Raw genomic sequence first — 57,463 nt, 5'->3', positions numbered from 1 at the left:
ACTAGAAGCCGTAGAGCTAGGCGTTCCTGCGCCGGTGATTGCAGCGTCGCTATTCCAGCGCTACACCACCCAAGGTAAAGGCGATTACGTCGCTAAATTGCTATCAATGATGCGCAATGCCTTTGGCGGCCACCATGTAGCTAAGAAGTAAACGGCTTTAAGGCACTAAAAATAAACCCCGTCTTTTTTAAAAGGCGGGGTTTATTTTTTACAGATCCTTCAGCATAAAAATCTCGCAAGAGTGATGGCCGGTGTCGCCCATAGCCTCAGCAATTTGCCTAAAGCCCATTTTTTTATACAGGTTGAGCGCTGCCGGTAAGCTGGCCGTGGTTTCCAGATAGCACTGCTGATACCCCGCCTGCTTTGCAAAATCACAGGCAATATTAAGCAAACGTTGGCCAAAACCTAAACCTCGGCTACTGCTTAATAAATACATCTTTTGTAACTCGCATACTGATCCCACAGCGCCCGCTAGCGGAGCAATACCTGCACCACCAAGTAGCTCACCAGCATCCTTTTGAATTACCCAATAAGCAGCGCCTGCCTGCTGATAGCATGGATAAAGTTGATCCAAATGCGGGTCTGCCACGCCATAACCCTGAGCCGCGCTCAAGCCGTGCTCTGCCGATACTTGGCGAATCACCGCCGCTACACCTTGATTATCCGCCTCTAACATTCGGCGGATTTGATAGCCTTGCTGGGTACGGGCTTTGACTAAAGCTTGCCGATACAAAACTAAACCCGCCTCCAAAGCCTGCTGCTCGGCATGGCTTAGCTGCTGTAGAACCTGATTAATTTCGCCATCATATTGCCCATGCACCGCCTGTAATAGCTCTTTACCCATCAGGGTTAGCACGGCCTGCTTACTTCTTTTATCACTGAGATGCGCCTGCCACTCAATCAAACCCTGCTCTAGCATTTTTTGTAAAACTCGGCTGGCATTGGATTTATCAATGCGCAAGCGCTCGACCAATTGCAAACTTGTGAGGCTAGCGCTTTCCAGCTCAATCAAAATATGCGCCTCAACAGGGCTAAGCTCCACCTTGCCGCATTTCTTAGCAAACACACCCAGTTCACGCACGATATCCCGCGATACAGCTCTTAGCGTCCTTGAATTCATAGCAAGCTCAATATAGTTGTTTTTTACAACTATATTGAGGACTCAATCACTTGGCAAGCATTACTTAATGTTGCATTTTTTTACATCTCGCTTACCCCAATATATTTTAAAAGCATAACTGCGTAGATTCAAAGCCAAACCATCCACTCAAAGACTCGCCATGCCCAATCCAATTCGCACCGCCATTACGGCTTTATTTATTGCTGGATCGGCTTTAAGCCACGCTAATAGTTTGGTATTAGAAGCCGCAACAATGGATAGAGCGGCGGATCCATGCAGCAATTTTTATCAGTTTGCCAATGGTAAATGGCTGGCCGAACATCCCATTCCGGCAGACCGAGCAAGCTATGGAGCGTATGACGAGGTGGCTGAAAAAAATCTTGATGCGCTTAAAAAGATTATTGAGAAGGCTGCACAATCCACCAGCCCCAATCCTGTGGCGGATAAAGTAGGTGCATTTTATTTAAGCGGAATGGACGAGACGGCAATAGAGGCGGCTGGTGCTCAGCCTCTGGCTGAGCGGCTAAGCCAAATTGCGGCAATCAAAACAAGGCAAGATTTAATTCGCACCATCGCCCAATTGCATAGCGAGGGCATTAATCCCTTATTTGATTTTAATATCAATCAAGATGCAAAGAATTCTCTGCGCTATATTGTCGATTTATCGCAGGGCGGTTTGGGCCTGCCAGACCGAGATTATTATTTAAAAACGGATAGTAAAAATAAAACCATCCGCCAGCAATATAAAGCCCACTTGGTTCAGGTATTTGTCCTACTGGGGGATAAGCCTCAGCAGGCTGAAAAAAATGCTATTCGTATTCTTCGTTTAGAAACTGGCCTTGCCCATGCTTCAATGACGAAGGTAGAGCAGCGCGATCCTGAGGCGACTTATCATCTGCTCAGCGCAAAAGACTTGCAAAAACTCAGCCCCAACCTGGCATGGCCCGATTACTTTGAAGAATTAAGCATTGCTGTGCCGCATGATATAAATATTGCCCAGCCTAAATTCTTTAAACATATTAACCATATTATTAACACCGTATCTCTAGATGACTGGAAAGTTTATTTGCGCTGGCATCTAGTCCATAACCGAGCTAAATATCTTTCCTCAGCTTTTGTAAATGCAGATTTTAATTTTTATAGTAAAACCTTATCTGGGGCAAAAGAATTAAGGCCGCGCTGGAAGCGGGTATTAAAAAGTGTAGATCAAAATTTGGGTGAGGCATTAGGTGAGCTTTATGTCGCTGAATACTTCAGCCCAGCAGCCAAAGCCGAAGCTTTAGATATGGTCAGCAATATTAAATATGCTATGGCTGAGCAAATTAAAACGCTGGACTGGATGAGTTATGCCACCAAGCAGCAAGCTTTAAAAAAACTGGATAAAATCGCCGTTAAAATTGCTTATCCAGATACTTGGCGAGATTACAGCACTTTGCAAATCAGTAAAGAATCTTATGTGAGCAATATTAAACACGGCCATGAATTTGAATTCAAACGCCAGCTTGCCAAACTAGGCAAAGAAATTGATAGAAATGAATGGGGAATGACGCCTTCTACCGTCAATGCTTATTACAACCCAAGCATGAATGAGATTGTGTTCCCTGCGGGCATTTTGCAAGCGCCGCTGTTTCATATAGGCGCAGATACCGCTAGCAATTATGGTAATACCGGTGCCACCATCGGCCATGAATTAACCCATGCATTTGATGATGAAGGCAGCCAATTTGATGGCGATGGTAATTTAAAAAGCTGGTGGACTAACGATGATAAAAAGAACTTTGCAATTAAAGTGAGTAAGATTGCTAAGCAATTCGATGAATTTAATCCCATCGATGAATTACATATCAATGGCAAACTCACCGCTGGCGAAAATATCGCCGATTTAGGCGGTTTAAAAATTGCCTTTATCGCATTACAGAAATCGCTGGCGAGCAAACCACAGCCGGAAAAAATAGATGGATTAACGCAGGAGCAACGCTTCTTTATTGCTAATGCACAAAGCTTTAGAAACAATGTTCGCAATGAAGCCTTGCGTATGCAAATACTGACCGATCCGCATTCACCAGATAAATACCGTGTACTTGCCCCCACCGCCAATATGCCAGAATTTGCAACCGCATTTTCTTGCGATAAAGCGGCATTAAGAAGCGAAGATAAACGGGTGAATATTTGGTGATGATGCGCTAAAAAAACGTCTGTAGGCACAGAGAAAAAGGCAGAACACAAAGAAGCCATTCAATCGGTTTTCTCTGTGTTCTCTGCGCCTTAAGATTTTTTAAGTTCTTACATCTTTATTCTTTCTCTGCCCTAGCCGCTGCCGCGCGCAGTTTATCTTTTTTGCTCATCCTCACCCCCTTAACTCCACCGGGATTCGGCACAGCAAGCGCGCTAGTTTGCTGGGGCTCAAAGCTTGCGATCACTTCTCTGGTAAGACGGATATGCGTGCGGCTTTCAATCAGGCGGAAATGCGCTTCGGTGGCCGCAGTAACAAAGCTAATCGCGCAGCCACTTGCACCATTGCGACCAGTGCGGCCAATGCGGTGAGTGTAATCAATGGGGGATCTTGGCAGATCGTAATTCACCACAAACGGCAGACCATCAATATCGATACCCCGGCCAGCCAGATCGGTCGCCACCACCACTTGCAAGCTGCCCGACTTAAACTCGGCCAACACTTGATTACGCCGCCCTTGGCTAAATTCGCCATGAAAAGGCGCGGCATTAATGCCCTTGGCGTAAAGCTGATTAGCAAGCTGCTCAGCTCCCTGCTTGCTAGCCACAAACACCAGCACCCGTTGCCCACCATTGTCTTGAATCAGCTGAGCCAGTAGCGCTGTGCGAGCATGGGCATCGACGCTGATCGCGCGCTGCAAGATATCCGGCTGGTTGATCTCGGTGTTTTCAATCGTCACGTGGCTAGGCTGATGCAAAATCCCCTCGGCCAGCGCGGTTACTTCGTCAGGAAAAGTCGCCGAGAAAAACAGACTCTGACGCTTGGCAGGTAACAGCGCCAAGATGCGGTTAATTTCGGCAGCAAAGCCCATATCCAGTAAGCGATCTGCCTCATCCAGCACCAGAGTATTAAAGAACTCGAGCCGAACCGAGTTCTTATCGATTAAATCCAGTAAGCGCCCAGGCGTTGCCACCAGCACATCGGCCCCTCCACGCAGCTGCATCATTTGCGGATTAATCGCCACACCGCCAAATACCGTTGCCAGCTTGATAGGCCGAGTCATTTTACCTAAAGCCGCCAGCAAGCCTTTGATCTCGTCCCCCACCTGCACCGCCAGCTCACGCGTTGGCACCAAAATCAGCACCTTGCTACTGCCCGTCGTCATAAGATGCAGCAGCGGCAAAACGTAAGCAGCCGTTTTACCCGAGCCCGTGGCCGCCTGCGCCAAAACATCCTCGCCCCATAGCACAGCAGGAATCACCGCCGCCTGCACAGGCGTTGGAGTGATATAGGATTTTTTGCTAGCAGCAAGTAAAACGGCGGGTGATAGCCCCAGAGTGGCAAAGGACATGATGGGCCTTAGATAATATAAGGGCCGAAGTATAAGCGAGATGGCGGGAGCTGTCCCTGTGGATAGGACAGGATGCAATGTAGGGTGGGCACGCCTTTGTGCCCACGCGCATGAGTACATAGAAGAAAACGAGCCTCGGGCCTCATACTTAAGCATTTATGTTGGAAGGTGAATCCCCAGCCTTAATCCGCCAAGCCGTAATAGTAAATTGGGGTGTAAAACCCAACTTTTCTGCAACTTTAATACTTGCAGAATGATGATGAGCCACTCGATATCTGGGAATCAAGCCACGGCTAAGAATTAGCTCGCAAAGACGGGATACCACCATCGTCGCTAGTTGCCCTTGTCTTGCAAGTGGGCTCACCAAAACCGTAATGTCCGCGATTAAGGGGGACAATTTTAATGGCACATAACGGGCAATGGCCTGTATCGCGCCATCCGCCACAAGAGCAATGGCCTCGTCGTCCTCTTCCAAATCTAAAATATCGCGGTCTTCTGCCGTTTGCTGGCGTAAAAAATCAGGTAGCAACCCTTTAAATAGCGGCGAGTTAGAATTTAGGTGTTGAATACTATTATTTATGCGCTTCAACGAATTAATCTGCTCAAGGTGATAGTCAATATCACGATATTGCTCTACAAACCCCGCAGCTAGGATTGCGGCATCAATCAGTGTGCGATTTTCATTTAAATCGATTGAAGCAAGCAATGGCCGTATTTTCTCTGGCAGCGCAAGCACCTGTTTGCCATTTGCTAAGTGAGTAAAATGAAAAATCGACTGCTCATCTGATTTAGATAAATAATGCCCGAGATGGCTAATTACATGTTGAGAGCAAAGCATTTCTGCATTTGTTAGCCCTAAGGCCGACTGCCAAAATGCAAAACTATGATTTTTTAAATCAGCGTTTGGGGATTGGCGATCTATTGGCATTAGAAAAATTCAGTAAATTAATCAACAATATTCTTCATCTTAAGCCATGTATTCCATGATTCATCTTCCAATTCATAGGCACCGCGCGACTCCTTCCATACAATGCCACGCTCTCGTAAGGCATCCAAAGCAGTTTGAATAGATCCCGTTGATAGCCCTTGAGCGACCGCACCATATTCAGCCATTGAGCTGGCACTGAATGGGCTAAATTGGCCATGTTGAACCGACATCACCCGAATAATCGCCTGCTGTAATGCCGAAAGAGATGTGTATTCATTTTCAATTTCAGCCCAAATTCGACTTTGCAATAAAGTGCCGCCCGCTTGAATTTTTTGATTCAAGTCAGGAGCAGACTGCATCTCCAAAGCAACATCACTGATAATGCTGCGTAAAAATTCAGGTCGATAGCCCACTAATTGAAAGGTATCCCAAACGGCATTTGGATCTAGCTGATTGTCCGAGGCCAAACTTTTATTAATATGCGCGGTATAGCCATCGGTGAACTCACGATTCAACATCGGAAAATCCATCACACTTGAACCAAAAAATGGCATTTTGCTGCTCATCACCAAATGAGCCAATTTATCGCGATTTGATCCGGTAAAAACCAGCATGAGCTTGGGCGCATCATTACTGTTGTTCATTCCATCTCGAGCTGCTTTTAAGGCAAACATGCTGGCTTCACCTTCTTTACTAATTAAGGCGTGCTGAGCTTCATCAACAATTAAAAGAATTGGTTTTTTAGTGAGCTGCTGTAATAGCTGCAATCCTTGAAATAGTGTCATCCCTTCAGGCAAGCCAATGGCCTGAAAATCAAAAGAAAACCCAGCAACACTAAATTTACTGAGGCCGGTTGATTTAGCAGCCTTGGCCACGGCTCCTGACTCCTGATAGATTGTCTCTTTCACAACATCGGCGATCAGCTCTGCAGGGTCCCGAGATCGGTCAGACCATAAATCAATGTAAACAGCCAGCCAACCTCGCTGTTTTGCCTCTGGCAGTAAATCTTCTCGTAAAAAAGTAGTTTTTCCAACCCGACGCTTTGCTGTTAGAAATAAGCCGGATCTTTTGTCTACCAAGCTATCCCCTTGGAGCGCATCACAATACATCTCTGCCACTTTTGGGCGTCTATAGCTGTAGATCTTCATCGCTATTACCTTTAATTATCAATATTTCATAAATTATGATTTTTTGATAATTGTAGATAATTGAGCGCTCCACCACAAGCCAAAGCTGATGAAATCAAAAGAAAAGTAAATCAAGCTAACCCCTTTAGACTCACCGCAAAACAATACGCCGCCATCCCAATATGGGTATGGCGGCGTATTGTTATGGGTCGCGGGCGTTGCCCACCCGCATTCCATCAAACTGTAATTTCTTCCACGCGGTGGCAAGCCACTAAGCGGCCTTCGATTGGGCGTAGTTTGGGTACTTCTGTACGGCAATGGTCGGTAGCAAAGGGGCAACGGGTGTTGAAAGCGCAGCCTGTTGGCGGGTTGAGCGGTGAAGGCAGCTCACCCAGTAATTTCACTTTAGAGCCGCGGTCTTCAGCGCGGATCGCTGGCGTTGCCGACATCAGCGCTCGGGTGTAGGGATGTAGTGGCCGATCAAACAGCACATCCTTAGGGCCATGCTCTACGCCTACACCAAAGTACATTACTAGCACATCGTCAGCCACGTGTTCAACCACCGATAGGTTGTGGCTAATAAACACGTAAGCAATACCCAGCTCGTCTTGTAGATCCATAAACAGATTTAAAATCTGCGCCTGAATCGATACATCCAGCGCCGAAGTTGGCTCATCGGCCACCACCACGCTAGGGGTAAGCATCATGGCGCGGGCCACGGCAATACGCTGACGCTGGCCGCCAGAAAACATATGCGGATAGCGGTGATAATGCTCTGGGCGCAGGCCCACGCGGGTCATCATGGCGCGAACTTTTTCTTCACGCTCAGCGGCGCTCAGCGAGGTATTCAGCAGCAGTGGCTCGGCCAGCATGGTGCCAATTTGCTTACGCGGGTTTAAAGAAGCATATGGGTTTTGAAACACCATCTGCACTTTAGGGCGCAGGATTTTTAAATCAGCGGCCGAAGCCGCCACGGTATCCACGCCAGCAATTTGCAACTGCCCAGAGGTCAGCTCTTCAATCAAAGTAAGCTGACGCGCTAGGGTAGATTTACCACAGCCCGATTCACCCACCACCGCCAGTGTTTTTTTAGGCTGCAGACTAAAGCTCACGCTATTGAGTGCTTTCACCGTGGCAGCAGGCTTCATAAAGCCGCGCGATACATGGTAGTGACGCGATAATTCACTGGCGACTAGGATAGGTTGGATTGCGTCGCTCATGCTTGTGGTCTCCCCGCTTCGTCCAGTGGTGTAATGCAGCGCACGGTGCCTGCGCCCGCTATCGTGATATCTGGACGTTTGGTTTTACAGGATTCTTGTACATAGGGGCAGCGTGGCGAAAGCAAACATCCCACTGGCCTATCGTATTGCCCCGGCACTACGCCTGGCAACGTCGCCAAACGATGTGCGCCCTTGCTGTGCTCTGGAATGGAGCTGAGCAAAGCTTGTGTGTATGGGTGGCGGGGGTAATCAAAGATCGCCGGCACGGGGCTGGTTTCTGCCACTTGGCCTGCATACATCACCACCACGCGCTGCGCTACTTCGGCAATCACTGCCAAATCGTGAGTGATAAGGATCAGTGCCATGTCGTGCTGCTTTTGCAGATTAACCAGCAGCTCCATAATCTGTGCTTGCACGGTTACATCTAGCGCCGTGGTTGGCTCATCGGCGATCAGTAAGCGCGGCTTACAGGCAATCGCCATAGCGATCATCACCCGCTGGCTCATCCCGCCGGATAATTGATGCGGATAAGCATCAAGCCGAGATTTAGCGTCTGGGATCTCTACCATTTCTAACAGCTCCAGCGCACGCTTGCGCGCCGTAGCACCCTTCAAGCCTTCATGCTGACGCAAGGTTTCCATCAACTGATAGCCAACGGTATAGGCAGGGTTGAGGCTAGATAAAGCGTCCTGAAAAATCATGGCGATATCTTTGCCGATGATTTTGCGCTTATCGTTGGCCTTCATATTCAGCAGGTCTTTGCCTTCAAAAGACAATTCATCCGCCGTTACTCGGCCCGGTGCATCGATCAAGCCCATCAAGGCCAGCATGGTGACGCTTTTACCCGAGCCTGACTCGCCCACAATCCCGACGATCTCGCCACGATTAATCGAGAAATCAACGCTTTCTACCGCCCGAAAAGGCTTATCAACCGAGCCAAACGCAACGGAGAGGTTTTTTATATCTAATAAACTCATTATTTTCTCCAAGCCTTTAAAAAGGTCTGTCTTGAGTAGGGTGGGCAAGGCGTTTTATCTTGCCCACGCGGTATGGCGCACCTTGCGCCGCGTGGGTAGAAAATCCTGCCCACCCTACAATGCAGCCTTAAGCCAGCTTTTTCAGTTTTGGGTCTAGCGCGTCGCGCAGGCCATCGCCCATTAGATTAAGCGCCAGCACGGTGATTAAGATCGTTACCCCTGGCATAGTCACTACCCACCAAGCGCGCTCGATATAATCACGGGCAGAGGCCAGCATCGTGCCCCACTCAGGCAAAGGCGGTTGTGCGCCAAGGCCCAAGAAGCCCAAGGCAGCGGCATCCAGAATAGCGGCAGAAAAGCCCAGCGTTGCTTGCACAATCAGCGGTGCCATACAGTTGGGCAGCACGGTGTTAAACATCAGGCGCAACTTGCTCGCACCCGATAGGCGAGATGCGATCACATAATCTTTTGATAACTCGCCCATGGCAGAAGCCCGCGCCAGCCTTACATAAGATGGCAAGCTCACCACGGAAATCGCCAAAATCGTATTCAGCAGCCCCGGCCCTAGCACGGCCACAATTGCCACGGCTAAGAGTAATGAAGGCAGTGCCATCATTACATCCATCGCGCGCATGATGGAGGTGCCAATAAAGTTAGGGTAAAAAGCGGCAATCATCCCCAACACAATCCCCGGCAATAGCGACATCGTTACCGAGATCAAGCCAATTAATAAGCTCAGCCTTGCACCGTGCAGCAGGCGGCTAAGAATATCTCGGCCTACTTCATCGGTTCCTAAAAAAAACTGCCAAGAGCCACCGGTTTGCCATGCAGGAGGCGTTAAAAAGAACTCACGATACTGCTCGCTAGGCGCGTGTGGCGCGAGCCAAGGAGCAAGTAAAGCGGCCACAACCAACAGCATAAAAAAGATAAATGAAACCAAAGCACCACGATTGGCGCTAAAGCTTTGCCAAAATTCTTTGAGTGGTGATGGATAGCTATAAAGGGGCTCAGCTGCGGCCAAAGACTTAATGTTCGACATACTTACCTCGCATGGCGAATACGTGGATTGATAATGCCGTACAGCACATCAACCACTAGGTTAACAATAATAATCAGCGTAGCGATCAATAAAATACCGCCCTGCACCACCGGATAATCACGACGCGAAATCGAATCTATCAGCCATTTACCAATACCCGGCCAAGAGAAAATACTCTCAGTCAGTACGGCACCAGCCAGCATGGTGCCAACTTGTAAACCAATCACCGTGACCACGGGCATCAGCGCATTTCTTAATGCGTGCACCAGTACGATCCGCGTTTTGGAAAGACCCTTGGCCCGGGCTGTACGGATATATTCTTCGCGTAGCACTTCTAGCATGGACGAGCGCGTCATGCGTGCAATCACCGCCATTGGGATGGTACCCAATACGATGGTTGGCAAGATCAGATGCATCACAGCAGATTTAAACGCACCTTCTTCACCTGAAATCAGCGTGTCAATCAGCATCAAGCCAGTCACGCGCGGGATATCAAATTCCAAATCTAAACGGCCCGAAACCGGTGTCCAGCCTAGCTGCACCGAGAACAGCATAATCAGCAGCAAGCCCCACCAGAAAATCGGCATTGAATAGCCTGTTAAGGCCGTACCCATTACGGCATGGTCGATCGCGGTGCCGCGACGCGTTGCTGCCACAATCCCTGCGGCAAGCCCCGTTACCGTAGCAAACAACATGGCACACATTGAAAGCTCAAATGTGGCAGGAAACAGCGCCCAAAAATCCCTAATCACAGGCTCATGCGTCACCAAAGAAAAACCTAGATCACCATGCAATACTTTCAGCAGATATTGCCAGTACTGCACATATAAAGGCTGATCTAAACCAAGCCGAATCAGGGCTTGGCGATAAAATTCTGGGTCTAAACGACGCTCACCCACCATCACCAAAACCGGATCGCCCGGAATCATGTGAATCAGCGCAAACGCTAAAACGGTGATGCCCAAAAAAGTGGGGATCGTGACGCTTAAGCGGCGAAAAATAAAACTAAACATGGATATTTCTCCATACGGCGCACGGCAGTTTTAGCTGCGAAAAACATAAAAAACTTTAGCTACGTAAACACACCTTCAGCACAAAAACAGCAACTGCAAAGGCCAATGACATCAACATACACAAAAGCACTACGCAAAAACGGCCGCCCGAATCGCAGCGGCCGTTCTATGGAAGATCAAATAGTTATTTCAGACTCACGCCAGAGAAAGAAGTCAGACCAAATGGGCTGATTTTGAACCCTTGCACTTCTTTACGCAGTGGCACGTAAACGGTGGAGTGTGCAACGGTTGTCCAAGGCAGCTCACGCTTAAAGACTTCCTGCGCTTTTTCGTACAGCTTGGTGCGTTCAGCTTGATTAGTAATAGTGCGCGCTTTTACGACCATCTCGTCAAACTCTTTATTGCACCACTTAGCGTAGTTATTGCCTTCTACCGAAGCGCAAGCCAAGTTCACACCTAGCCAGTTATCAGGATCGCCATTGTCACCAGTCCAACCTACCAAGATTGCATCGTGCTCACCCGCCTTGCCGCGCTTCAGGTACTCGCCCCACTCGTAAGTGGTGATCTTGCCTTTCACGCCCACTTTAGCCCAATCCGCTTGGATCATTTCAGCCATCAGTTTGGCATTTGGGTTGTAAGGGCGCTGTACTGGCATGGCCCATAACGTGATCTCAGTGCCTTCTGCAATGCCCGCTTTTTTCAGCAGCGCCTTCGCTTTAACCGGATCATAAGCCGCATCTTTTAGCTTTTTATTGTAAGACCACTGAGTAGGTGGCATTGGGTTAGTGGCAGACTGGCCCGCACCTTGGTAAACCGCTTCGATAATGGCTTTCTTATTAATAGCCATATCCAGCGCTTGGCGAACTTCTAATTTATCCAGTGGTTTGTGCTGAACGTTGTAAGCCAAATAGCCAAGATTGAAACCGGCTTGTGAAGGCACGGATAAACTTTTGTTTTCTTGCATGGCTTTCAGATCAGCTGGCTTTGGATAAACCATGACATGGCATTCACCCTTTTGCAGCTTTTGGTAACGCACAGAAGCATCTGGGGTAATCGCAAAAATCAACTTATCCAGTTTTACTTCGCCTTTTTTCCAGTATTCTGGATTGGCATCAAAGCGAATATTGCTGTCTTTTTGATAGCTTTTGAAAATAAATGGGCCAGTACCGATAGGCATGGTATTTAGCTGCGCCGTTTTGCCGCTCTTCAGCAGGCTATCTGCGTATTCAGCCGAGTAAACAGAGGCAAAAGACATCGCGATATTTTGCAAGAAGGCCGCATCCACTGCTTTCAGTTTTAAACGGATGGTATAAGCGTCTACTTTTTCGATACCCACAATATTGGTATCAAGGCTCATATCAGATACATATGGGAAATCTGAAGGTGCGGCCTTGTTAAACGGTAGATTTTTATCCGTCATGCGCTGAAAAGTAAACGCCACATCATCGGCGTTAAAGTCACGAGTCGGCTTAAAGAAAGGCGTGGTGTGGAATTTCACGCCTTTTCTCAGATTAAAAGTGTAAGTCAGCCCATCAGCCGATACTTCCCACTTTTCTGCTAAACCTGGCTCAATTTGGGTAGAACCTTGTTTAAATTGCACCAAGCGATTGAAAACAGGCTCAGCAGAGGCATCAAAATCCGTGCCAGAGGTATAACGCACCGGATCAAAACCGGCTGGGCTACCTTCAGAACAAAAAATCAAAGTTTTGCCGGCGGCCATTGCAGCCCCCGCATTCAAAGCACACGCCGTAGCGAGAATATATCCGAGCTGTTTCAATCGCATTTGTGATTCTCCCACCTTACTACGTTAATAGAGAAAACTCTTTCCGAGTCTAAAAGTGCTGCCTTGCAGTAAACCTCACGTTAAGGAGTACTCCTACTAGAGATATCCCCAACGTCTTTAGCTATGATTTTTTGTGGAATTGGTATTAGGCCTTTTCACTACATGACCTGCACTCCAAAAAAACCGATATAAATCAAATAGAAAGAAGCAAGCAGGATTCAAAAAATCACAATTAAATTTCTAAGCAAGCATAAGCTCAGAGTAATTAATTATTTAGCATAAAAAAATATAATTTCATCGATCAGCGCATTTATGTAGCGATTCGTCAGAAGCTCTGTAAGAAAGCTCTCGGCAATAAAAACCACAATGATGAGAAATAGCTACGCGCCGTTACATTGCTGTAAGCAAACTTACAAACAATCAAATTAAATACTAAAATTAATTATTCTATTTTTACAACAACTTCAAAACATAAAAAACGACCCCGCAGGGTCGTTTTTAACCACAAGCAGTGAAACCAGCTCTTTGCCGTATTAAATCTTACTGATGTAAGAGCTGCGCTTACGCCGTTGCATGGCCAAACCTAATAGACCCAAACCAATCAAGGCGTAGGTTTCTGGCTCTGGTACGGGGGTAATCGTTGCCACGGCCTTACCATCGGCACGAAGCAAGCTGTTAAATGACGTTGCGCTGCCCGGGGTAAATTCTGCCATTACTGCAACACCCGATGGATCCGCACTTAACAAAGAGCTGTAGTTTTTATCTAGCAAAGAAAAAGCAAAGCTAGTGCCTGAACCAATTACCGAATTGCTTTCTGCAAATTCAACATTGAACTGTAGTTTTTTGCCAAAGATAACGCCCTGAGTAAATTGATTAGACTGCAAATTATCCAGCTTTAAAGTAGAGCTAAGCTGCCCAAGCACGTTAAACGTGTTGCTGTTATCGACCAGCCCAAAGCTGCTGCCACGGAACTGGCTAACGAGCGCACGAACCAAAGGTGAATCACTTAGGCCATTTAAACCCAAGGCTACAAAACCGCCCTGCCCTTCCAAAGCGCGAGTATCCACATCCACTTGATACATCGCCGCCGAAGCCATGTTGCTGCAAACCAAGGCAAGGCCAGCCAATGCTAGTTTAAGGGTATGTTTCATTATTTAAAGTCCTTATTAGCCAGAATTTGTGCAGTGAAACGAATCGCAACACGTGCCGGATTGTTAAATTTAAGCGGTAAAACCAGCGCCGTACCGGCAGTAATATTGGCAAGCAGTACGCCATCTTCAGCGCCATTTGCCAGCGTTACCCCTGCAGGTAAATCTTTGATTTGCACACGGACTGGGCCACTTACAACGCTTTGCGCGGCCAAGCTAAGGCTGCCATTAAATGTTTTGCTGCCCGCGTTATAAACCAAGCCTGATTTTTGCTGACTAAAGCGCGCAGTGATATCAAACCATGCTTGTGGCAGGGTTAGCTTTGCTACTTCTGGCTCGTGATCCGATGCTTGATCTGCAAACTCAGAATTCACATGCACCACATCGTATTGAGCACGGCTGGCTAAGGCTGGCGACACCAAAATATGATCCAGCACTTGGCTATTGCCTTCATAAACGTAGGTATAGCGCTCGTTTTCTGGCAGCGTTTCAACTAGATCCACTAAGCCCACCGCCTTTAAGCGCTGTACTGAGGTAGAGAACTGGTAATCATTGATATCCCCCAGCACCACCACATTGGCATTGCGATCCAAGGCGTTAATCCGGCTAACAAAATCAGCCACGATTTGTGCTTGTTTATTGCGCTGCACTTCTGAGCTGCGATTAGCCGGTTGGAAGCGGCCACTCAAAGGCTGATCTCCCCCTTTAGAATTAAAGTGGTTAGCAATCACAAACAGCTTGTTGCCATTAAAAGAAAACTCGCCGGTAAGCGGTTTACGGCTGGCATTAAAAGCTGGGTCTGTTGGAGCAATACGGCCAGGGCTAGCAGTCAGGCAGGCTTGTTCTGGGCAAGCCACCACGTCGATGCCCTGAGTGGCAGAGCCACCCGCACGATCAATAAAGCTCACTCTTGCTGGATTAAACAAGAAAACTTGGCGGATATTGCCGCCTGGCTCGCCACCGTCTTGGCCATCTACGGGGTTGATTTGGCGATATTGATAAGCTGGACCGCCTGCCGTTTTAATCGCCGTGATGAGCTTGGCCAAGGTTTGAGCTGGGTCAACCGAGCCATCGCTCGTCGCGCCGTTATTGTCTTGGATTTCCATCAAGCCAAGAATGTCGGGCGATTGCAGGTTTTGTACGATTTGCACCGCTAGGCGAGCAAACTTAGCCCCGCCTTCATTGGCATCGAGGTTTTCTACGTTAAACGAGGCAATCGCTAGTTCATCGCTAGTCTGTTTAACCGTGGTTTCTGGCTGCAGATTGCTACTCACAGGAGCGGCTAATTCGCTAAGCTGTAAGTTATAGTTAGCAAAGCTATAATCCACCACGCCCACCGCTTGCGGGAACCAATCCCCCACATTAACAGCAGGTGCCTTGATTGCACCTGCGGCTAATTTAATGCGCTCTGGGTTAAAATCGGCTTCAGTCACCACTACCCCACCACGTGGTGAGCGCGGGCCTGCGGCTCTGCCGTGATCTGCAACGACAAACACTTCGCCAAATTTATTGCTCGGGCCAACCACTACCGCGCCATTAATTTGCACGCGCATGCCTTCTAGGCTTTCATAAAAATCGAGGCCATTGGCTAAATCAAGCGTAGTGGCTTGCTCAATATCAGCCACATTACCTTGCCATAGCCGCTGATTTGGCACATTGCTAGCCAAGATAACGGGCGCAGGCAGTGCATTGCCGCTAGACAATTTGCTAGCGCCGCCACTGGCTAATTTGATTTGCGTGGTGGTTAAATTATTGGTACCACCCGTGCCGCCTGGGCGGAACTCGCTGACTGTGCCAGAAACCAATACCGAATCGCCCACCACCACCGTTGGCGCACTGCCAACAAACACAAAAATCCCTTCAGACGTTAAAGGATCGTTATCTGGCAGCGGGTCTTGCAGATAAAAGCCATTGCTTGCCAATAGGGTTACAACCCCTGGCACATTGCTCACCATGGTATTTTCTAAAGGCGAGCGATGCGCATGGCCTTGAATATCATGGATGCGTTGGCTGCTTGGTGTTGGAGTGGGTGTTGGAGATACACCACCGCAAGTATGCAGCAGGGTTGCACCATTACGCGGTGCAGGAGTGGTCACTATAAAGTCAGCGCTATTGTCGTTGCTATCTGTGCAGCCTGCGTTTTTGCGTAGGGCAGCCGTACTATTACTTAATAGCGCAATTGGGTTAGTTTCTGCATTGTTTGCAGAACCAAAACCTACGTAATCCAAAACATTAGCGTTGCCGCTGCACTGCGCACCGCAAGCCAAAAGCAAATTATTTTTAACAAGAGCCACTTTGCCACTGCTTGCGCTTAACAGCAGGGTGCCTATCGCTTCTGGAGAGGGTAGATTTACACTGCCACCTGTGCCGGTAGACTGCTGAACTAAGTAATACTGCCCAGCAAGCAAGACCCCATTGATCGCTGTTTTTTGCCAGCTGCTGCCCGTTGCCGAAGCGTATTGCACGCTCCAGCCAGTAAGATCTGCAGGCTGGTCACCCGCATTAAATAACTCAATAAAATCACTTTTAAATATCGCCCCGCTATTACCGCCGCCGCCGTAAACCTGGCTAATCACCACTTTTGCTGCCGCATGTGCGGGAGCATTTATTCCCCAAGCCATTAAACACAGTGCCATCAACGTTTTTAGCTTGCAGCCTTCTACCGCCTTCTTATTCATTGCAACCCCTGCTTTTATGGTTAGTCAGGATTCCCGACGTGAGCACAAACCATATAGACAAAGCATGAAAACAACAAGTCAGTTGCGTGACAGATTTAATGCAGTAGAAATTACTAATATTATTTAACTGATGTTACGTACAAAGACTATTCAATCCACGAAAAACACTAAATACATGAAGAAAATGGATCAAAAATGGGAGATCTTCCTCTGCTTTTCATTATAACGCGTAGATTTTTTACCTAATAAGTATTTGATTTTAAATGTAATTATTTAAATAAATAAAAAATAAAGGGCAATGCGGCCAACTGTTCGTGCTTTTAGTGGACTGCGTACTTTTTGATCTTGCTGCGTAATACCCCTTATTAAGCAAGCCGCACAGCGCCCCTACACCAAGGACAAACCAAAAGCCTGCTCAAACCGTGCCGCAATCTCCTCACGGCTAAAAACATGGTTTTGCCCGCCCTTATAGCCAATTTTAAGTGTGCCTAATAATGAGGCCAAGCGCCCAGTCCTTGGCCAGTCCCACCCTTGGCTGATGCCAAATAACAGCCCAGCACGATAAGCATCACCACAGCCGGTTGGGTCTAGCACCTCATTGGCCACAACCACGGGAATATCATGGCAAATTCCGCCTTCATAAATTTTAGAGCCATCTTCACCTAGCGTAACAATCAGCACTTTTGCGGTGTTTTTAAGCTCATCCATGCTCTGGCCAGTGGTGTTCAGCACCATTTCTAGCTCGTAGTCATTCACCGTCACATAGCTAGCCAAAGTAATCATCCGCAATAGCTCCGCCGCATTAAACATTGGCAGGCCTTGGCCGGGGTCAAAGATAAAGGGGATATTAGCGCTAGCAAGCTGCTCACAATGCTCTTGCATGCCTTGCTTGCCATCAGGGGAAATAATCGCCAGTTCAATCGCTACTTGGATATCCGCCACACGGTTTAGATGCGAAAAACTCATGGCACCGGGGTGAAAAGCATTGATCTGGTTGTCGTCTAAATCAGTGGTTAAAAAGCATTGCCCAGTAAACGTGTCTGCAACTTCTAAAATGCTATCACGACGAATACCCAATCTATCTAGGCGATTGGCATAGGGAGCAAAATCGCAGCCTGCGGTTGCCATAATTTGCGGGTCCCCACCCAGCATTTTAAGGTTATAAGCGATATTACCCGCACAACCACCAAATTCCCGACGCATTTCCGGCACCATAAACGACACCGAAAGCATATGAATTTTTTCTGGCAAGATATGATTTTTAAACCGATCTGGAAAAACCATAATCGTGTCATAAGCCATAGAACCACAGATCAAAACAGACATTGTGTTCATACCTCGCAAGGGTTAATTGAGTAAGTATAGGTTGCAAACTAAGTTTAAATAAGTAAATCAGCAATGAGGCAAAATCATATTACCCAGCAACATACCCACAATATAAAAGCCTTACTCCATCGTTTTATCATTGCTTAATAAAAAAAGATATACACAAATATCGGTCAATCATCATATGCCAATATGACAGCCATCTATACCTAGTTTATTAGAAATGTAAGTCACATTTTTACAACAACACTTCACACTTTTACACAATATTTAAAATCACATAGATAACACAATACTTATGTTGCCAAGCCGCACCGCCAAAAAAAATGGAGCATATCTAGATGAAGAAAAAAATTATTACTAGCGCAATGGTTGTAACCAGTATTTTAAGCGCCTCACCCGTTTTTGCAGCTGAAAAAGTAAAACTAGAATTTTGGACCATGAATATGGCACCTAAATTTAATGATTACTTTAAAGGCCTTGCTACTCAATTTAATCAGCAAAATCCAAACCTAGATGCCATTTGGGTCGATATGAATTGGGATCAAATTCAGCCTAAGCTGATTGCTGCTATTGCAGCGGGTAACCCACCGGCCCTAGTCAATTTTAATGTACCGTGGGTGCATGATTTTGCCCGCCAAGGCAATATTTTTCCGCTGAATGAATACTTGGGGGCGGATAAAAATCTTTATCAAGACAATGCACTTAACGATGTTACTTATAAAGGAAAAATCTATGCCTTTCCTTGGTATAACTCTGTGGCTGTGATTGCCTACAATAAAGAAATATTTGATAAAGCGGGTATAAAAACCCCAGCTAAAAATTTTGATGAATTAATTAGCCAAGCCAAAACTATTACTGCAAAAACAAAATTACCCGCATTTACACCTAAATTATCGGCAGAAAGTGGTGGCAGTTTTATCAATTGGTTTTATTACGCGGGCTTGCCAGTGATTGAAAATGGCAAAGCAGTATTTAATTCCCCTCAGCACATTGCATTCTTGCAAAAATTTGTAGATTTATATAAAGCAGGCGCAATACCTAAAGATGTATTTAAAATTGAATTCGAGCAAGAAATTGCCGCGTATAACACGCAGCGCATTGCCATGATGACCACCGCACCGCAGGCGTTAAAACGCACTGAGCAAGATAGCAAAGCCGTTTATGGTAAAACCGAAATCGCCCCATTTCCGGTTTCTGGAGGCAAAATGGCCTTTGGTGGTTGGATGATGGATTACGTGATTCCTAAGGGCGCAAAATCACCAAGCGATGCGGCCAAACTGGGCAAGTTTATTACCAGCGATGCCGCTCAATTGGCTTTCTCCAAAGAAACCGGCACTACGTTCCCATCGACTAAAAAAGCGGCAGCAGACCAGTACTTTATGTCTGGAGCGAAGAGCAGTGATCCGGTAGAAAAAGCCCGCGCCGTGGCCGCCCAATCTATTGGCAACGCTAAAACACTGACTTTAGAACCAGGTATTCTGCCAGATGAAACCACCATGCAGCGCACCCTGCAAACTGAAATCCAATCGGCGATCACAGGGCGTAAATCTGCCAAAGCCGCACTAGATGCCGTGGTTAAAAACTGGAATGAGCGCTTAGCTAAACAAAAGTAGGCGCTTAAATCAGCCGGCCAGTGCATGAGGCTTACGCCCGGCTAATGCTTCTAAAATCGCCAATTCGTCATCGCTATGATTACGAAGTGGCGATTTTTCTATGCCGCCTTTCGCATCCAGCGTATGCGCTTTATGGTGGCTGGCTTTTACCCGAAAGCGCCGAGCTTCTTGGTGCATTGGGCTTAAATCGACTTCTCCATAGCAGAGGCAAAAGTAGGTGCTTTGCTCGCTGGCCTCGGCATACAGCCCCGTGCCGCGTATCCCTGCCGTTACCGTTGGCGTAATAATCTGCTTATTACCTTTAGCAAATACCGCAAGTAAAGCGCCGCTCAGTAAACGCAAGCTCCCCAGTACTAAGCCTTTTTTCTCTAATTGCAAAGAGCCATTGGCACGTAGCAAATAGACATCATTATCCAGCCTGACCACCAGCTTTGAATCTGCCCCCGTGCGTAAATGGTCTCCTAAGCTAATCGGGTCGCCCAGTTTTAAAGGCTGATCATTCCGCCACGCCTGCCCAAGGAGCTGCTTAACTTCACCCGATGCGCCAGCCGCCCATGTTGGCGCGGCCACCGTGGCAAGTAAGCTGCCCACCAACAATAAAAACTGCCTGCGCTGTAGACATTGATGCTTCATTGGCTCGCTCCCTAGATAGAGGTTTAACTGATTAGCCTCTTGCTCAATCTCATTATAAATATCGTAGGGCGGGTGAAACCCGCGTATTTATTCAGCATTGCTCGCGGGTTTCACCCGCCCTACAAATCCATCGACAAAGAGTTCATTAAGCAAGAGACATAATCAGGTAGGTTTAAGCATAGCTAAATATACTGACATTGATCACTGCATTTCCACTAAGAATACATCAGTCTGGCACTGGGATGATCTGCTCTGGCTGACCGATACGCTTATATAAACATGCACCAATGCCAAATCATCAACGGCAGCTGGCTCTTTTTCCCTAGCAGAAGCAAACTCAGTAGGAAAAAAAATTTCAGCATAAAAACATGGGGCTAATCAGATGAAAAAAAGCCCCCTTTGCTCACTTAAGTAGCAAAGGGGGCTATGACTCAATCCTATCAAGGGTAACGCTTTATCGCGTCAGCCAAGCGGATGATATGGCTTAGTTCAAAACACTAATACGCTCTGCTTTTGGCACAGCAAGCATTGGGTTTTTCTTCAGGTAGTTTTCCAAGGCATCCACATCTTGCGGGCCACCAAGCACGCTCTTACCGTTTACAAACTCCAGATAACCATCGCCACCCGTTGCCATAAAATTATTCACCGTCACGCGGTAGTTGGCTTTTGGATCGATAGCCACGCCATTGAGCTTAATGCTGGCAATATCTACCTTGCTGCCATCTGGCTTGCTCTTATCCCATACATAGCTAAAGCCTGCCGACACTTGCATGATTTTGGCCGCCCCAGCATTCCACTGCTGCTCGAGCACCTTATCGATTTGCTCGCCAGTCAGCGTCATCGTCACGAGGGTATTACCAAAGGGTTGTACGGTAAACAGCTGGCCGTAAGTCACCTTAGCAGCGGCATCTGGAGCCAGCTCGGCACGCACACCACCCGGGTTCATAAAGGAAATTTGCGAAGCGCCATTGCTCTTATCTGCTGTGGCATCAAGCTGAGCATCGGCAATCACTCGGCCTAGCGGCATTTCGCCCGCTGCCGTGGCTATTTTAGTCAGCGGGCCTGCAATGGTTCCTGCCACTCGATCTTTCAGTGGCGTAACCAATTTCAGGAATTTTTCGATCAACGAGGTTTGGGCCGCATCTTTTGGCACATCACGCGTCACCGCCAGATTATTGGCGCTCATCTTAATCACATTGCGGGTTTTAGGATCAATGGTCAGATCAATGTCCGTCACCATGCCACCATATTGATAGGCGCTGGTCACCAGCTTATCGTTGATTTTGCAGTTGTAGGGCTGATGAGTATGGCCAGAAACCACCACATCAATGGCTTTATCTAGCTTGTTTACGATATCGACGATGGGGCCAGAAATGCCATTGCATTCATTGTATTTTTTATCAACAGTCACCCCACCTTCGTGCAGCAAGACCACAATAGTTTCAACCCCCAGCTTTTGCAGCTCAGGCACCAGCTTATTGGCGGTTTCTACTTCGTCTTTAAAATCTAAACCCACCACACCAGACGGCGTAACAATACCCGGCGTGCCTTTTAAAGTCATGCCGATAAAGCCGATTTTTACGCCTTGAAATTCTTTGATTTGATAAGCAGGAAATAGCGTTTTACCGGTTTTGCTGTCTTGCACATTAGCAGCCAAAAACTTAAATTTTGCACCGTCAAACTTACCATCGGCACAACCTACTTTATCTGCGTGGCAGCCGCCATTTTGCATACGCAGTAATTCTTCACGGCCATCATCAAACTCGTGATTACCTACCGCATTAAAATCCAAACCCAAAGCATTCATGGATTCAATCGTTGGCTCGTCATGATAAAGCGCAGAAATCATCGGGCTAGCACCAATCAAATCGCCAGCTGAAACCACGACATTATTTGGATTTTTAGCTTTAAGGTTTTTAACCCAGGTCGCCAGATATTCAGCACCACCTACCGGCACCTTGGTGGTTTTACTTGGGTCACTGGCATCGGGAACGGTTAGGGTGATCGCTCCTGCTTCGATATTGCCGTGAAAATCGTTAATGGCAATCAGCTTAACCTCAACAGGAGCAGCTACGGCTTCGGGAGTCGCCAAATCAGAGTCATTACACGCAGTAAGTGCCAGCGCGATGCTGGCCATAAGCAAGCCATTACATAAATTCATGGGGATACCCTTAGGCAGGCAGCAAAAAATTAGTAAGAATAATGAAATTTAATGGCAAGTTTATAACAAATAGATGACTACGCCATTACATTTCATGCTTTCCCCATGTGTTTTACTGTGCTGACACCAACAGCGCCATTTGTGCCTCAGATAAATAGCACCATTCACCCTCAGGTAAACTCATCTCAGCCAGTTTTAAGCCGCCAATTTCTGAGCGACGTAAACCAGCGCAATGATTGCCTGCTGCGGCCAGCATGCGTTTTACTTGGTGATATTTGCCCTGCTCCAGCACGATTTCTAGTTCATTCTCACCTAGCTTTTTGCAATGCACGGCAGCCAAAGGCGCTGGCTCATCGTTAAGCTGCACACCGGCGATTAACAGCGCGACCAATTCATCGCTCACCGGCTCGGCAGTGATGGCGACATACACCTTGGGCACATGGCGCTTAGGGGAGGATTGTGCGTGGATAAACGAGCCATCGTCCGACATCAGCAACAGGCCGGTGGTATCGTGATCTAAACGGCCGACGGGCTGCACTTCGCGCCAATTAAACTGCTCAGGTAATAGCTTTAATACCCCTGGATGATGGCTAGGTTTACGTGAGCATTCATAATTGGCCGGTTTATTCAGCGCAATATAGACGTGCTCACGATAGGGCCAGCTTTCACCAAAAATGGTGAGCTCTAGCCCTGTAGTTTCAAAAGCGAGCTTAAAGTTGCTGACAATCTCACCATTTACGGCCACTTCACCGTCGGTAATCATCTCGCGACAACCCTTGCGCGTACCAAAGCCCTGCGATTGCAGGATGCGATCTAATGTTAATTTGCTCATGAGCGAATTTTACCGGATACACAGCGCCTAGGCGATAAGTAGTGAAGCATCCGTTTTCTTGTATCTTAGTCCAGCTAAAAAAGCGTCATCCCCGAGCGCCTTTGTCGGGGATCCAGCAGCTCGGCTGGGTTCCCGCCTACGCGGGAATGACGGCTGACTACTTTTTGGAAAACTGATTGCAAAGTACTTATTATCAAATTCTAGGCAATAAAAAACCGCACTTAAGCCCAAGGCCAAGCGCGGTTTTTTTATGGGTAAAGCTTACTTCACAAAGCCTGCTGCCATCGCAGTGCCTGCTGCTGCTTTACCTAGAACAGCATGTCCTGTAATCGATGGGTGTACGCCATCTGCAAATAGATAAGTCACATCGGCATCAAGCGCTACCAGATTTTTTCCTGTGCAAGTCAGGGCAGAAACTTTAGTTGGATCTGTGGTGGGTGGCAAGGCAGTGATTGATGGCGTGGTGTCGTTATTACACGCCATATTGCTGGTGTTAACCAAACCAAAGCTTACTGGGCTAACAATCGCTTTAGCCACAAGGCCTGCGGTATCTACAATCACGACTTGTTTCGCGGCGATTTCGGTGGCTAATGCTGCAGCAACCGCTTTGTTATATTCAACAGAAAGCGTTGTTGCTAAGCCTTTTAAAGGCGTTGGTGCAAACTGAGGGGTAACGCCTAGATCTGGCATATTGGCATAGACCACTTTGCTAGCACCCATAGCAACCAAGGTTTTCACTTGTGTGACCATTGAGGTCACATTTTTGCCAATCTCGGTTGGCGCTGTTGTAGGGCTGATTTTGCCTGCAGCCACCCCTGCTAAGAAAGCAAAGAAATCATTTGGGCCGCCTTGAATCAATACCAATTGGCTGGCATTAAAGCTAGTACGTGCCGCTTTATACTTGGCAATTTGGCCCTTGATCGATAGCGCCGTTGCCGATTGGTAAGTTACGCCAGGAGCCACCGTTACAAGCCCATTGCTAATCGCTTGGCCCTTGGCATTTACAGTTAGCTCTGTATCAATTCTTGAGCCACCTTCTGCGTAGGCACTACCACCTAGCTCATAAATCTTGCCCATTAAACTTGGTGTACCCACTGGCGCACCAGTGACTGGATTTAACCCGCTGAAGTTGACTAAGCGATTTGGGGTTAAATTTAAACCATATTCTGCGGCAAAAAACTCAGTCCACACCGCGCCAGTAGGGGCAGTAGCAGGCTTAGTGGTAAAGCGTAAACCAACCGGAATATCATTGCTTAAATCAGCATCTGCTGTAGTCGGGTTATACGTGCCGATATCGCTCAGGCTATCGCCAAAAGAAACCACTTCTTTAATATTGCGAGTATCCGCTGGAGTATTGGCATCTCCACCACCGCCACACGCAGCGAGCAAGGAGGTCAGTAGCAAAACAGCAAAGGGGCGGCTTGCCCGTGGCAGCGAAGAATTCATGTAAATCTCCCGTCTTGTTTTGATTAGCACAAGCCAAAGCCCGATGCTCTATGTAGTAAACCATCTTGATGCTACGAATCAAACGTGTGTTTGACAAGCCAAAACAGCTTAGGACTATCCCTAGGTAAGAGCTAACGTTGCCTATTGACCGACTAACGGTAAGGTTATGTAAAAAATTAGTAATGCAGGCAAATAGTCATGTAATTGCAGTATATCCACCTACATCTGCCCCTACACATCCAAGATTCAGCGCAAATTAGTTAGTTTTCATAAGGAATGACCTAGCAGGATAACTTGCGTATCCTGACAAATAGCCACAGAAACTACGGTGGCTTAGCTGCTGATCAGCGGATGACTTAGCGTGTACTGATGTATTTAAGCGACACACTGCTAGCAGCGCTTTCTTAAAGTAGCCTCAGATTAAAAAAAAACTACTTTTTATGCGGATTTAAATCGACATACGCTCGCTAGCGAGCTTAGCCTCAGGCCAACAAGTAGATCACCTCATTCCACAGCATCACCTGTGCCCAAATCCATGACTGAATTAATCGCATTATTTGTTGTATCGCTCATTGCCAACATCCTTTCCGCACTTGCGGGTGGCGGTGCGGGCCTATTGCAGCTACCTATTTTGCTATTTCTAGGCTTGGCTTTCCCAGTGGCGCTGGCTACGCATAAAGTGGCCAGCGTAGCGCTAGGCTTAGGCGCTACGGTCAAGCATCTCAAAGCGGGCACGCTCAACTGGCGCTTTTCGCTGATTATTCTGGCAAGTGGCTTACCTGGCGTATTTATTGGCACCATGTTGGTATTACAGATTCCTGAACGCTGGACATTACTTATCCTCGCTCTGCTTACTAGTGGCTTGGGTATTTACTCGCTACTCTCCCCCTCACTTGGGCAAGAAGCGCAAAGCCGTCACCGCAGCGGCTTAGCGCTTTGGCAAGGTGCGGCGGGCTTATTTTTAATCGGCATACTCAATGGCTCATTTACCTCGGGTACGGGGCTATTTGTTACGCTGTGGCTGGTGCATTGGTTTGGGATAGATTACAAACGCGCCGTGGCTTACACCATGGTGTTGGTGGGTTTATTTTGGAATGGCGCAGGCGCTATTTCACTGGCAATGCAAGCGGGGCTCTACTGGCCTTGGGTTCCTATTTTGCTAATCGCCTCCGCCCTAGGTGGGTATTTAGGGGCGCACTGGGGCTTAAAACAAGGCAATCAGATGATTAAACGCTGCTTTGAAAGCGTCACCATCCTGACGGGAATTTCTCTACTCATTAAAACAATAAAGGTATGGTGATGTGGCCTGTCAATTTTATTCCGCAATATATTCATACGGCGGCAAACATGGACGCGCTGTGCTTGGCGTTTATTGGCGATCAACTTTTAGTCTGCGCCGATGGCCAACTGCCCCTCGCCGAAACGCTACCTGCCAGCGCTGAAATCAGTGTGCAAATTGGCGAGTACTCAGGCAGAGCCTGTGTCTTATTGGCTTGGCCCCAAGAAACCCCATACTCCGATCAGCTACAGGCCATTGGCCTACGCAGTGCATGGGGCTTGCTCGACAACAGCAGCTATTGGATTGCAGCCCGCGCCCAGCAACTACTGACCTTTGATCGGCAGCACCGTTTTTGCGGCCGCTGCGGCACCGCCACCACCCGCATGCCAACAGAAACCGCACGCGAATGCCCAGCCTGCCTACACCGTAGCTATCCGCGAATTTCACCCGCCATGATGGTGCTGATTAAAAAGGGCAGAGAGCTACTACTAGCCCGTTCACCACACTTTAGGCCAGGCGTTTATAGCGCTTTAGCGGGCTTTGTAGAGGCTGGTGAATCCCTAGAAGAGTGTATTCACCGCGAAATTTATGAAGAGGTAGGGGTAAAAGTGGGTGAGCTACGCTGGTTTGGCAGCCAAAGCCATCCCTTTCCCCACTCTTTAATGCTGGCTTTTATTGCCGATTACAGCTCGGGCGAGATCACCCCCCAGCCAGATGAAATCGAAGATGCCCAATGGTTTAGTCCAGAAAACCTACCCGAGCTACCTAGCAACTCCAGCATTGCCTACCACCTAATACAAGCAGGGCTAGCAGAGATTTTGGCAGATGATCGGGCTAAGGCCCCCTAAACCATCGTTTCCCTTTCCCTAAATGGAAGCAAGATGTATACAACATCCCCCAGCAACAGCACCTTTCGTTTTGGTGTGATTTTGGCCGTTTTTGCCGCTACAGGCTTCTCTTGCAAAGCCATATTTGCCAAGCTGGCTTATCGGCACGGTGTGGACGCCATTACCATGGTCTGTTTACGCATGTTATTTGTGCTACTGATTTTGGCTAGTTTCAGCCTGTGGCGCAGCAAGGGGACATTGGCTAGGCGGGATTATCTGGCACTGATTGGCTTGGGCCTGCTGGGCTATTATTTATCAAGCGTGCTGGATTTTATTGGCTTAATGACGGTAAGTGCCAGCTTAGAGCGGCTGATACTTAGCCTGTATCCCACCCTTACCGTGTTGTTTTCAGTGATGCTTGGCGGTGCGGTGCTCACACGGCACATTAAGCAAGCCTTGCCAATTACTTACTTAGGCATCGCCTTAGTGGTGTACCCCGGCTTAAAAGACGCCAATGCCGATTGGGTCGGGATTGGCTTTATCCTTGCCAGCACCACCTGCTACGCCCTGTATATGAGCCTGAGCCCCAAGGTGATTGCCCGTGTAGGCGCGATGCGCTTTACCGAGCTGGGGCTCACCGTTTCTAGCATCGCCATTATTTGCCACTTTTTAATCACTCACCCCGTGCAAGCGCTGATTCAGCCCCTGCCGGTGTATGGCCTTGCCGCGGCCATGGCCGTGTTTGCTACGGTGCTACCGATCTATGCCACTGCAGCCGCGATGAGCCGGATTGGTGCCAGCCGCACTGCCATCATCGGCAGCCTTGGCCCCATGCTGTCTATTTTATTAAGCATCGGTATTTTGGACGAACGCCTCAGCTCGATTCAATGGCTGGGCGCGGCTATTGTGATGCTGGGGGTGTGGATTGTAGGAAAAAAGTCATAAAAGCTGAATCAATCTAAGTAGGCTTAGTCTCAGCCTCTATTGGCCAAGTTAATCAATGAAGCAAACACTGGCAGCACGGCTATATATGGAAAGCGTATGAAACTCTGGAACTCACTAACAGCGCTATTTAAACCTACGGTACTGAGCTGCGACCCAAGCTTACTTGATGCACTAGCAGAGATTGCAAACCCACGGATTAAGCTTGCCAGCCGCTATCAAGTACGATTACAAAATGCCTGTGCCATTGCAGTTTCTTGGAGTGGCCGCATCGTGGCGCAGCTGCCTGTGCCGATTGAGTTATCTAGCAATAGTTGGAACACCGAGCCCCATGCCCACGCTGCATTTGGCACCAGCGAAAGTGTGCAAGAAACCATTAGCCATTCGGCAGAAGCCCAAACTTGGTTTGCCCAAAACCCGCTGGCCGATCACGCCTATGCCGTACTGGTAATGCAAAGCCAGCTGCAACAACGCTATGGCATGGAGGTATTTGGCGATAGCGTAAGGCAAGATGTGGCGCAACAAGTACTGGTATGCCGTGGCCAGCAGATTAGCCAAGTAGCAGGCAGCATTGATGCGCTGCATGGAATGTTGAAACAACGCTTACTGAAGCTAGTCGCCAGCCACGCCGCTTGGCATATTGAAGCAAGAGAACAATTTAAACGCCAACTAGCCGCCGAGCTAGAGCAAGTAAGAATCAGCTGGCGCTATTGCAAACCAAGCGAAGCACGCTATGCCGCGCTGACCCAGCAACTTGATCAGCTCTCCACAGAATTCAACGCCTGCCGCAGTGCCTTAGAGCCAGAAGCTATGTTGGCGCTGCTAGAAACCTCGCTCACCGATGCCAATAGCCATATCCGGCTCGAAACTCAGCGCTTAAATCTCAATAAAATGGGCGTAGTGGTCAGTAGCGACGCCGATGCCGCCGAAATCGCCCTCAGCCATGTATTAGCCGAACGCGGACAGTGGCTGGATAGAACCATCGTACCGGTCAAAATTGTGCGCAGCGATATCATCCCACCAAAAGACTTTAGCCAGCGGCTAGATGAGGTGTTGTTTTAATTTGTCAGCCCCAAGCCAAGCTCTTGTAGGGTGGGCGCAGCCCACGCGGGATGTATCAGCCTTTATCAACGTGGGCTGTGCAACATCAATTCCTTAAGATAAAACTAAGCCTAGCCCCTACAACTCGTCCTCAACGCTATAACGCTCACCACCTTGAGGCGATGAGGCCAAGCGCTTCACTAGCGCGGCGGCCACCTGCTGAGGCTGGCGCAACAGGCCTTGTTGTTTGCGGGCAATAAACCGCCCCACATCGGGGAATTCGGCGGTGCTGCGTGAGCGAATTTCGGCCTGCATCTCAGTATCCATCACGCCTGGATCAAAATTAATGCAGGTGACCGGATAGGCCGCAAGGCTTTGCTCGGCGGCCAGCGACCGAATAAAGTGCTCTAAGCCCGCCTTGCTAGCGCAATATAAAGACCAACTGCCATAGCCACGCAGTGCTGCACCGGATGAAATTTGCACCAGCGTTTTAGGCACAGGCATATCGCCAAAATGGCGGATAAACGCCGCAATAATGCGGATTGCCGAGTTGAAATTAACATTCAAATTAAGGGCAATCGCCTCATCGCTGATGGCTGAAACAGGTGCGAGCGGGCTAAGCATACCGGCGTTATTAACCAGTAGCACTTCTTCCCAAGGCTGGCTGGCAAGCTGGCTAAATGCTTGATCGGCCACACTGGCCGCATCGGCCGCAGCTAAATCCAGACGAATATGCCAGTTGCTGCTGCCGCTGCGCGAAAACTCACAAACATGCCAGCCCAAGCCTTGATACACATCCACCAAAGCCTCGCCTAAGCCTTGCGATCCACCGGTAATGCAAAGAAGCTTCATTTATGGGTGCCTATTGATGAGCTAAAACAAGGTAACCATCGTATTTCTTAGCGATTAACTCACCAACTCATGCGGGTAAATTCGCAGCAGCACAATTCTTGGTCCATTCATCTTTTTAACCACGGCATCAAAGTGCTCAAAACGAATACGCTGGCCTTCCGTGGGTAAATCACCGAGCTGCTGCATAATCAAGCCGCCCACTGAATCCGCCTCGGTTTCCTCAATATCAATCCCCAATGCACGCTCTAGGGTAAAGATATTCAAGCTACCCTTACCAATTAAAGAGCCATCGTCGAGCTTGGACCATTCATTTTGTGGCTGGCGGAATTCATCGCCAATCTCACCCACCAAAGCACCCAGCAAATTATCCAGCGTAATAAAGCCCAGCGGCTGGCCGTCCTTATAGGCCACCACAGCAAAATGCGGCGTGCCGTGCTGAAAGCGTTTAAACAGCTCAGATACCGACATACGCGGAGATACGGTAAGCACAGGGCGGGCTAATTTATCTAAATGAGTAGGCAACTCGCCTTTACGCATCGCAAAAAACACATCTTTTAAGTGCAATACCGATTGTACCTGCCCCGCCTCATTCAACAGGGGATAGCGGCTGTAGCGGTGTTTTACCAATAAATCTAAATGCGTTTCAATATCTGCACTCGCCTGCAAAGCCACCGCCTCATTAAAAGGATGCATTAAATCTGCGACTTCTAAATCACGGAAATCCAATGCCTGCGCCAAGACACGCCAATCATCTTCGCTATACTGCTCATCAGATTGCGAGGTACGTAAAATGAGCTTCAGCTCTTCAGCGGAATAATGGCTATCGTGATCATCCGCAATATCTAGACCCAGCTTACGCAGCACCCAGTTGGCACTGTGGTTCAGCATCCAGATTGCCGGATACATCAGCCAATAAAAACAATACAGCGGGATGGCAGTCCAAATACTGACCTTATCTGGCATACGAATCGCCATGGATTTGGGAGCAAGCTCGCCCACCACGATATGCAAATAAGAAATAATAAAAAATGCGAAGGCAAACGAGATGGAGTGAATCAAGGCCTCATTCACAATCCCCACCGAAGCCAATAAGGGCTGCAATAGGCTGACAAATGCAGGCTCGCCAATCCAACCAAGTCCAAGGGATGCGAGGGTAATACCAAGCTGACAAGCAGAAAGATAAGCATCAAGATTACTATGCACCTTGACTAAAATCTGCCCGCGCCAGCCCATTGTTTTAGCGATGGCATGCACCCGAGTTGAGCGTAATTTAACTAAGCCAAACTCTGCCGCCACAAAAAAACCATTGAGAAGAACCAACAGCAACGCAACTACAATCAATAAAATACTACTGCCCATATCAGGAGCTTCAAGAAGCTCCTATCCTTTTGTTTGTTTAAGTAGCCTTCATTATGCAGGATCAAAGCGTTTTTTAACGAGATCACTTTAAAAAATAAACACATAAACGGCAAAATGCGGCAGATGATGGTTAGAAAACCAAAAAAACTGACAAAAATCGACTTAAATCTCAATCTATTACACTTTATTGCATGGCAAACTGCACTGCGCAAGCCGCCACAACTTAAGCAAATACTTCTGCTAAATCCACGCTAGATGAGCGGCCTAAATCAGCATAATGGCCCGCCAGCCATTTTTTCCCCGCTTCACGCCCCATTTCTTTTAAAGTGGCAAAAAACTTTAGATTAACCGCTAATTTTGACTCCGCATTAAACTGCCCCATTTCTGCTTCAATCAAATGAAAATGGGTACGCGCAATATGCCGATCTAATTTTGACCAAACAAATAAGGGCCGGCGCGCTTTAAGCCGTGTAAACATCTGCATTTCTCGTAAAAATCCAGATTGAAACGTAATATCTAAAATTCTGCTTTGAATTTCTCTGGCCGAATCCGGTGTAGGGTTTAAATTAAGCGGCTGCAATAGCACCAGCAAAATATCGCAAGCATCGCAGTAATCAAATAAAGGAAAGATTGCCGGATTAGCCGAATATGCTCCATCCCAATAAGGCTCGTTATCAATCGTTACACTGCGATATAGAGTGGGCAAGCACGCCGAAGCTAAAACCACCTCCGCCGTCATTTCTGGATTAGTAAAAATCCTTAATTTTCCTGAATTAGCATGAGTCGTGGCAATAAATAATTTAACTGGGCTATGCTTTTGCAATGCCTCAAAATCAATTTGCTGACAGACCAAATCACGCAACGGGTTTAAATCAAAAGGATTCATTTGGCTGGGGGATAAATAACGCGTCCAATGCTGCATTATTTTACTCACCGACGTACTGTCGCCCGATCCCATATCAGCAGGCATGCTACTAGCAAGCGCTAGCCAAAATTTCTCTAACGCCAGTCTAGCCCCTGCTGGCCCACCATCCATCAAGCCCTGTGCCAGCACAATCGCATTCATTGCTCCTGCGCTCGTGCCGCTGACGCCTTCAAACTGCAAGCGGCCATCTTCTAGCAAGGCATCCAACACACCCCAAGTAAATGCCCCATGCGCGCCACCGCCTTGCAAAGCAAGATTAATCGTTCGCAAATTCTTAGTCATGGTCAGCCCTCACAAGAATGCACAAGAATAAACAAGCAGCCTAACGGAGCATTGTTAAAACCTGATGCTGCAATGCAGCATAGCAGCTATTGGCGAAGCACAAAGGGTAGAAAGTCGCTTACAATCAAAGGCATTACTTCAGATAAGGCCAGCAATGAGCGCCGCCATCGTATTAATAGAAGACGAACCCGCCATCGCCGATACGCTACGCTTTGCGCTAGAACGCGAGGGTTTTGCTGTCAGCAGCTATTTGCTGGCAAGGGATGGCGAAGCAGCCATCAAGGCGCAGCGGCCCGATTTGCTCATTCTAGATATCGGCCTGCCCGACGATAGCGGGCTAGAAGTACTCAAACGCCTGCGCCGCCACAGCGATCTACCGGTACTACTGCTTACCGCCAGAAGCGAGGAATTCGACCGAATTTTAGGGTTGGAACTCGGCGCGGATGATTATGTGCTCAAGCCCTTTAGCCCGCGTGAAGTTGCCGCCCGGGTAAAAGCCATTTTAAAACGCAGCAGCCCCAAAGTTGATGCCAGCTATAGCCACCCCGCCATCAGCAGCAGCCTATTTCAGCACGAAGCGCAGGCTCGCCGTATGCAATACGCGGGCCATTATTTAACTCTCACCCCCTCGGAATATCGCCTACTGATTACCTTGCTAGCCCACCCCGGCCAAGTATTCAGCCGCGCCCAATTGCTGGATGCGCTTGGGGAAGCCGCCGAAGATAGCTTTGAGCGCACCATAGACAGCCATATCAAAAGCCTGCGTGCCAAATTACGCCTAGTACGGCCAGACCTAGACCCCATCGCCACCCACCGTGGCTTTGGCTATGCGCTGGAGCAGATTTAATGCGTTTTTCGCTGCGGATATTTTTAGGCTATTTTTTACTGGTTGGCCTGCTGGCGGCTTTTTTACTCAAACTGGTTGGCGATGAGATCAAACCCGCAGTGCGCCAATCCAGCGAAGAAGTACTGGTAGACACGGCTAATTTATTAGCTGAATTGGTGCAGCCCGATTTTGTGGCAGGACGGCTAGACGATGGCCGTTTTGCCAGAGCCATCAAACTATTTGCAGAAAGAAACCCGCAAGCCAAAGTATGGGGCGTAGCGAGGGATAAAACCTTTTTGCGCGTGTATATCACCGATGCCAAGGGCAAGGTGATACTCGATTCAACCGGCCAAGCTGTCGGCCAAGACTATAGCCAGTGGCGCGATGTTTACCTCACCCTGCGCGGCCAGTATGGCGCGCGCAGCTCGCCGATGGATCGCTACGATGAATCTACCACCGTGATGCACGTTGCCGCCCCCATTACCAAGGGCAAAGAAATTGTTGGCGTACTCACCGTGGCCCGCCCCAACTGGGCCATGCAGCCATTTATTGAACGCAGCGAAAATAAACTCTGGCGAGCCGGCCTGATTCTACTGGCCATCGGGCTATTTATTGGTGGGCTATTTTCATGGTGGCTAAGCCACGGCATCAGCAAACTCACCACCTTTGCACGAGCAGTGAGCGCGGGGCAAGCCGTGGCCGTGCCGCACTTTACCGCCAACCGAGAGCTCACCACGCTGGCCGCCGCACTGGGCAATATGCGCGAACGGCTAGAGGGCAAAGCCTATGTGGAAAACTATGTGCACGGGCTAACCCACGAGCTGAAATCGCCACTGGCGGGCATACGCGGCGCAGCTGAAATCCTATTTGAAGAAGGTTTAACGCTCAAAGCAAGTGATCACAGCCGTTTTACCGGCCATATCCGCCAGGAAACCGCGCGCATGCAGCAAATTGTTGACCGCCTGCTGCAATTAGCCACACTGGAAGCAAGGCACGGCCTTAAAGATACCGAGCCAGTAGATATCGCCAAGCTGCTAGACGAAGTGATCAATGCACTTAGCCCACAAGCCGGTACACGGCAAATACTGCACGCACCATGGCCCAGCACCATCATCCACGGCGAAGCCTTTTTACTCACCCAAGCCATCAGAAACCTGCTGCAAAACGCACTAGACTTCACCCCTGAGCAGGGCCAGATCCATATTGAGCTAACGATAGCAGTGCAAAGCTTGCAAATTGCTATCCACAACCAAGGCGAACCCATCCCCGATTACGCCCTCACCCGCCTATTCGAGCGCTTCTACTCCCTACCCCGCCCCGCCACCGGCCAAAAAAGCACCGGTCTGGGGCTGGCACTGACCCGCACCATGCTGGAATTGCATGGTGGAAGTGTGAGCTTGGCGAATCATGCGGAGGGAGGCGTGGTGGCAAGAGTTTGTTTGCCATTGGATTAGATCATCAATAAAAACTCACGGTTGAACCACTTCGATCCCAAAGGGCACGAAATTCCACGGAGCAATATAGTGATCATACTGTTTGGATTAAACATCCTAGTTAGTAGGTAGGGCTAGCGCCTTATCAGCCCAACCGCCCCTGCTTGAACCGATCAAGCCTCGTTTCTCTCTATGAAACTCCATGTTCTCTGTGCCCTCTGTGGTTCAAGATTTGGGTTTTTCTGCACAACGCCCCATCTCCACACAATCTCCACATTCCACTCATTCTCCCTCCACACCCGCCTTGCACAATGCACCCATCGCATACACAAGGGGAAGGTCATGAAACTTAAGTGGAAGTTTTTCACCAGCGTGCTGCTGCTGATAGGCATGTTATTTATTCTAAACTTGGTCAGGCATATGGTGTTTGAGCGGCAGCAGCGTGCGCAAGAAGTTCGCCAAGAGATCGCCCAATTCAGTGCTGGGGAACAAACCGTGAAAGGGCCTTTTCTGGTGCTGCCTTTAACTGAAACCATCAGCAAACTGACCGAGCAACAAACCCCACAGGGGAAAGTCAGCGCTTGGGAAGAAAGCAGCAGTCGCCGCAATATCATCCTGCGCCCCGAGCAATTTTCAGCCAATGGGCAATTAGCGGTAGAGAAACTTAAGCGTGGAATTTTTGAAGCGCCTATTTACCGCAGCGATCTAATCTTATCAGGGCGCTTTGCTCTGCCTGTGCTTAGCCATTACGAACAACAGCCCAGCTCCACGCGCGAGAAAATCAGCAGCCGCTGGGGCAAGCCCTATATCGTACTTAGCCTTTCTGATGTGCGCGGCATACAGAATATGGGCGGCACGCTGGCGGCTGATTCATTAAATTTTGAACCTGGCACCTTGCAAGAAGTCAGCACGCCAAGTGTGGTCGCCGAAGCCACTTCGGGGGAAGAGCGCACGGTAGCCGCCGCTCCTGCAGCAAGCAATAGCTTAGGCGGTGGAGTACACGCCATGGTCAGCTTGCCTGCCGGTGCGCAATCGCTGGATTTTAAACTGAATCTAAAGCTCAGCGGCACAACGCAGTTACTGATCGAGCCAATCGGCAAAGAAAGCCACGTCGCGCTGGCAGGCAACTGGCCCCACCCCAGCTTTAGCGGCAACTTTGCCCCAGTCGAGCGCAGCGTTACTGCTCAAGGCTTTAGCGCGCGCTGGCAAACCAGCCAGTTGGCTACCGGTGGCAACTGCGTTAAATCCGATTGCCCAAGTGCATCTCTGGGCTTACGCTTGGTTGACCCCGTTGATAGATACGCCCTTAACGAGCGCACCATCAAATATGCCGAGTTATTTGTACTAGTGATTTTTGGCGCGGTGTTTTTGATGTCGGTACTAAAACGAATCGAAATTCACCCAGTGCAATACGCCCTAGTTGGCGCGGCATTAGCACTGTTTTTTCTACTGACTCTATCGCTATCCGAGCATTTAGGCTTTGCCAAAGCCTATTGGGCTGCCGCCGCCGCATCCACTGCACTGCTCGGCTATTACGTAAGCTTTGTACTGGCAGCATGGCAGCGCGGCGCAGGTTTCGCCATCATTCTCACCGCCCTCTATGGCCTCTTGTACGGCATCTTGCAATCAGAAGATATGGCGCTATTAATGGGCAGCCTAACCCTATTTGGCCTGCTGAGCTGCGTGATGGTGCTAACCCGTAAAACAGACTGGCAAGCGCTTAATTTGCGAGCAGTAAGCGAGTAAACAGGGGGATAGCCGCGTGGGCACGAGTGCCCTCCCTAAGATCCACACATCGTAATTCCATAAAAAATGGCCCATTGCTTTATTGAAAAGCAATGGGCCATTCCAGCTATCTGTACGCTGGGCAAAATACTTTATCTTACCCACGCCGCAAAACTTAGCCCCCCGATGCCGCAGTGGCCACCATTCCAGTCTTAATCCCGTCCATTTTCCTTGCCAGCACTTTAGTGCCTGCGGCGATGCCGGAGGTGATTTCGGTAAGGCCGCTGCGCTCGTCACTGCTGCCTAGTTTTACTTTGCTTTGGGCAATTTTGCCGTTCTCTAGCCAATAGACGTAAGGATCGGTGCTGCCACCAAGCACTGCGCCGCTTGGGATGGTGAGTTTTGGCTGCGATACGCCAAGGGCCAGCTGGCCTTTGGCAAACATGCCGCCACGCAATGTGCCACCGGGGTTTTTAACCGCTAAAAACACGGTAATAGCACGGGAGTTTTTTTCTACTTCGGGATTGATGCGTTGTACCGTGCCGCTAAATGCCTTGCTACCAAAGCCATCCACCTGAAACGCAGCCTGCTGGCCAGCGGCCACATTGGCAATTTGATTGGCGGGCACGGCCACTTGTAGCTCCATAGCGGATACGTCGACGATATTAAATAACTCGGAGTTTTGATCGACTTTTTCACCAGGCTGAATAAAGCGCTTGCTGATCTGCCCAGCAATCGGCGCACGCAGCACCATATCATCCATGGCGTTTTTAGCCACCGCCACCTGCGCTTGAATCGCTTTTAACTTAGCTTGGCTAACAGTCAGGCTGCTAGAGCTACTATCAAAGGCATTGCCAGAAATAAAGCCCTGTTTTTGTAAGGCTTGGTTTTTGCCGTGGGTTTTTTCTGCCAGCGCCAGCTCGGCCTTCGCCATATCTAGATTGCTTTGCCGCTCGTTCAACTGGGCAATAATATTGCTAGCATCAAAGCGCGCCAGCACTTGGCCCGCTTTCACTTCTTCGCCTTCACGCACCAGCACGCTATCCACCTGAGCCGATACTTTAGAGCGCAAAGCCGCATGGTTTACCGCCTGCAAAGCACCACTAATCGAGATGGATTGATCCAAGGGGCGCAACGTAGCCACGGCTAAATCGGCGGCGGCAAATTCTAATTTACGCGGCGCTTCTTCTTTTTTTTCAGGCTTACCCTTGCCTTGGGTAAAAGCCACACCCCCCGCTGCCAATGCAATAAACAGCAGCGCTAGGCCAATCGTTTTTTTCTTAAACATAGTCATCGCATTTATTCCTGATTAATTCGTTGCCAGAGCCAATTTCAAAGCCTTGCGCGCCTTGCGCTTTACCGCCCAGCCATCTAAATAAGCGTACAAAATCGGGACTACAATCAGCGTCAACACGGTAGAAGAAATCACCCCGCCGATAATTGAACGGCCCATTGCAGCCTGTGTTTCTCCGCCTTCGCCTAGGCCAATCGCCATCGGCAACATGCCAAAAATCATCGCTGCGGTAGTCATTAAAATGGGGCGTAAACGCACTTGGCCAGCTTCTAGCAGCGCATCTTTGGCCGACTGCCCCGCCCGCTTGGCGCTATTGGCAAAATCAACCAGTAAAATCGCATTTTTAACCGCAAGACCCAGCAGCATCATAAAACCGATCATGGAGAATAAATTGATCGTGGTGCCGGTTAAAAACAGCGCCAGTAACGCCCCCGTTAGCGAGAACGGCAGTGAGGCCATAATCGCCAAAGGCTGTAGAAAGCTGCCAAATTGTGAGGCCAACACAAAGTAAATAAAGATCACCGCTAAGCCAATCGCACCAAGGAAAGCCGCAAAGGCTTCCTGCATCTCGGCCTGCTGGCCACCAGTACCAAAGTGATAGCCCGGTGGCAGCTCGGTTTTATCCAATAACGCTTGCACTTCATTGCTCACCGTGCCGCTTGGCCGGCCTTGCACGTTGGCATAGAGCGAAACACGGCGCTGCATATCTAGGCGCTTGAGCTGCTGTGAACTACTGCTGTTTTCTAGCGTTGCCACCTGGCGCAAAGACACTCTGAGTGGAGAGCCATCGCTATTGGTTTTAGAGCTAGTTAGGTAAAGATCGCCAAGATCGCTAGCGGTACGGCGATCACTTTCAGCCAGCTGCACCACCACATCGTAATTCTGCCCATCGCTGGCTAGCCAGTGGCTAATTGTTTCACCGGAGATGAGCGCGCGTAATGCACTGCCAATTTGCGCGTTATTTAGGCCTAAATCGCTAGCGGCCTCATTATCAATTTTAATCGCCAGCGTTGGAGTAAAGGCTTTTTCACTGCTTTCTAAATCCACCACGCTAGGAATTTTGGCAATTTTTTTCATTAAATCGCTGGTAATTTGCGTGAGCTGGCTAGGATCAGGGCCAAATACGGTGATAAAAATCGGCTTCCAACCGCCTACCGATAGCTCCACCCCAGCCACACGGCCAACCACCTTACGGATTTCTTTTTCGATATCGTCCTGCGAGCGGCGTTGTTTGCGATCAACCAGCTTCAGAGTGATTTCTGCCATATTCTTGCTGTTTTGTACCCCAACGGCCGATTGAATGGAGCGCACTTCTTTAAATGACTTTAAAGCCGTTTCAATCTGCTTCGTTTTGGCGTCGGTGTAATTCAGGCTGGAGCCAATCGGGGTGTTGAGTTGCAACCTAAGCACGCCGTTATCAACTTTAGGCTCAAACTCTGTACCAATAAATGGCAGCAAGAATAGGCTGGCAATAAAGGCCAACGTAGCACCGGCCAGCACGGTTTTTCTTTTAACTAAAGACCACGCTAGAAAGCGGCCATAAATATGGTGCAGTTTTTCGATCTGGCGCTCAAATGCCGCCATAAACCGGCCCAAACGCGGCCAATTTTTAAAGCGATCACCTTCTGGATCGTGCCAGATCGAAGACAACATCGGGTCTAAGGTAAAGCTAACAAACAAGGAAACCAGCACGGCAACGGTTACCGTAATACCAAACTGAAAGAAAAACTGCCCGATAATGCCGTGCATAAACGCGACAGGCACAAACACCGCCACAATAGCAAAGGTGGTGGCCATAACCGCTAGGCAAATTTCATCTGTGCCCTCATGTGCCGCGCGGATATGGTCTTTGCCCATGCCCAGATGGCGCACAATGTTTTCCCGCACCACAATCGCGTCATCGATCAATAAACCAATCGACAGGCTCAAGGCCATCAGCGTCAGCATATTTAAAGAAAAGCCAAAGGCATGCACGGCCACAAACGTCGCCACCACCGAGATTGGCAGGGTTAAGGCGGTAATCACCGTGCTGCGCCATGAGTGCAAAAACATAAACACAATCAGCGTGGTCAGTATCCCGCCTTCTAAGATGGTGGCTTTTGTGTCGCTTAAAGCGCGCTTAATATCGTCAGAATTGGCCTGAACCACGGTTAGCTCTGCGCCAGCAGGCAGGCTGGCTTTCATCTTTTCAACCGCAGATTTAACCCCTTCACCCAGCTCTACAATATTCGCCCCTTGAATTGGGAAAACATCCAAGCTGATCACGCTCTGCCCATCAAGGCGAGAAATCGAGGTATTTTCCTGCTCGCCATCAACCACATCGGCGACCTGCTCAAGGTAAATCGGTGTATTGGCTTGGCGGGCGATAATGATTTTGCCAAATTGCTTAGGGTCTTTAATCTTGCCCTCAAGCCGCACCAGCTGCTCGTTATTGCCATTTACAATACGCCCTGCGGGCACATCCTGATTGGCCTCGCGCACGGCGTTCATCACCTGATCTACGCCTAAACCGTAGCTATTAAGTGCATCGCGACGCAAGCGCAGCTGAATCTGCCGGTTCACCAAGCCATTACTATTAATGCTACCCACGCCTGGCGCTGTGCGTAAGCGCTTTACCACCATCTGCTCAGACAACATGCTCAGCTCGCGCAGGCTAAGCGTGCCGGAGCGTAAGGCCAGCTGCATCACTGGCTCGCTTTCACCACTGATATCAGACTTTAATACCAGCGGGTCTTTCGCTTCCTTAGGAAAATTGGGCTTAATCAGCGCTACTTTATCGCGGATTTCTTGCAGACCGCCGGCAGAGTTCGCATCCATACGAAACTCCACCTGCATAAAAGCCGAGCCCTCACGCGCCGTAGCCCAGATATGCTTGACGCCATTAACGGTATTGATTTGCTCTTCTAGCGGCTTGATTAAATCGTTTTCAATCGCCTCTGGGGATGCGCCAGGGTAGCTCAGCTGAATAAACACCTGCGGGCTAGCCACGGGCGGCATACGCTCTACCGGCAGCAAGCCGTAAGAGGCCAAGCCCAGCACCAGCAGTGCCAACATGACCATCGTCGCAAAAACCGGATGTTTAATACTAACCTTGGTTATCCACATGCAGGGGCTTCTTTCAAAAGAGGTTAAATTAGCACGCCAAGATAATGCCACAGCTTGACACGCCATCGGCATATTCTGCTTTATTTTGATGTCGTGAGGCTTATAAACTTTGTATTAATTTTGTATTTGATCAATGCACTGCGCCTGAAAACACGGCATGCTCAAAGCGCAGCTAAAAACAGACATCGCCGCGCTAAGGCATATCAAATGTAAAATCCCCTGTTCGGTACTTGAATCGAAACCTGCCTTGGGGTATACCAAGCCCTCGAATGTACGAGGTGAATATGCCTAGATTTTTCCTTGATATGCCACTGGCCACTGGCCTTGGCTTCAACTTGCCTGAAAATGTTGCGCGCCATGTACAGGTACTGCGCCTGCAACCAGATGACGCCATCACCCTGTTTAATGGCCAAGGTGGCGAATACGCTGGCCGCATCACCGAAATGGGTAAACGCCATGTTGCGGTAGAAGTGCTGGCATGGGACGAGCAAGATAGAGAATCCCCACTTAAACTCACCCTGCTGCAAGCGATCTCCGCCAGCGATCGCATGGATTACACCATCCAAAAAGCCAGTGAGCTGGGTGTAAGCTGCATCCAGCCGATTATTTCTGAATATTGCCAACAGCGCCTTAGTGGTGAGCGTGCCGAAAAACGCCTCGCCCACTGGCAGGCCATTGCCGTATCCGCCGCCGAGCAATGTGGCCGCACCCGTGTTCCTGCTATCTTGCCCATCATTAAGTTTGAGCAGGCCTTAGCGCAAAACGCGGCGCTAAAACTGCTGCTCTCCCCTATTGGCGCCATCCGGCAAAATGAATTACCCGTCACAGCCAGCAGTGCCGCCGTGCTGATTGGCCCCGAGGGTGGATTTTCTGCTGCGGAAGAAACACTGGCCATGGCCGCTGGCTACACCCCGCTGATCCTTGGCCCGAGAATTTTTCGCACCGAAACGGTTGCCCCCGTGATTGCTGCGCTGCTGCAAAGCAGATATGGGGATTTGTAAGCCTTAATCAGCGTTTACACTTAAGCAAGATCAATGTAACCAAATCCAAACTTCACTGACATGACGCTGCGACAAGGTGACAAACAAAGTAGCTGAAATGCAAAAAAATGCGCCTGAAATGCAAGCACCGTCGGTAGCTATGCTGTTCCATACTAAAGCGTATAATCCGCCCCTTTCTTGTAAAACCCAAACCAAGGTACGCCGATGTCAGCGATGAATAATCGAGCTCTTTATAAGCGCATCCTGAGCGAAATTCGCCCTTACTGGAAAATGGTCGCCATTTCCATTATTTGCCTCGCTGTTGCTGCAGCGGTGGATGTGGCCTTGGGTGGATTGCTACAACCCCTCGTTGATAAAAATCTCAAATCAAACGCAGCCGCAGAGGCCCTTGCCAGAAGCCAAGCGTGGATATTACCCGCGCAAATTCTAGGTTTAGCCATGCTGCGGCTGGTTTCAAACTTTGGCAATGACTACACCAGCGTCTGGATTTCATCACGGGTTATGCACAATTTGCGCAGCAGAATGTTCAGCCGCATGCTTACGCTGCCTGTTAAGTTTTATGATCAAAACTCGGTAGGTGTACTGCTATCACGGGTCACTTACGATGTTAACCAGATCATGGAAGCAGGCACTAAAGTGCTCACCGTCTTAGTTAAAGACTCGCTTTTACTCGTATTTCTTATTGTATATATGCTGTATCTCGACTGGCAGCTCACCTTACTCTGCCTGATATTGCTGCCTGGCGTAGCGATTAGCATTAGCGTGGTAGGTAAGCGCCAACGCAGGCTTTCGCGTGAAACGCAGGCCGCCATGGGGCAGATGACGCAAATCTTAGATGAGAGCTTATCGGGCCAGCGCATCATTAAGATCTTTGGTGGTTTTTCTTATGAGACAAATCGTTTCGGCAACACCAATAATCATGTGAGGCAGTTGAGCGTAAAGCAAGCCATCACATCCAGCACCAATTCTGGACTGATCATGTTTTTGATCGGTGTCACTTTGGCCGTGATTGTTTATTTTGCCAGCTTGCGAGCACAAAGTGGCGAGCTGACAGCGGGATCATTTGTAGCCTTTATGGTGCTAATGATGATGTTGCAACAACCCATCAAAAATCTGACCAAAATTAACGAAAGCCTGCATAAAGGCTTAGCCGCAGCTGAATCGGTATTTGCCATCTTAGACGAGCCTATCGAAGCCAATCAGGGCCAGCTACAAAGCCCACGGGTGCAGGGTGCGATTACGCTACAAGACATCCACTTTACCTATGGCGACGAGGGTAAGCCCGCACTAGATGGCATTTATTTAGACATTAAACCTGGCGAAACCATTGCCCTAGTCGGTAGCTCCGGCAGCGGCAAAACCACCTTAGCCAATCTGCTGCCACGCTTTTATGATGTCAGCAGCGGGCAAATCTTGATCGATGAGCAGCCATTAGCGGATTACCAGCTGGCTAATCTGCGTCAGCAAATTGCCCTTGTTTCGCAAGATGTGATTCTTTTTAATGACACGGTAACGGCGAATATTGCTTACGGTAATGAGATTGATTTGGAGCGGGTTCGTCAGGCGGCACAGGCAGCCCACGCACTAGAATTTATCGATGCCATGCCAGATGGCCTCAATACCCTATTAGGTGAGAACGGCATGCGTTTATCTGGCGGCCAACGCCAACGCCTTGCGATTGCCCGTGCTATTTATAAAGACGCACCGATTTTGATCTTGGATGAGGCCACCAGCGCACTAGATACCGAATCCGAGCGCAAGGTACAAGACGCGCTAGAAAACCTAATGCAAGGCCGTACCACCCTCGTGATTGCCCACCGCCTATCTACCATCGAAAACGCCAGCCGAATCGTGGTGATGCAGCAGGGCAAAATCGTTGAGAGCGGCAATCACCACGCGCTGATGGCTAAAAATGGCATGTATAGCCGTATGCATGCCGCGCAATTTGCCAACGGTTAACAGACGTGTAGGTAAAAAAAACGCTGAGAGGCAAGCCTCTCAGCGTATCAAATGTAATTGCGAATTACGCGGCACATGCACCGCGGAACGCAGAATGCCCTAGTGCATATGACACGTCAATTTATTTATTAGTATTTGCTAATGCTTGGTAAAAATACAGCTCATTTACTTAAAATAACGGCTTTGACTTCATGCAAACTGCGCTAAGAAAACTCGAAAGCAATCGAAACTCTCCCTAATTGCTATTTTTTCGGTAACATTCATTCTTTACTCGGGGGAAACCCATGATTCAAGTCGGCGTTGTAATGGGTAGCAATAGTGACTGGGAAGTCATGCAGCATGCCGCTAAGCAACTAAAAGCCTTTGGCGTGGCATTTGAATGCCGCGTTGTTTCTGCGCATCGCACCCCTGATCTCTTGTTTGAATACGCCGAAACTGCCGCTACCCGCGGCTTGCAATGCATTATTGCAGGCGCAGGCGGTGCAGCCCATCTGCCAGGCATGATTGCGGCTAAAACCACCATTCCGGTATTGGGCGTGCCCGTTCCTTCTAAATATCTACGCGGTGAAGACTCCTTGCTCTCCATCGTACAAATGCCTAAAGGCATTCCGGTTGCCACTTTTGCGATTGGTGAAGCGGGTGCTGCGAATGCCGCTCTTTTTGCTATCTCGCTACTTGCCAATGCCTTGCCTGAGCTAGCGGCTAAGCTGATTGCATTCCGGACCGAGCAAAAAGAAACCGTGCTGGCGATGGAACTACCCGAAGTCGAATGAAGTCTGCCAAAGAGCTGCTGACAGAGCTAGAAGAAAAAGGCTTTTTATTCAGCGTTTTTTACCGAGGAGCCTTCTGCTGGGGGCTGCCCTTTGGCCTGCTTTTTTCTTTGGCAATCAGCTTTTTTGAAAGAAAACCATATCTCATTGCCATGATGCAAATCCTACCAATAGCCCTTATTTTAGGCGCGGTCTTTGGCTGGGGCCTGTGGGGCGTTGCCCTATTGCAGGGCGTAAAACGACGTCAAGATAATGATTGATTTTGTAGGGGCACGGCATGCCGTGCCCTAATTAGCCGCCAATCTCTGCTGGAATTGGCACAAGAAAGGATTTAAAAATGGCCGTTAAGCCGATTCTCCCACCCGCCATGTTAGGCATCTTGGGTGGAGGCCAACTAGGCCGCATGTTTGCCATGGCAGCCAAAACCATGGGCTATAGCGTAACCGTGCTTGATCCCGATCCTGCCGCTCCAGCAGCCGAGATTGCTGATGTTCATCTGTGCAAGCCCTATACCGATCCAGAAGCACTGGCGGCGCTAGCCAAGCAATGCGCAGCGGTTACCACCGAGTTTGAAAACGTCAACGCCGATAGCATGCGCTGGCTAGCCACGCAGGGCGTAAAAGTAAGCCCTTCGGGTGATTCGGTCGCCATTGCCCAAGACCGCACTTGCGAGAAAAACTTTATCCGTGATGCGGGCCTTGCCACTGCGCCGTTTCTAGTGATTAAAAACTCCGGCGATCTAGAACAAGACCTTAGCCCCTACCTGCCAGGCATTTTAAAAACGGCCCGTAATGGCTACGACGGCAAGGGCCAAGTGCGGATCAAAAACCTAGAAGAAGCTCGCTACGCCTTATCAGAGCTGAAACATCAGCCTTGTGTGCTAGAAAAAATGCTACCACTTAAGGCCGAAGTATCGGTGATTGTGGCTCGCAGTGCCGCCAATGAAATCGCCTGTTTTCCGCCTGCAGAAAATATCCATACCGATGGTATTTTGGATATCTCGATTGTTCCGGCCCGCATCAGCCCAGAAATCACCGAGCGCGCCCGTGCTATGGCGATCACGCTTGCCGAAAAGCTCGATTATATCGGCGTGATTGCCGTCGAGTTTTTTGTGCTAGAAGACGATTCTCTGGTCATTAACGAAATGGCACCGCGCCCGCACAATAGTGGCCATTACACGCTAGACGCTACTTTTAGCAGCCAATTTGAGCAACAAGTACGCACCATGTGTGGCCTTTACCCAGGCAAGCCTGATTTGCACACACCAGTGGTCATGGTAAATCTGCTGGGCGATGTTTGGCATAGCGATGGCAGCGAGCCACAGTGGGAAATCATGCTCACCGCACCGAATACCAAGCTGCACCTCTACGGTAAAAAAGAAGCCCGTGCAGGCCGCAAAATGGGCCATTACAATGTGCTAGCCAGCAATGTAGATGCCGCTTTAGAGCAGGCTTTGGCGCTAAAAGAAACGCTGTAATTATTAAAACCCAAGTCTTGAAACACGGAGAACACGGAGTTCCACGGAGAAAACCATTTGAATGACATTCACCAAGAAAATAGCAATGTGTCGCTAAGTTTGCTTAGTCTTTATACATTGATTGTTTGCCTTAAATTTCCTCCGTGTTCTCCTTTACTCCGTGGTTCAAGATTTGGGTTTAAAAATCGATATCAGATCCAAATAAACCGGAGCAAGAGTGAAATGAATTTAATCAGTGATTTACAAGCGCGTGGCCTGATTGCCCAGCTTACCGATGGCGATGCGCTAGAAAAACGGCTGGCTGAGAAATCCATTACTCTCTATTGCGGCTTTGATCCGACGGCAGATAGCTTACATATCGGCAGCTTAGTGCCTATTTTGGTACTCAAACGCTTCCAAGAAGCAGGCCACAAGCCAATTGCCTTGGTGGGTGGAGCCACCGGCATGATTGGTGATCCAAGCTTTAAAGCCACCGAGCGCAAACTCAATACCCTCGATATTATCGATAGCTGGGTAGGCAAAATTCGCAAGCAAGTTGAGCCTTTCTTAAGCTTTGAAGGCAGCAATGCCGCCATTATGGCCAATAACCACGATTGGTTCGGCAAGATGGATGTGCTGACTTTCCTGCGCGATATTGGCAAGCATTTCTCAGTGAATGCCATGATCAAAAAAGAAGCGGTGCAACAGCGAATTAACCGCGACGACTCTGGTATCTCGTTTACCGAATTCACCTACAGCCTGCTGCAAGGCTACGATTTTGTAGAGCTAAATAAGCAATACGGCTGCGAGCTGCAAATTGGCGGCTCTGATCAGTGGGGTAATATCACCGCCGGTACCGACCTAACCCGCCGCATGAATCAGCAGCAAGTTTTTGGCTTGACCATGCCACTGGTAACCAAATCTGACGGCACTAAATTCGGTAAAACCGAAAGCGGCACCATCTGGCTAGATGCAAAAAAAACCTCGCCTTATAAGTTTTACCAATTCTGGCTGACCACTGCCGATGCGGATGTGTATAAATTCTTACGCTACTTTACCTTCCTAAAGAATAGCGAGATCGATGCCATTGAAGCGGCGGATATTGCCGCTGCGGGCAAGCCAGAAGGCCAGCGTATCTTAGCCGAGCAAGTGACCGCGTTAGTACACGGCGCAGATGCTGTAATTGCGGCACAACGCATCAGCCAAAGCTTGTTCTCAGAGGATCAAAACTCGCTGACTGAAGACGATTTTGAACAACTGGCGCTTGATGGCCTGCCACACGTTGAGATCAGTAAAGATCAGCCAGGCTTACTGGATGCACTGGTTGCAGGCGAATTAGCAACATCCAAAAGCCAAGCACGCGGCTTTATTGAAAGCGGCGCGGTGATTATCAATGGCGCAAAAATAAGCGACGTAGCTTATAGCCTAAGTGAGGCCGACCGCCGCTATGGCAGCTACACCCTGCTGCGCCGTGGTAAGAAAAATCATTGCTTGGTGATTTGGAAATAAAATAATCTGGGCAATAAAAAACCACGGTTATAGGCCGTGGTTTTTTATTACTACTCAAAATCAAAGCAATCTAGAGACTAATCGATCGGCTCTAAAACGCGACAATCTAGTTAATAGTTTTTTAACCGGCGGAGGGTAATCCAATAAGGTTTCCAGCTCGCGGTAATAATTAATACGCTTGGTGTTTTTAGCAATCATATCTTTTTCTGTTTGCAACTGCGCTTTTAGCTCGTGCTTTGGATCATGGATCAACAATCCATTTTCCAAGTCTAGGCTAAACGCGCGTGGGTTTAGATTATTACCCGTTAGCAAAATATAATCATCATCAATCCAAATACCCTTTAGATGATAACTATGCCCAGGATCATTCCAGAGCATTAAATTAAGCTGGCCACGATAAATATCTAATTGATGCAGCTTAGCAAAACGGCGTAAGTGCGTTTCGTACAAATAAGGCAATGCACCAATGGTTTTAAATGGCTCGTCTTCAGGAATATAAAAATCATTGGCTTTTTTCTCGCCAACAATAATATCCACCTTCACACCTCTTTGCAGCAGGCGATTAATTTCTTTAATCACCATTCTAGGTAAATTAAAGTAAGGCGTGCAGATTTGTACGTGCGTTTGTGCCGAGCCTAATAACTTAATAATCAGCCGATTTAATGGATTACGCTTACCAACCCCCACCACAGGGGTAATACCCAAGCCTGTCGCTTCGTCTTGCGCATGGTGTGTTGCGTAATGGGCTGATTTAAGCCGCTGGCGAAATTGACGAATCTCTGGGCTAATTTGTTTAGTGCTAGGAATCGTATCTAAATCTAAGCGATAAACAGCGCTGCTATTTAAGAATTCGCTCTGTAAGAAATTAACCATACTATCAGCTAAAGCCGCATTTTTAATAATATGGTAACGATCATATCGATAGCGATCGCCAACATGTAAATACACATTATTTAAACTGGCACCGCTATAAACCACGGTATCGTCAAAAATAAAGCCTTTTAAATGCAGCACACCAAATAGCTCGCGCGTTTGTGCAGGCACGCCATAAATAGGCACATTTAGCTCATGATTTAAGCGCTCTTTTTGATACCAAGCCGCATTACCCGCCTGCGCCCCAGCACCAATTAAGCCGCGCTGAGCGCGATGCCAATCTACAAAGACACGGATATCTAAATCGGGTTTACTAGCACGGGCAGCGTATAGCGCCGCTAAAATTTGCGCCCCTGCCTCGTCCTCTTGCAAATACAGCGCGGTAATATAAATACGCGTTTGTGCCTTACCAATTAAATCGAGTACCTTTTCGCGAAAGTCCCCGGTGTTTAGTAAGGTTTGGAAATGGGCTGGATCTTGTGCAAAACGCGGCAAAGACGCCAAATATGAGCGATTAGTTTCAAAAAGCATAAATGATCTGCAAACTGCAGAGTGACCTGTCTAGCATATTCAAGCCTACTATCTTAGCACTATGTTTTATAAGAAAGGAGATGTATTAATTGCCTAAGCGATCTTTTGAATAGGCTAAAAAGCACGGTTAGCGATGGGTAATTTTAAAAACATCACAGAGATAATTCAAAAAATTTTCATCCTCACACATCCCTTTACCCTCGGTATCACTCACTTTTGCCACAGGTTGCCCATTGCAAGACACTAACTTCATTACAATTTGCAGTGGCACTTGGCCGCAATCATTAGATAAATGGGTGCCAATGCCAAAGCCAGTACGGGTTCTGGGCGCAAAATGACGATAAAGTGCAATCGATTTTTCTAGCGTTAAGCCGTCGCTAAACACCAATTGTTTGGTGCCATAATCAATATTCATTTTAATATAATGGGCGATTATTTTCTCGCCCCACTCATAAGGATCGCCCGAATCATGGCGCAATCCATCAAAAAGTTTGCAGAAATACAGATCAAAATCACGTAAGAATGCATCGGTGCCCACCACATCGGTTAGGGCAATACCTAGGTCGCCACGGTATTCGCGCACCCAGTGCTCTAGTGCATTAGTTTGAAAATCACGCAGCCGCGATCCAAAGCACTGAAATGCTTGCATATATTCATGCGCCATCGTGCCAATAGGCGTCACACCATATTGCATAGCCAGCAATACATTACTAGTACCTCGAAAATAAGGAGCGGCCTGCTTTACTAATATACCGACCATTTCTGCATGCCACACCCTAGAAAAACGTCGCCGTGTGCCAAAATCAAAAAATACAAAGGGATTAGCGGGCATAGCTGGCTGTGATAAGGCATTTAATTCTTTTAATTTAGCTTGCAGACGCTCGCGGCCAATAGCAAGCGCTGGGGCTTGAGGTACTTGCCTAAAATACAACTCATTCACAATCGATAAGACATAAATTTCAAATAACATACAATACAACATTGGCCCAGTAACGCGGATATCTAAATCCTCACCCTGTGCTGTAATACTAATAAAACGCCGCTGTAATTGAAATAAACGTAAAAAATCAACAAAATCAGATTTAATAAATCTTAACTTAGCTAAATAGGCCAGCTCTGTTTCGCTAAAGCGCAAAGAGCAGAGGTGGTCTAACTGAGCTTCTAACTCGGTTTGCAATGCCGCCAAAGGCCGCTCAGGGGTATTGCGGCACTTAAATGCATAAGCCGCCTGCGTTTCAGGCTGATGGTGCAGTATTTCCTGCATCATGGTGAATTTATACAGGTCAGTATCTAATAATGATTCAATGACGGGCATAAAACCTGACATAAACTACTCCACTCAGCCGCAAAACGTTTTTAATTTAGCTATTAACCAATACATTATTATATTTAATGCTAATTAACGCTTTATATCATTGATGACTCACCCTCTGCACGGGCATTCTTACACCTGGCCAAATTAGAGCATTGGCATAACGCTATCTAAGCGGGCTGGATGGTTTAATCAATTGCATACATATCCGTGTCATATTAACCGTTTAGCTTGTCAGCACATTTATACTTAATTACTATATCTTTGCAAATATATGCATTTTATCCAGTTAAAAACTTACAAAAATTTTATAAGTAGCGACGAAAAAATTTTCTAAGCTGTCCCCAGCACAATGTTAGAAAACTTTTTCTGCTTACTTTATTACCAGCTTATAAACCCAAACACAACGAGTGGTGCAATGACCCAAACCAGCTTAATCTCTCCCCTAGCCCTTTTAGATCACGCTTGGGAATACTGGATAGACACCACTCAGCGCTCAACGCTATTTCTTGATGTGATGCGTGAGCGCAGCAATATTGCAATCGAGCATGCCCAGCAAGGCAAACCACCGCTACTGGCCTTTGATTACGAGCTCTTAATTGATGCTCGCAGCCTAAGCGTGCCTTGCAACTATATGCTACTGCGCGTATTGCCTTCTGCGGGGATCAACACCGACAGTAGCAAACGCCCTTATGTGATTATCGACCCACGCGCTGGCCACGGCGCGGGTATTGGTGGGTTTAAGGCGGATTCACAAGTTGGCGTGGCTTTACGTGCTGGGCATCCGGTTTATTTTGTTGGGTTTTACCCTGACCCCGTTCCTGGCCAACGCCTGCAAGACGTGATGCAAGCCGAAGCGCTGTTTATTGAAGAAGTAGCCAAACGCCACCCTAAGGCCAGCAAGCCTTGCGTGATTGGTAATTGCCAAGCGGGCTGGGCAGTGGCGGGTTTAGCCGCCTTAAGGCCAGAAATCATGGGGCCGATTGTACTTAATGGTGCGCCGCTTTCTTACTGGGCAGGCTCCGATGAACAAAACCCAATGCGCTACGCTGGCGGTGTAAATGGCGGCTCATGGACGGCAGCACTCAGTGCCGATTTAGGCGGTGGTGTGTTTGATGGTGCTCACTTAGTTAAAAACTTTGAAAATCTCAACCCCGCCAATACACACTGGGGCAAACCTTATCATCTGTATTCCAATATCGATACCGAAGCCCCGCGTTACTTAGAGTTTGAGCGCTGGTGGGGTGGGCATTTCCGCATGACGGGCGAAGAAATTGAAGCCATCGTTAATCAATTATTTATTGGCAATAAGCTCGCTAGCGGGCAGATCCAGACCGCCGATGGCGATAAGATCGATTTACATAAAATCACCTCCCCGATTATTGTCTTTGCTTCTTGGGGCGACGATATCACCCCGCCTGCGCAAGCTTTAAATTGGATTATCGACCTCTATGGGCATGAAAGCGCCATCGTGGAAGAAGGCCAGATCATTGTTTATTTGTTGCATAAAGACGTCGGTCATCTGGGGATTTTTGTAGGGGGCAAAGTGGCGCGCAAGCAGCATGCCGAGCTGGTTAATGTAATGGAAATGGTGGAATCCCTACCGCCAGGCTTATATGAGATGGTGATCGATGCCAAAACTGCAGATTTAGCCTATGCCGAGCTAGAGCAAGGCGATTACACCGTAAGCTTTGAGACACGCACCATTGAGCAGCTTCGTTTAGTTGACCCAGACACACGTAGCGATGAGGCGGTTTTTAGCACCGTTGCGCAGGTTTCTGAAATTAACGAAACGATTTATAAAAATACCCTACGCCCAGTTTTACAGGCGGTGATTACGCCTGAAATGGGCGCATGGTCACGCAAACTCAGCCCAAGCGCCATAAAAAACTACGCCTATTCGGACTTTAACCCTTTAATGGCGGGGATTGCCAATCAAGCCGAGCAAGTTCGCCAAGCACGGCAAGTGGTCAGTGAAGATAATTTTTTCCGTGGCTTAGAGCAGCAAGCCTCCGAAATGATCATGGCCTCACTCAATAGCTACCGTGATTTACGCAATGCTGCCAGCAGTAGCTATGTAAAAACACTTTATGGCGCTTGGGGTTTGGGTGCGATTTTCCCTCCTGCAGCGCCGCTTGAAGAAGCCGTGCGCAAACAAGCCGAACAGCGCTTAGATATTCTAAAAACAGAGGCCGAACCAGAGTTTGAAGCAGGTGGTTTTACTGAGGGCCTAGCACGACTGTTTATCTTGGCGATGCATCACAGCGGCGGCATAGAGCGCCGCTCATTCTTAATCGCCGATCAAACCCAACTGCCAGAAATAGACCCTATTGAGTGGCGCAAAGCCGTTGATACGCAAACGCTACTGATTAGCCTAGATGCTGAGCGGGCGATGGCAAGTTTGCCTCAGCTATTAAAAAATCTGGCGGAGCGTAAACGTGCGGTAGAGATCGTTACTAAAGTCACCATGCTCACGCCTGAGCTAGAAGACCCTAGCTCGCCACTGGCCATTAAAGCCAAAGAGCTATTAGGAATTAAAGCCAGCCGTGCTAAGCCTGCCGCTAAAGCACCTAAAACGGGGGATGCATGAGCGCAATCACCTTACAAAATCGCTGTTTTGATGAAATAGATATCGGTGATTACGCTGGGGTTCAGCACACCCTATCCATGCGTGATATCCAGCTTTTTGCCACCGTTGCTGGCGATTTTAACCCCACCCATTTAGAAGCCGCCTTTGCCAATCATGCAGGGTTTAGTGGAGCTACCGCACCGGGAATGTGGCTGGGTGCTCAGATTTCCGGCATTTTAGGCAGCCAACTCCCTGGCCCTGGCACGGTTTACTCTGGGCAAAATCTGCAATTTCATGCGGCAGCTATTTTGGGGGATACGCTAGAAATCAGCGTCACCGTGCGCGAAAAATACCCAGAAAGCCATCTGATTAGTTTTGATTGCCTATGCCGTAACCAGCACGGCCAAACCATTATGACCGGCATTGCCAAGGTGATTGCCCCTAGCGAAAAAATCACCTTAACCCGCCCCGATGCAGGCCTCGTCAGCGTGCAAACTCATCATGCTTTTGAAGCGCTGCTTGAGCGCTGCAATGATCTGCCCTGCTTTAGCGTAGCCATTGCACATCCATGCGATGAATCGTCGCTTAAAGCCGCCATTGCAGTGGCCTCACATCATTTAATGCAGCCAATTTTAGTTGGCCCAGCCGCTAAAATTCAGGCCGTGGCCGCGCAATATCAGTTAGATATCAGTGCATTTAGGCTAGAAGACACACCACATAGCCACGCCGCAGCCAGCCGTGCCGTAGAACTAGTTACCAGCGGTGAAGCCGCCATTTTAATGAAGGGCAGTTTACATACCGACGAGCTGATGAGCGCCGTGGTTAAAAGCAGCCTGCGCACCGAGCGGCGTATCAGCCATGTATTTATTATGGATGTGCCCACCTACCACAAGCCGCTACTGGTCACCGATGCGGCCATTAATATCTATCCCGAGCTGCTAGATAAAGCCGATATCTGCCAAAACGCCATCGACTTGGCGCATATTCTTGGCATTGCTCAACCCAAAGTGGCGATTTTATCGGCGGTTGAAACCATCAATCCCAAAATTCTATCCACCCTAGAAGCCGCCAGCCTATGCAAAATGGCTGACCGAGGCCAAATCACCGGCGGCATTCTGGATGGCCCATTAGCACTGGATAATGCCATTAGCTATGAATCGGCCCGCATCAAGCAGATTAACTCGCCCGTGGCGGGCGACGCCGATATCTTGTTAGTGCCTGATTTAGAAGCGGGCAATATTCTTGCCAAGCAGCTCACCTTTATGAGCAATGCTGATGCTGCAGGAATCGTGCTTGGTGCACGCGTGCCGATTGTACTCACCAGCCGTGCCGATAACGACAGGACCAAATTAGCTTCCTGCGCCATTGCCTGCTTAATCGCGCAAGCTAAGCTTTAGGGTGCCTCGAAAAAACCTATATTCCTAAATAAGACAAGCCGCGTATTAAAAAATAGACGCTGCATATGTTTGATATGTCAGAAGATTTTTTTTAATATGCAACGCAGTATTGTGAGATCAGATGGGTTTTTCGAGGCTCCCTTTAGTTAGGTCAACAGCGCTTGCCGCTTCATGGCAGCTAAAGCCCCACCTCTGATTATGTCTCTTGCTCAATGAACTCTGTGTAGATGGATTTCTTGAGTGCTGGGCTTGGTTTTGGAATATGTAGGGCGGGTGAAACCCCATGTGCGCTAACCAAATTGTTTTTTCATTAGCAAACAGAGAAAAACGCATTGACCACGCTCTTTGCACGGGGCTTTTTAAAGTCCCCTTGAAGCGCGCCGAAGCGAGGAACAAGCGGGCGGGGTTTCTTTGATGCCTGTTTGAGCGAAGCGAGTTCCGCAGCTGCCGCTCGATTGTCCGCAGAGAGGGGTTTCGCGCTGGTCGGGGCGGCCTTCTTTGGCTTCGTTTCTTGGCCGTTCAAGAAAGGAAGGCCCCCGCGGTGGCCAACCGCTCCAAAATCAACGTGCCGAAGGCACTAAAAAGGTCTTTTAGACTTTGCTTAGTGCACTTGGCGTGAAACCTGCCAATGCTATGTGTAAATCCGGCGGGTTTCACCCTCCCTACAAAAGCATAAACGCCTCACAACTCCTTCACCACCCACTTCAGCCCACTGTCTTCTGGATGAGTTTGAATCGTGAAGCCAAGGTGTTTCATAAAAGCCAGCATGGTTTTATTGCTGGTGAGCACTTCGCCCTCAATGATGGATAAACCCATATCACGGGCCGCAGTGAAGAGGGCTTCCATTAGGCGGTTGCCAAGGCCTTTGCCTTGCCATGCATCGTCGATCACCACGGCAAATTCGCAGCTGTCTTTATCGGGGTTGGCAGTATAACGGGCTACGCCGATAATTTGCTCGCCCTGGCCTGCCTGCACCGTGGCGGCAATGGCCATTTCCCGTGCGTAATCAAGATGAGTAAAGCGCGCCAGCAGGCTTTGCGGCAGGGATTTAAGCACGCTCATATAGCGGTTGTAGCGCGTCTCATCCGATAGGCGGCTGACAAACTGAATCAGCAACTCGGCGTCTTCTGGCCGAATCGGGCGCAAGATCATCGGCATGCCGGTTTTGAGCTGAGTGAGCTGCATCAGATGCGATGGATAGGGATGAATGGCCATATGCGCGTAGCGGCGGGCTTTGGGGCTCACCGCCGCCACAATAATACTGGCATCCACCGCAATCACGCCGTTTTCATCGCTGATCAGCGGGTTAATATCCAGCTGCTGAATCTGTGGTAATTCGCAGACCATTTCAGAAACGCGTAACAACACATTTTTAACTGCCTCGATATTCACTGCAGGCTGGTTTCTGAAAGGGGCGAGCATTTTTTTAATCCGCGTGCGGCGGATCAAATGGTCTGCCAGATAATCATTTAAGGGCGGCAGTGATACGGCAATATCGTTAAATACTTCTACCGCAATCCCACCCGCACCAAAGCTAATCACCGGGCCAAAGGCCGAATCGTTGACAACCCCCACCATCAGCTCACGGGCGTATTTTTTACCGTGCATAGGTTGCACCGTCAGACCGCGCACACGCTCAACGCCCAGCTTATCGTGGGCACGGCTGAGCATTTTATTAGCTTCACTGGCCACGCCAATCAGGCTGTTTAAATTGAGCACTACGCCATCAATATCGGTTTTGTGCATCACATCGATAGCATCTATTTTCAGCACCACCGGCAGGCCCATGCCCATGGCGGCATTCACCGCATCGTCGGCACTATTGGCACGCACCGTCATGGCGACGGGGATATGAAACGCCCTTAAAATCGCTTTTGATTCAATTTCATCCAGCAGACTACGGCCATCGGCCAACACTTTATCGATCACCATATGCGCCGTTTCCATATCCGGCGCTTCCCACTCGCCCAGCGGGGCAGGGGTTTGCAATAAAAGCTGCTGATTGTGCTGCCACGCTGCCAAGGAATAAAACACTTCTACGGCGTGCTCGGGCGCAGAAAAACTGGCGCATCCTGCCTTAACCAGCAGCTTGCGGCTGGCATCGACTTTTTTACCGCCTATCCACGCCATCAGCAGCGGTTTGTCGCTGGTTTTTTTCAGCGCAATCATCGCCTCCGCCGTGCGCAGATGATCTGTGCCTGCTTGCGGAGTAAACACCACCAACACGCCATCGATATTTGGGTCGGCCAGTACGGCTTCAACCACCAATTTAAATCGCTCGGGCGAGGCGTCCCCTAAGATATCCACCGGATTATTGCGGCTGGCTTGCGCGGGCAGATTTTTAGCCAGCCAAGCCACGGTGCTAGGGGCCAGCTCGGGTAACAACACGTGTAAATCACGCGCCCTATCCACCGCCATCATCCCCGCGCCTATGCCATTGGTGACCACGGCCAAGCGGCGGCCCTTGGTTTTGAACGTGCCATTCAATACTTTTGCAGCGGTAAACAGCTGATTAATCGAGCGTAGGCGCAGCACACCGGCGCGTTTGAGCGCGGCATCAAACACATCATCTCGGCCTATCAAGCGCTCGGAATGAGTGCGGCCATGCGCGGCAGAGACATCGTTATAACGGCCGACTTTTAGCGCCATCACCGGCTTAGAGCGCGCCGCAGCCCGCACTGCCGACATAAAGGTGCGCGCCTCTTGCAAATCTTCGATATACAGCAAAATGCTCTGAGTTTTAGGGTCTGCCACCAGATAATCCAGCACCTCGCCCACATCCACATCTGCCGCCGAGCCTAAAGACACCACAGAAGAAAAACCCACATCGTGCGATTCGGCCCAATCTAAAATCGCCGAGGTTATCGATGAGGATTGCGATACCAAGGCCATGCTGCCATTTTTAAGCTTGCCCTGATAATTGCCCGCCATAAATTTAGAGCTCACGCGGCAGAGGCCAAATACCGTTGGCCCCATTATCCGAATGCCGTAATGCCGTGCCCTCTCCATAATTTTATTCAGTAAAGTCTGGCTCTTTGTCCCCACAAAATCGCAAGACATAATCACCACAGCTTTAACGCCTTTTTTGCCACACTCCTCAATTAAATCGATCAAGGTTTTAGCTGGGGTCGCGATAATCACCAAATCCACCACCATCGGCACCTTGGCGAGTGATTTAAATGCCGCGATACCCTGCACCTGATCATGATGCAAATTAACGGGAAATAACTTCCCCGAATAGCCTGCATCGAGCAAATTAGCAAACACCGTGCGGCCCACTGCACCTGGCGTTTCAGATGCACCAATCACCGCCACCGAGCAGGGGTCAAACAAGGGAGAAAGATAGTGTGGTTTCATGGCTGACAAATCATAAAGGATTGCTGCGTAGTGTATACCGCCCAAGTGTTCATTGCTGTGTAAGGAGTGCTTATTATATATGGAGCAAAATACCTACAAGCAATGGTGCATGCCGCCGCCGCAAGCCTTATAATTGCCGCCGTTCTCAATTGAAACTATGGAATCATCCAATGGACATCAGCAAAATTGCCGCAGGCAAAGATTTACCAAACGATTTCAATGTCATTATCGAAATCCCTGCTAATGCACCCCCAATCAAATATGAATT

Annotated in this window: 41 protein-coding genes and 1 pseudogene; 18 read left to right on the top strand and 24 right to left on the bottom strand. The window is 48.8% G+C overall.

The genetic code is table 11. From position 1 onward, the window contains the following. Nucleotides 1-208: 208 nt before the first annotated feature. Entirely contained in the window at nucleotides 209-1,120 is a 912-nt protein-coding gene (locus tag Q0R17_RS08320) for a bifunctional helix-turn-helix transcriptional regulator/GNAT family N-acetyltransferase (protein WP_293933922.1), read from the bottom strand. A gap of 160 nt (nucleotides 1,121-1,280) precedes the next feature. On the opposite strand from Q0R17_RS08320, the gene Q0R17_RS08315 reads away from it, so the two are divergent. Next, complete coding sequence (locus tag Q0R17_RS08315; protein ID WP_293933921.1) at nucleotides 1,281-3,296, top strand: M13 family metallopeptidase; 2,016 nt, start codon at nucleotides 1,281-1,283, stop codon at nucleotides 3,294-3,296. Nucleotides 3,297-3,411: 115 nt separating this feature from the next. Here the strand turns inward: Q0R17_RS08315 and Q0R17_RS08310 are convergent, their stop codons facing one another. The 11 genes from Q0R17_RS08310 to Q0R17_RS08260 form a co-directional block, all read right to left on the bottom strand. Next, nucleotides 3,412-4,644: a DEAD/DEAH box helicase gene (locus Q0R17_RS08310; RefSeq protein WP_293933918.1), complete on the bottom strand. Its 1,233-nt coding sequence runs from the start codon at nucleotides 4,642-4,644 to the stop codon at nucleotides 3,412-3,414. Between the two features lie 148 nt (nucleotides 4,645-4,792). Next, nucleotides 4,793-5,572 carry a GNAT family N-acetyltransferase gene (locus tag Q0R17_RS08305; RefSeq protein ID WP_293933916.1) on the bottom strand — a complete coding sequence of 260 codons (780 nt, stop codon included), beginning with the start codon at nucleotides 5,570-5,572 and terminating at the stop codon, nucleotides 4,793-4,795. Between the two features lie 17 nt (nucleotides 5,573-5,589). Continuing rightward, nucleotides 5,590-6,720, bottom strand: coding sequence for a hypothetical protein (locus tag Q0R17_RS08300; RefSeq protein WP_293933914.1), 1,131 nt, complete (start codon nucleotides 6,718-6,720; stop codon nucleotides 5,590-5,592). Nucleotides 6,721-6,935: 215 nt separating this feature from the next. Continuing rightward, a complete protein-coding gene (locus Q0R17_RS08295) occupies nucleotides 6,936-7,919 on the bottom strand; it encodes a peptide ABC transporter ATP-binding protein (RefSeq protein ID WP_293933912.1) in 984 nt (327 codons plus the stop codon). Further along, nucleotides 7,916-8,896 carry an oligopeptide/dipeptide ABC transporter ATP-binding protein gene (locus Q0R17_RS08290; RefSeq protein WP_293933910.1) on the bottom strand — a complete coding sequence of 327 codons (981 nt, stop codon included), beginning with the start codon at nucleotides 8,894-8,896 and terminating at the stop codon, nucleotides 7,916-7,918. Before Q0R17_RS08290 ends, Q0R17_RS08295 begins: the two co-directional genes overlap by 4 nt. Nucleotides 8,897-9,023: 127 nt before the next feature. After that, nucleotides 9,024-9,935, bottom strand: a complete 912-nt coding sequence (locus tag Q0R17_RS08285; protein WP_293933907.1) for an ABC transporter permease subunit — start codon at nucleotides 9,933-9,935, stop codon at nucleotides 9,024-9,026. A 2-nt stretch (nucleotides 9,936-9,937) separates the two neighbouring features. Continuing rightward, nucleotides 9,938-10,948: an ABC transporter permease subunit gene (locus Q0R17_RS08280; RefSeq protein ID WP_293933904.1), complete on the bottom strand. Its 1,011-nt coding sequence runs from the start codon at nucleotides 10,946-10,948 to the stop codon at nucleotides 9,938-9,940. Between the two features lie 184 nt (nucleotides 10,949-11,132). Continuing rightward, entirely contained in the window at nucleotides 11,133-12,731 is a 1,599-nt protein-coding gene (locus tag Q0R17_RS08275) for an ABC transporter substrate-binding protein (RefSeq protein WP_293933901.1), read from the bottom strand. 533 nt (nucleotides 12,732-13,264) lie between these two features. Next, a complete protein-coding gene (locus Q0R17_RS08270; protein WP_293933898.1) occupies nucleotides 13,265-13,882 on the bottom strand; it encodes an NF038129 family PEP-CTERM protein in 618 nt (205 codons plus the stop codon). Further along, the gene (locus Q0R17_RS08265) at nucleotides 13,882-16,557 is read right to left on the bottom strand and encodes a lamin tail domain-containing protein (protein ID WP_293933894.1); all 2,676 of its coding nucleotides are present in this window, start codon (nucleotides 16,555-16,557) and stop codon (nucleotides 13,882-13,884) included. The genes Q0R17_RS08270 and Q0R17_RS08265 overlap by 1 nt, the downstream gene beginning before the upstream one ends. 387 nt (nucleotides 16,558-16,944) lie before the next feature. Then, nucleotides 16,945-17,883, bottom strand: coding sequence for a carbohydrate kinase family protein (locus Q0R17_RS08260; RefSeq protein ID WP_293933892.1), 939 nt, complete (start codon nucleotides 17,881-17,883; stop codon nucleotides 16,945-16,947). Between the two features lie 341 nt (nucleotides 17,884-18,224). Here Q0R17_RS08260 and Q0R17_RS08255 point away from each other — a divergent pair, with 341 nt between their 5' ends. Next, nucleotides 18,225-19,499, top strand: a complete 1,275-nt coding sequence (locus tag Q0R17_RS08255) for an ABC transporter substrate-binding protein (RefSeq protein WP_293933889.1) — start codon at nucleotides 18,225-18,227, stop codon at nucleotides 19,497-19,499. A 9-nt stretch (nucleotides 19,500-19,508) separates the two neighbouring features. Here Q0R17_RS08255 and Q0R17_RS08250 read toward each other — a convergent pair whose 3' ends face one another. From Q0R17_RS08250 to Q0R17_RS08235, 4 genes are all read right to left on the bottom strand, one after another. After that, nucleotides 19,509-20,132: a FecR domain-containing protein gene (locus tag Q0R17_RS08250; RefSeq protein ID WP_293933886.1), complete on the bottom strand. Its 624-nt coding sequence runs from the start codon at nucleotides 20,130-20,132 to the stop codon at nucleotides 19,509-19,511. 484 nt (nucleotides 20,133-20,616) lie between these two features. After that, nucleotides 20,617-22,293 carry a bifunctional UDP-sugar hydrolase/5'-nucleotidase gene (locus tag Q0R17_RS08245; protein WP_293933883.1) on the bottom strand — a complete coding sequence of 559 codons (1,677 nt, stop codon included), beginning with the start codon at nucleotides 22,291-22,293 and terminating at the stop codon, nucleotides 20,617-20,619. A 112-nt stretch (nucleotides 22,294-22,405) separates the two neighbouring features. Continuing rightward, nucleotides 22,406-23,125, bottom strand: a complete 720-nt coding sequence (locus Q0R17_RS08240) for a pseudouridine synthase (RefSeq protein ID WP_293933880.1) — start codon at nucleotides 23,123-23,125, stop codon at nucleotides 22,406-22,408. A 261-nt stretch (nucleotides 23,126-23,386) separates the two neighbouring features. Beyond that, nucleotides 23,387-24,571 (bottom strand): SGNH/GDSL hydrolase family protein, encoded by a 1,185-nt coding sequence (locus Q0R17_RS08235; RefSeq protein WP_293933877.1) that lies wholly within the window; start codon nucleotides 24,569-24,571, stop codon nucleotides 23,387-23,389. A gap of 535 nt (nucleotides 24,572-25,106) precedes the next feature. Here Q0R17_RS08235 and Q0R17_RS08230 point away from each other — a divergent pair. The 4 genes from Q0R17_RS08230 to Q0R17_RS08215 all read left to right on the top strand — a co-directional run bounded on the left by Q0R17_RS08230 (nucleotide 25,107) and on the right by Q0R17_RS08215 (nucleotide 28,681). Continuing rightward, entirely contained in the window at nucleotides 25,107-25,871 is a 765-nt protein-coding gene (locus Q0R17_RS08230) for a sulfite exporter TauE/SafE family protein (protein ID WP_293933874.1), read from the top strand. Then, on the top strand, nucleotides 25,871-26,698 hold the full coding sequence (gene nudC / locus Q0R17_RS08225; protein ID WP_293933871.1) for an NAD(+) diphosphatase: 828 nt from the start codon (nucleotides 25,871-25,873) through the stop codon (nucleotides 26,696-26,698). Before Q0R17_RS08230 ends, nudC begins: the two co-directional genes overlap by 1 nt. Nucleotides 26,699-26,731: 33 nt before the next feature. Beyond that, nucleotides 26,732-27,622 (top strand): DMT family transporter, encoded by an 891-nt coding sequence (locus tag Q0R17_RS08220; RefSeq protein ID WP_293933868.1) that lies wholly within the window; start codon nucleotides 26,732-26,734, stop codon nucleotides 27,620-27,622. A 96-nt stretch (nucleotides 27,623-27,718) separates the two neighbouring features. After that, on the top strand, nucleotides 27,719-28,681 hold the full coding sequence (locus tag Q0R17_RS08215; protein WP_293933865.1) for a hypothetical protein: 963 nt from the start codon (nucleotides 27,719-27,721) through the stop codon (nucleotides 28,679-28,681). A gap of 117 nt (nucleotides 28,682-28,798) precedes the next feature. Here the strand turns inward: Q0R17_RS08215 and Q0R17_RS08210 are convergent, their stop codons facing one another. From Q0R17_RS08210 to Q0R17_RS08200, 3 genes are all read right to left on the bottom strand, one after another. Then, a complete protein-coding gene (locus Q0R17_RS08210; RefSeq protein WP_293933862.1) occupies nucleotides 28,799-29,512 on the bottom strand; it encodes an SDR family NAD(P)-dependent oxidoreductase in 714 nt (237 codons plus the stop codon). Nucleotides 29,513-29,566: 54 nt separating this feature from the next. After that, complete coding sequence (locus tag Q0R17_RS08205) at nucleotides 29,567-30,871, bottom strand: hemolysin family protein (RefSeq protein ID WP_293933859.1); 1,305 nt, start codon at nucleotides 30,869-30,871, stop codon at nucleotides 29,567-29,569. Nucleotides 30,872-31,094: 223 nt separating this feature from the next. Beyond that, complete coding sequence (locus tag Q0R17_RS08200) at nucleotides 31,095-32,078, bottom strand: patatin-like phospholipase family protein (RefSeq protein ID WP_293933856.1); 984 nt, start codon at nucleotides 32,076-32,078, stop codon at nucleotides 31,095-31,097. Nucleotides 32,079-32,232: 154 nt separating this feature from the next. Here Q0R17_RS08200 and creB point away from each other — a divergent pair, with 154 nt between their 5' ends. The 3 genes from creB (at nucleotide 32,233) to creD (ending at nucleotide 36,083) form a co-directional block, all read left to right on the top strand. After that, nucleotides 32,233-32,925, top strand: coding sequence for a two-component system response regulator CreB (creB, locus tag Q0R17_RS08195; RefSeq protein WP_293933854.1), 693 nt, complete (start codon nucleotides 32,233-32,235; stop codon nucleotides 32,923-32,925). Next, nucleotides 32,925-34,358 (top strand): two-component system sensor histidine kinase CreC, encoded by a 1,434-nt coding sequence (creC, locus tag Q0R17_RS08190; RefSeq protein ID WP_293933852.1) that lies wholly within the window; start codon nucleotides 32,925-32,927, stop codon nucleotides 34,356-34,358. The genes creB and creC overlap by 1 nt, the downstream gene beginning before the upstream one ends. Before the next feature lie 321 nt (nucleotides 34,359-34,679). After that, nucleotides 34,680-36,083, top strand: coding sequence for a cell envelope integrity protein CreD (gene creD / locus Q0R17_RS08185; RefSeq protein WP_293933849.1), 1,404 nt, complete (start codon nucleotides 34,680-34,682; stop codon nucleotides 36,081-36,083). Between the two features lie 154 nt (nucleotides 36,084-36,237). Here the strand turns inward: creD and Q0R17_RS08180 are convergent, their stop codons facing one another. Both Q0R17_RS08180 and Q0R17_RS08175 read right to left on the bottom strand, forming a co-directional pair. Further along, entirely contained in the window at nucleotides 36,238-37,356 is a 1,119-nt protein-coding gene (locus Q0R17_RS08180) for an efflux RND transporter periplasmic adaptor subunit (protein WP_293933848.1), read from the bottom strand. A 15-nt stretch (nucleotides 37,357-37,371) separates the two neighbouring features. Then, a complete protein-coding gene (locus Q0R17_RS08175) occupies nucleotides 37,372-40,461 on the bottom strand; it encodes an efflux RND transporter permease subunit (RefSeq protein ID WP_293933845.1) in 3,090 nt (1,029 codons plus the stop codon). 284 nt (nucleotides 40,462-40,745) lie between these two features. Between Q0R17_RS08175 and Q0R17_RS08170 the strand changes: the two genes are divergently transcribed. From Q0R17_RS08170 to tyrS, 6 genes are all read left to right on the top strand, one after another. Further along, nucleotides 40,746-41,462, top strand: coding sequence for a 16S rRNA (uracil(1498)-N(3))-methyltransferase (locus Q0R17_RS08170; RefSeq protein WP_293933842.1), 717 nt, complete (start codon nucleotides 40,746-40,748; stop codon nucleotides 41,460-41,462). A gap of 213 nt (nucleotides 41,463-41,675) precedes the next feature. Next, nucleotides 41,676-43,421, top strand: coding sequence for a lipid A export permease/ATP-binding protein MsbA (gene msbA / locus Q0R17_RS08165; protein ID WP_293933840.1), 1,746 nt, complete (start codon nucleotides 41,676-41,678; stop codon nucleotides 43,419-43,421). A 284-nt stretch (nucleotides 43,422-43,705) separates the two neighbouring features. After that, the gene (gene purE / locus Q0R17_RS08160; protein WP_293933838.1) at nucleotides 43,706-44,194 is read left to right on the top strand and encodes a 5-(carboxyamino)imidazole ribonucleotide mutase; all 489 of its coding nucleotides are present in this window, start codon (nucleotides 43,706-43,708) and stop codon (nucleotides 44,192-44,194) included. Beyond that, entirely contained in the window at nucleotides 44,191-44,451 is a 261-nt protein-coding gene (locus tag Q0R17_RS08155; protein WP_293933836.1) for a hypothetical protein, read from the top strand. The genes purE and Q0R17_RS08155 overlap by 4 nt, the downstream gene beginning before the upstream one ends. A 77-nt stretch (nucleotides 44,452-44,528) precedes the next feature. After that, a complete protein-coding gene (locus tag Q0R17_RS08150) occupies nucleotides 44,529-45,668 on the top strand; it encodes a 5-(carboxyamino)imidazole ribonucleotide synthase (RefSeq protein ID WP_293933834.1) in 1,140 nt (379 codons plus the stop codon). 222 nt (nucleotides 45,669-45,890) lie between these two features. Beyond that, nucleotides 45,891-47,156, top strand: a complete 1,266-nt coding sequence (gene tyrS, locus Q0R17_RS08145; RefSeq protein ID WP_293933832.1) for a tyrosine--tRNA ligase — start codon at nucleotides 45,891-45,893, stop codon at nucleotides 47,154-47,156. 60 nt (nucleotides 47,157-47,216) lie between these two features. On the opposite strand, the gene pssA is transcribed toward tyrS, so the two are convergent. After that, entirely contained in the window at nucleotides 47,217-48,560 is a 1,344-nt protein-coding gene (gene pssA / locus Q0R17_RS08140) for a CDP-diacylglycerol--serine O-phosphatidyltransferase (RefSeq protein WP_293933831.1), read from the bottom strand. Nucleotides 48,561-48,687: 127 nt separating this feature from the next. Next, a complete protein-coding gene (gene pncB / locus Q0R17_RS08135; RefSeq protein ID WP_293933829.1) occupies nucleotides 48,688-49,887 on the bottom strand; it encodes a nicotinate phosphoribosyltransferase in 1,200 nt (399 codons plus the stop codon). A gap of 403 nt (nucleotides 49,888-50,290) precedes the next feature. On the opposite strand from pncB, the gene Q0R17_RS08130 reads away from it, so the two are divergent. Then, entirely contained in the window at nucleotides 50,291-52,462 is a 2,172-nt protein-coding gene (locus Q0R17_RS08130) for a DUF3141 domain-containing protein (protein ID WP_293933826.1), read from the top strand. Continuing rightward, nucleotides 52,459-53,838 carry a bifunctional enoyl-CoA hydratase/phosphate acetyltransferase gene (locus Q0R17_RS08125; protein ID WP_293933824.1) on the top strand — a complete coding sequence of 460 codons (1,380 nt, stop codon included), beginning with the start codon at nucleotides 52,459-52,461 and terminating at the stop codon, nucleotides 53,836-53,838. Before Q0R17_RS08130 ends, Q0R17_RS08125 begins: the two co-directional genes overlap by 4 nt. Before the next feature lie 681 nt (nucleotides 53,839-54,519). Here Q0R17_RS08125 and Q0R17_RS08120 read toward each other — a convergent pair. Continuing rightward, a complete protein-coding gene (locus Q0R17_RS08120; protein ID WP_293933821.1) occupies nucleotides 54,520-57,195 on the bottom strand; it encodes a bifunctional acetate--CoA ligase family protein/GNAT family N-acetyltransferase in 2,676 nt (891 codons plus the stop codon). Nucleotides 57,196-57,365: 170 nt separating this feature from the next. On the opposite strand from Q0R17_RS08120, the pseudogene Q0R17_RS08115 reads away from it, so the two are divergent. Next, nucleotides 57,366-57,463, top strand: a pseudogene (locus Q0R17_RS08115) (inorganic pyrophosphatase); the annotation flags it as partial.

This window comes from Iodobacter sp., from assembly GCF_025352645.1.
GTDB lineage: Bacteria > Pseudomonadota > Gammaproteobacteria > Burkholderiales > Chitinibacteraceae > Iodobacter.
Note: the sequence above shows the minus strand (reverse complement) of the source record. Positions and strands in the feature narration are given on the sequence as shown.

What these genes read in the sequence shown, in the direction of transcription:
- Q0R17_RS08320 (WP_293933922.1), bottom strand. Translation starts at nt 1,120, where the DNA reads ATGAATTCAAGGACGCTAAGAGCTGTATCGCGGGATATCGTGCGTGAA.
- Q0R17_RS08315 (WP_293933921.1), top strand. Translation starts at nt 1,281, where the DNA reads ATGCCCAATCCAATTCGCACCGCCATTACGGCTTTATTTATTGCTGGA.
- Q0R17_RS08310 (WP_293933918.1), bottom strand. Translation starts at nt 4,644, where the DNA reads ATGTCCTTTGCCACTCTGGGGCTATCACCCGCCGTTTTACTTGCTGCT.
- Q0R17_RS08305 (WP_293933916.1), bottom strand. Translation starts at nt 5,572, where the DNA reads ATGCCAATAGATCGCCAATCCCCAAACGCTGATTTAAAAAATCATAGT.
- Q0R17_RS08300 (WP_293933914.1), bottom strand. Translation starts at nt 6,720, where the DNA reads ATGAAGATCTACAGCTATAGACGCCCAAAAGTGGCAGAGATGTATTGT.
- Q0R17_RS08295 (WP_293933912.1), bottom strand. Translation starts at nt 7,919, where the DNA reads ATGAGCGACGCAATCCAACCTATCCTAGTCGCCAGTGAATTATCGCGT.
- Q0R17_RS08290 (WP_293933910.1), bottom strand. Translation starts at nt 8,896, where the DNA reads ATGAGTTTATTAGATATAAAAAACCTCTCCGTTGCGTTTGGCTCGGTT.
- Q0R17_RS08285 (WP_293933907.1), bottom strand. Translation starts at nt 9,935, where the DNA reads ATGTCGAACATTAAGTCTTTGGCCGCAGCTGAGCCCCTTTATAGCTAT.
- Q0R17_RS08280 (WP_293933904.1), bottom strand. Translation starts at nt 10,948, where the DNA reads ATGTTTAGTTTTATTTTTCGCCGCTTAAGCGTCACGATCCCCACTTTT.
- Q0R17_RS08275 (WP_293933901.1), bottom strand. Translation starts at nt 12,731, where the DNA reads ATGCGATTGAAACAGCTCGGATATATTCTCGCTACGGCGTGTGCTTTG.
- Q0R17_RS08270 (WP_293933898.1), bottom strand. Translation starts at nt 13,882, where the DNA reads ATGAAACATACCCTTAAACTAGCATTGGCTGGCCTTGCCTTGGTTTGC.
- Q0R17_RS08265 (WP_293933894.1), bottom strand. Translation starts at nt 16,557, where the DNA reads ATGAATAAGAAGGCGGTAGAAGGCTGCAAGCTAAAAACGTTGATGGCA.
- Q0R17_RS08260 (WP_293933892.1), bottom strand. Translation starts at nt 17,883, where the DNA reads ATGTCTGTTTTGATCTGTGGTTCTATGGCTTATGACACGATTATGGTT.
- Q0R17_RS08255 (WP_293933889.1), top strand. Translation starts at nt 18,225, where the DNA reads ATGAAGAAAAAAATTATTACTAGCGCAATGGTTGTAACCAGTATTTTA.
- Q0R17_RS08250 (WP_293933886.1), bottom strand. Translation starts at nt 20,132, where the DNA reads ATGAAGCATCAATGTCTACAGCGCAGGCAGTTTTTATTGTTGGTGGGC.
- Q0R17_RS08245 (WP_293933883.1), bottom strand. Translation starts at nt 22,293, where the DNA reads ATGAATTTATGTAATGGCTTGCTTATGGCCAGCATCGCGCTGGCACTT.
- Q0R17_RS08240 (WP_293933880.1), bottom strand. Translation starts at nt 23,125, where the DNA reads ATGAGCAAATTAACATTAGATCGCATCCTGCAATCGCAGGGCTTTGGT.
- Q0R17_RS08235 (WP_293933877.1), bottom strand. Translation starts at nt 24,571, where the DNA reads ATGAATTCTTCGCTGCCACGGGCAAGCCGCCCCTTTGCTGTTTTGCTA.
- Q0R17_RS08230 (WP_293933874.1), top strand. Translation starts at nt 25,107, where the DNA reads ATGACTGAATTAATCGCATTATTTGTTGTATCGCTCATTGCCAACATC.
- nudC (WP_293933871.1), top strand. Translation starts at nt 25,871, where the DNA reads ATGTGGCCTGTCAATTTTATTCCGCAATATATTCATACGGCGGCAAAC.
- Q0R17_RS08220 (WP_293933868.1), top strand. Translation starts at nt 26,732, where the DNA reads ATGTATACAACATCCCCCAGCAACAGCACCTTTCGTTTTGGTGTGATT.
- Q0R17_RS08215 (WP_293933865.1), top strand. Translation starts at nt 27,719, where the DNA reads ATGAAACTCTGGAACTCACTAACAGCGCTATTTAAACCTACGGTACTG.
- Q0R17_RS08210 (WP_293933862.1), bottom strand. Translation starts at nt 29,512, where the DNA reads ATGAAGCTTCTTTGCATTACCGGTGGATCGCAAGGCTTAGGCGAGGCT.
- Q0R17_RS08205 (WP_293933859.1), bottom strand. Translation starts at nt 30,871, where the DNA reads ATGGGCAGTAGTATTTTATTGATTGTAGTTGCGTTGCTGTTGGTTCTT.
- Q0R17_RS08200 (WP_293933856.1), bottom strand. Translation starts at nt 32,078, where the DNA reads ATGACTAAGAATTTGCGAACGATTAATCTTGCTTTGCAAGGCGGTGGC.
- creB (WP_293933854.1), top strand. Translation starts at nt 32,233, where the DNA reads ATGAGCGCCGCCATCGTATTAATAGAAGACGAACCCGCCATCGCCGAT.
- creC (WP_293933852.1), top strand. Translation starts at nt 32,925, where the DNA reads ATGCGTTTTTCGCTGCGGATATTTTTAGGCTATTTTTTACTGGTTGGC.
- creD (WP_293933849.1), top strand. Translation starts at nt 34,680, where the DNA reads ATGAAACTTAAGTGGAAGTTTTTCACCAGCGTGCTGCTGCTGATAGGC.
- Q0R17_RS08180 (WP_293933848.1), bottom strand. Translation starts at nt 37,356, where the DNA reads ATGACTATGTTTAAGAAAAAAACGATTGGCCTAGCGCTGCTGTTTATT.
- Q0R17_RS08175 (WP_293933845.1), bottom strand. Translation starts at nt 40,461, where the DNA reads ATGTGGATAACCAAGGTTAGTATTAAACATCCGGTTTTTGCGACGATG.
- Q0R17_RS08170 (WP_293933842.1), top strand. Translation starts at nt 40,746, where the DNA reads ATGCCTAGATTTTTCCTTGATATGCCACTGGCCACTGGCCTTGGCTTC.
- msbA (WP_293933840.1), top strand. Translation starts at nt 41,676, where the DNA reads ATGAATAATCGAGCTCTTTATAAGCGCATCCTGAGCGAAATTCGCCCT.
- purE (WP_293933838.1), top strand. Translation starts at nt 43,706, where the DNA reads ATGATTCAAGTCGGCGTTGTAATGGGTAGCAATAGTGACTGGGAAGTC.
- Q0R17_RS08155 (WP_293933836.1), top strand. Translation starts at nt 44,191, where the DNA reads ATGAAGTCTGCCAAAGAGCTGCTGACAGAGCTAGAAGAAAAAGGCTTT.
- Q0R17_RS08150 (WP_293933834.1), top strand. Translation starts at nt 44,529, where the DNA reads ATGGCCGTTAAGCCGATTCTCCCACCCGCCATGTTAGGCATCTTGGGT.
- tyrS (WP_293933832.1), top strand. Translation starts at nt 45,891, where the DNA reads ATGAATTTAATCAGTGATTTACAAGCGCGTGGCCTGATTGCCCAGCTT.
- pssA (WP_293933831.1), bottom strand. Translation starts at nt 48,560, where the DNA reads ATGCTTTTTGAAACTAATCGCTCATATTTGGCGTCTTTGCCGCGTTTT.
- pncB (WP_293933829.1), bottom strand. Translation starts at nt 49,887, where the DNA reads ATGTCAGGTTTTATGCCCGTCATTGAATCATTATTAGATACTGACCTG.
- Q0R17_RS08130 (WP_293933826.1), top strand. Translation starts at nt 50,291, where the DNA reads ATGACCCAAACCAGCTTAATCTCTCCCCTAGCCCTTTTAGATCACGCT.
- Q0R17_RS08125 (WP_293933824.1), top strand. Translation starts at nt 52,459, where the DNA reads ATGAGCGCAATCACCTTACAAAATCGCTGTTTTGATGAAATAGATATC.
- Q0R17_RS08120 (WP_293933821.1), bottom strand. Translation starts at nt 57,195, where the DNA reads ATGAAACCACACTATCTTTCTCCCTTGTTTGACCCCTGCTCGGTGGCG.